Origin of the sequence: Bifidobacterium sp. M0404, assembly GCF_016101415.1 — a bacterium.
Classification (GTDB): domain Bacteria; phylum Actinomycetota; class Actinomycetes; order Actinomycetales; family Bifidobacteriaceae; genus Bombiscardovia; species Bombiscardovia polysaccharolytica.
In genome coordinates, this window is record NZ_JACFQP010000001.1 from 115,343 (window position 1) to 173,013 (window position 57,671).

A 57,671-nucleotide genomic window follows, 5' to 3' on the forward strand; every position below is an offset into this window, starting at 1 on the left:
CAGTCTCGAGAGCAGTGCAAAGCGAGGAGATCATATCCTCCCTGGCGTGGTTCGTGGACGTGGGGGAGTAGATGACAGCCGGTCTGCCTCGACCGACTGATTGACCATCACCGTCTCTTGTTTGGCGGACTGTCTCGCCCTGTTTGACCAGATGCTCAAGATGGAAACGAGCAGTCGTCGGATGGATGCCGAAGGCTGCTCCGATCTGCTGCGCGGTTAGACCTGTACCGGTCCGTTCGGCTGACGTATGCAGATAATCCAAGATTGCGGAGCGAATCTCTTCCCCGCTTCTTCGCCTGGAGGGGGTTTGGTCCCGTCGCTTGCGGGCTTGAATTTCCTGACTCATCGATTAAATTGTATAACTATCAAATCAATTATCAACCCAGGGCAAGGCGGACAGATCCATGCAGAGCGACCAGAAGATGCGCAAGTCCGGAGGCAAAACAGCCTTACCCAGGTCCAGGATGGCCCTTCTCATAGGCGCAGGTCTGGCTGCACTGCTTGGCCTTATAGCGGCGCTGATTCGTGCGGATCTGATCCACCCTTCAGACAGGGTGCCCTTGGCTGATCTGCATGGTGGGCTCATGGTCTATGGGTTTTTGGGCGCTGCCATCGGTCTTGAGAGGGCAGTGGCTTATCGCAGTGGCGGATCCAAGAAACCTTCCTGGGGATTTCTCGCTCCCGCCTTGGGCTTGCTGGGGTCCCTGCTCTGCCTGCTTTCGCTGATGGTTTCAAGCCGCGCTGCTGCCCCGGCATGGGTCAGAGTGGAGCTTTTTGGCGGCATTCCGTGGACTTTGTCCATGTTGGTTTTGACAGCCATGTATCTGGCTATCTGGCGGCGGCAACCTTCTGCAGAGGTGCTCATACAGATCCTTGGATCCCTGGTGGGTCTGGTCGGAGCTTTTGGATGGGTTGCAGGATTGGATGCCTCGGTTCTGGCTCCAACCTGGCTCTTTTTTCTGATTCTGACCATCGTCGGGGAGCGGGTGGAGCTGGCCAGGGCGGTCTTCTCGGGTGTCCGTCTCGAATCGGGAATTCTGGGTCTGAGCCTCCTGACCGTCCTGATGCTGCCTGTTCAAGCCATGGCACCTTCGGTCGGTTATCCGCTTCTGGGATTGTCCCTGGGCCTGCTCCTCCTGGTTATGGCCAGTCACGACGTAGCCAAGGGCACCTTCCGTCACGGCGGTCTGCCAGGATTCATGGGCACCTGCATGCTGTCGGCCTACGCCTGGGGACTTCTGGCTTCCCTCATCTGGATGGTGGCACCTCTGGATTCCAGCACCTACTGGGGCGATATGGCGCTGCATGCTTTGGCTGTGGGATTCATCATGACCATGGTCATCGCCCATGTCTGCATGATCGTCCCCTCGGTCATTCGCAGGCCTCTGCCTTTTCATCCCCTCCTCTGGGGTGCTTGGGCGCTCATGCAGGTTGGCTTGCTAATCAGGCTCCTTGGAGCCATCCGGCTCTACACGCCCTTATGGAAGGCGGGGAACCTGCTGAATGTCTTGGGAATCCTCTCCATGATGCTGACCGTAGTTTACCTGGCTGCTCGTGGCAAGCAGGTCCTGGCTTCCAAACGCTACCGTCGTCGCCAGCCCAAGGATTCGCATACCGAACTTGTTGGGACCTTGGCCCTGCGGGCGGACCTTGTTGCCACCTCGGCTACTGTGCTGATCTTGGTGGCAGCGGTGGTCTTGATGGCTCTGCGGCCGGCGCTGGCTGTCTCCGTCGGGGCAACGCCCAATACTGGAGGGGTTCAGGACGCATCGTCGAAGAGCATCCAGCCGACGGGAAACACTAGAAGAGCTTCAATCAGGGTAAAGGGGATGGCCTTTGTGCCGGATACCATCGCCATCGATGCAGGCGACCGGCTGGTTGTAGATTTTCGGAACACCGGAGATCAGCGGCACGACTTGGTTTTTGCCAATGGCAAGAGCACGGGATCCGTGCCTGTAGGCCAGAGCGTCTCGGTCGATGTGGGAGTCCTGGGCGGCGACACATTAGGATGGTGCTCGCTGGCAGGACACCGTCAGATGGGCATGGAGCTCAAGGTCAAGACCAAGGGTGGAACGACTACCGAGCAAATACAGTCCTCCGCTCGGAAGATGACCAGCAACCAGGCCCCTTCAGCAGCCAAACTCAAGGCGCAGGCTGAGAAGAGCGAACCTGCCAAGGCCACTCTTCCACCCTTGGATGACCAGGGGAGGGCTGGAACAAGAAAATACACTTTGAATGTCAAGGAACGCAAGGAGCAGGTTGCAGCAGGGCTTGAGCGCACGGTCTGGAGCTTCGATGACGCGGGCGATCCGCGGGATAAGGGATCGAGGCCCTTGGCTCAGGGTCCGGTGCTCAGAGGCCGGGTGGGAGACACCTTTGAAGTAACCATCAGAAACAAGGGAAGCATGAGCCATTCCATTGACTTTCATGCCGGCCCGGCTGTTCCCCAGACCATGATGCGCAACATAGAACCAGGCAAGGAGCTCCTGTACACCTTTACTGCTGATCGGGCCGGCATATGGATGTACCACTGCAGCAGCGACCCCATGTCAAACCATATAGCCAACGGCATGTATGGAGCTGTGGTCGTGGATGATGGCACCCTGCCGCCAGTGGCTGCGGAATATGTTCTGGTCCAGTCCGAGATTTATCTGGGGTCCAATGGAGGGACTGCCGATGCTGAAAAAGTAGCGGCCATGACCCCGGATATCATGACCTTCAATGGACGGGCCTTTCAATATGATGCACACCCTCTCAAGCTGGAGAAGGGGCAAAGGGTCCGCATCTGGGTTCTGGATGCCGGCCCCAACCAGCCGCTGTCCTTCCATATCGTGGGAACCCAGTTCGATACGGTCTGGACTGAAGGCCGCTATCTGATAGGCGGAGGTTCAGGAGGGAATTCCGCTGACTCATCAGCCGGAGCACAGGTCCTGCCCTTGCTGCCGGCCCAAGGCGGCTTCGTAGAGCTCAAGGTCGATCAGCCTGGCGACTATTCCATAGTCAACCACGTCATGAGTCTGGCCGAAAAGGGCGCCCACGGCATCCTGCGGGTGTCGTGAAGCGATCAAGCGACGTGCATTGCTTTTAGCCAGATGGTTGCCAAGTTTCGGAACTGATCCGATCCTTGGACTAATTGGAGAGGTAGTTCCTGCCTGGTCGCCTGTGCTGTGCCTTTCTGATTGTCTACCGTCTCCAAGCAGGAAGGTTGAGACGCAAAAGCATCCATGGAATCGCAGGCGGATAGGAAAGTTGTGGACTGGGTCCGAGCGATCAATCCTGCAGCTGGAGGCCCTTGCCGTCCATCTGGTAAGTTGTGTATGCCGATGCCACCCAAGAAGAAAGTAAAGATGGCTGCTGTGACCTTCTGTTTGTTCGACATGCCCGGTCCGCTGACATACTGGGTCTGAAGTTGCCAAGGCTGAATTTGGGTCGGTCCATTGGCGCCGTTGGGTTGAGGTGTATATGCGGTTTGCCCGTAGGAGTTTTGTGGTCCTCGTTGAGTGCTCGAAGCCTGCCAGGGTTGATCCGCATTCGGGTACCCGTTGGCAGCTGTTGAATGATTCCCCTGCGGGGAAGCAGTCTCGTAGCTTTGACTGGAAGGCTCTTGGCCCTATCCCTTATAGTCGGAGTAATTCTGGCTCGCCTGAGCTTGGTCTTGATTGTCGCTTGGTTGCTGATCCATTGGTTGATGCCGATCGTTCATGGCTGTCTTTCTTGTCCATATTGCTTCTGCAACTGCGATCGTCGCGAGCCGTACATGGGTAACGCATTCTGCTATGGCAAGATGGACAAGAACACGAAGAACCCTTGCTCCTTAGGTAGAAGCAGGGAGGGCTAGTGGTGACCCCGGAGAGATTCGAACTCTCGACCTACAGATTAGAAGTCAGTTGCTCTATCCAGCTGAGCTACGGGGCCAAACCCTTTCATTGTACCCGCTTTGATCCACCGGCGGGTCAAATCTATGAAGCCTGGTCGGCGAGGGCATCCGAGATGGTCTGAGCCATAGCAGGAACGGTCATGCCATACCTTTCCATCAGGGTGGCTTGGGGAACCCGGTCGTTGAACTCCTTGGTCGCTCCGAAGGCCAGGGTGCGAACGTGAGCAGGTCCGTAATATGCAGCCACTGCCTGTCCCCAGCCGCCGTCCAGCTGACCGTCCTCGATGGTGGCCACAAGGGAGTGGGTGCTGGCCAGTGTATTTAGGGTCTGCTCATCCAAGCGGTCATAGCGATGTGGGTCCACCAGTGTGGGCTTTAGCCCCATGGACTCCTCCAAGGAATCAGCCAGGTTACGGCCCAGCGGCAGGGCATCGCCGAGAGCCAGCAGGGCTACTGTTCTGCCCTGTTGCAGGATACGATAACGATCCCAAGGCTGGCCTTCGGCCGCAGGATTTGAGGTTGCCGGCGCTGTCGGCTTCCCGGCCCGTTCTGTAGCCAGTGTGCGATCGCCGGGCACCCTGATTACCACCGGCTGCCGAGCCGGGCCAGTGGCCCAGGCCAGCATGTCCAGAAACTCGGCCCCGCTGGTCGGAGCCAGGCAGGTCAGTCCGGGGATGCCCCGCATCATGACCATGTCGGCCGTGCCTGAATGCGTGGCATCGGTTTTGGCAATGCCGGTGGAAAAGACCAGCAGGGTCACAGCGCTGCCGTTCAAGGCCATCTCCTGTTCGATCTGGTCGTAGGCCCTCTGGAAGAAGGTGGCCGAGGTGGCGACCACAGGAGTGCCTCCGGCCTTGGCGATGCCCGCAGCATAGGCTATCGCGTGGGATTCGGCGATGCCCACGTCCCGGTAGTGGTTTCCAGCCCGCTGGCGGAAGTCAGGATCGATGCCATTGGACAGCGGCGTGGCAGGGGAGATGACCGTTAGGCCCGGCTCTTGTGGGAACCTGGACTCCAAGGCCTGCATGGCCATTCTTCCGTAAGTCTTTCGCGAATTGGGCAGGCGGTCCAAGGAGTCCAAGCCGTCCTGCCAGTGGTTGGCCTCCACCGGGCCTTCGGCGGGCAAATCGGGCAGGGAAGTCATATGAGCGGGGTTCCTATCGCTCTGGGCCACGGAAGCCGGTCCAATCTGTCCTTGACTGCCCTTTCCCAGTCCCAAGCCCTTGCGGGTGTGAATATGGACCACCATCGGATGATCGACGTCCTTGACCCGACGGAAGGCCTCGATTAGGTCCTCAATACGGTTGCCTTCCTCCACGTAGCAGTAGTCCAGCCCAAGGGCACGGAAGGGATTGTCTGAGCTGTGCCCCCCGGTGGCACGGAGGGCAGCCAGGCTCTTGTAGAGTCCTCCGTGGTTCTCGGCAATGGACATTTCGTTGTCATTGACCACGATGATCAGGTTGCCGCCCTGTTCAGCAGCCCAGTCCAGCCCTTCGAAGGCAGGCCCGCTGCTTAGGGAGCCGTCCCCGATGAAGGCGATGATGTTGGCCTTGCCACCGGTCGCATCCCGCTGGGCGGCCATCCCACAGGCCAGGCCGATCGAGGTGCCGGTGTGCCCCAGCATGAAATCATCGTAGGGGCTCTCCTTGGGCGAGGTGAATCCGGACAAATCCTCCTGAGACTCAGGGTCCGTGTAGGCCCGGCGCCGACCGGTCAGGATCTTGTGGGTATAGGCCTGGTGAGAGACATCGAAGATCAGATGATCATGAGGCATATCAAAGACGTAGTGCAAAGCGATGATGGGCTCGATGGTGGCCAGGTTGGAGCCCAGGTGACCGCCGTGACGTCGACAGAAGCGGATCAGCAGCTGACGGATCTCGTGGGCCAGTCGATTCAGCTCTTCCAAGGAGAGAACCTTCAGATCCTTTGGGGAGTCGATGCTGTCCAGAAGCTTGCCCATAACCCTCCTGTCTGTTTCTGTCATGCAATCCAATGATTCTAGGTCCGGAGCGGCGGTTTGGAGACGCTGAGTACCCGATGTTCACCAGGCCCGGCCTTTACATCCATAGGACCGTCACGATTGGCTGGCTTCTCCTCTGCCTTGCGTAGTATCAAATGTGCATGAACATTGGAGGGCCGATGGCTGACAATACACATGAAGGGGCACGCGTCGCAGTGATCATGGGATCATCGAGCGACTGGGAGACGATGAAGGAAGCCTGCCGGATGCTGGACCGGTTCGCTATCGTCTACACCAAGGAGGTAATCTCCGCCCATCGCACACCTGGGCGCATGGCGGAGTTCGCGCATCAGGCCCGGAGCCAGGGCATAGGGGTCATCATCGCCGGGGCCGGAGGAGCAGCCCATCTGCCTGGTATGGTGGCGGCCCAGACCACGTTGCCGGTCATCGGAGTGCCAGTGAAGTCCCATGCACTGAGCGGGGTTGATTCACTCCTGTCCATCGTGCAGATGCCTGCCGGAATTCCTGTGGCGACCACGGCCATTGGCGCATCCGGGGCCACCAATGCCGGCCTGTTGGCGGCTTCGATTCTCTCCATCGATGACCCAAGACTGGCCAAGGCCCTGGACGACTACCGTGCCGAGCTGGCCCGATCCGTGGAGGCGTCCAATGCCCAGCTTGTCTGAGGAGACCGAAGGGAGAATTGATCACTTGGAGCCGGGGTCCGTCATCGGAATCGTAGGCGGCGGCCAGCTGGGACGGATGATGGCCCTGAGCGCCCGCTACCACGGATTCCGCATCGGTGTGTTGGATCCCACGCCTGATGCTCCCGCGGCTCAGGTTGCTGACTTCCAGGAGACAGCCGACTATGGCGACCTCGATGCCCTCAAGCGGCTTGCTGAACGCAGCGATGTGCTCACCTACGAGTTCGAGAATGTGGATGCCGATGCGTTGGACCAGGTGAGGGATCGTGTGGCCATCCCTCAGGGGACTGATTTGCTCAGGGTCACCCAGGACCGGGTTCACGAGAAGACCTTCATCAACCGCCATGGCATTGATACCGCCCCTTGGAGGCAGGTTGACAGTCTTGATCAGGTTGATGCAGCCCTGAAAGAGCTGGGAATGCCCGCTGTGCTCAAGACGCGAACCGGTGGCTATGACGGCCACGGCCAGGCGGTCCTGCGCACCAAGGATGATCTTCAGGCCTTGCAGGCGCGGATGAAGGGCCGGGACTTCCCGCCCTCCGTGTTGGAGGGGTTCGTGGACTTCGCCTTCGAGGCCTCCATACTGGTCTCAGGCAACGGGAAGGACTATGTCACTTTCCCCATGGTGCGCAACGAGCACCGTCACAACATCCTGCACATGACTCTGGCGCCGGCACAGGTCGAGCCTGAAATGGCCGACCGCGCGCGTGACATGGCTCTGACTTTGGCTGACGGCTTCAAGCTGGCCGGCACCTTGGCCCTTGAGCTTTTTGTCATGCCCGATGGCGGTCTGGTAGTCAACGAGTTGGCCCCGCGCCCCCATAACTCCGGTCATTACACCATTGAGGCCTGCTCCATGGACCAGTTCGATGCCCACGTCCGGGGCATCGCCGGGTGGCCCCTGCCCAATCCTCGTCTGCTCAGCCCGGCGGTCATGGTCAACGTTCTGGGCCAGCATGTGGCCCCGGTCAGAAAGCTGCTGGGGAAGCACCCCGAATGGTACCTGCATGATTATGGCAAGGCCGAAGTGCGCACCGACCGCAAGATGGGGCATCTGACGGTGCTGACCGACGATCTGGAGAAGACGGCCAAGGATCTGGAGGCCACAGGCTGCTGGTCCGACCTGGACTGAACCGAATCCTCACATCTGTCCCGGCAATCCGGATGTAGGCTTGGTGGAGCCCAAGGAGTGTGTCTAATCATGAACGCTGGCTCATCCGTCGGCCGCCGGACGCGGCAGAAGAACGCTATCTGGAGGATTCTTCAGTCCCAGAACGACTTCGTCTCAGCCAAGGAGCTGCACAGGCTTCTTCGCGATTCGGGCCAGCGGATCGGCTTGGCCACTGTTTATCGGCAGCTGGGCTCTCTGCATATGTCCGGCAGCCTGGACTGCATTGAGCATGGGGGCATTCGCCTCTACAGGGTCTGCCTGGCCCAACGGAAACACCATCACCATCTGGTCTGTGAACGATGCGGCAGGACCGTGGAGATCAGCCCGCCGGACGATGGCTGGCTGAAGGCAGTGGCAGCTGAGCATGGCTTTACGGTCTCCTCGCACACCTTGGAGGTCTATGGCCTGTGCAGCAGCTGCCAGGGCCACTCTGGTCAGGCGGACGTCAGCGATCCTCCCGGCCCTTGGGCATGATGGTCTTGATGGCATCCCATGCCTGCGAAGCCTTGAGATTGGGTAGGTAGGCCTGGACTACAGCCAGTCCGATCTGGGCCAGCTGAGCCGGGTCGGGATAGCAGATATAGACCGGGTGCTCGCTGGGCTGGAACTTCTTCTTGAAGAAGAAGAGTGAACGGAAGCCATAGGCCGGTTCCATCAGGTCTGCCACCATATGCAGGGCATGTTGCAGGAAGGCAGTCTGATCCTCACTGCTGTCCATGCCGGCCAGGGGAGCGGCCGACAGGCTCATGAATTCCGCCGTGCCCTGGTCGCGCAGCCGTTCGGCCATCCGTGCGATCAGGAACTCCATGATTCCATTGGGGCTGTCGGTCCTGTGCCTCATGAAGTCCAGGGTCCAGCCGATCACCTGGCCCTGGCGGTAGGTGGGCATCCAGCTGGTCACGGCCAGCACCTTGCCCTGGTCGTCTACGGCGTAGAGGATGGCCATGCGCGGGTCCCTCAGCTCATCGAGGCCACCTAGGGTGAACTTCATCTCAGGAAGCGCCTTGAGCTCGGCCCACTGCTCCGAGATGTCCACAATCTGCGACTGGACGTCCCAGGAGGCGTCGTTGAATGTGGTCAGCACGTCGGTGATCTTGTCGCGCTTGGCCTTGTTGATGGCTGTGCGAATGTCCTGCCATTTCTTGCCCTTGGTCTGCCAAAGGCTGGGGGTGACCACCATCTCCGAGCCGACTGTCAGGGTGGACCAGCCCCTGGCTGCCAGCAGATCACGCTGGGGCTTGTGGACGCTGTAGAAGACCGGTGACCAGGAATGGGCGTTGCAGAAACGGGTGAATTCGTCCAGATCATCCGCATACTCCTCAGGGTCGCCGAAGGGACCAGTGGTGGTCAGGGCTATGCTGTGCAGGAGCCGGTAGGCGATGGCTGAACGGCCGCTCTGGGAGAACCAGTAGCTGTTGCCCTCCCAAGTGGTCATGAAGGACATGCTCTCGCCTCCGTACTCGACCAGTCGATCGGCCTCCTGGCGTTCGCTGCCGTTCTGGATGACCGAGCTGCGCATCCAGGAGAGCAGGACTACCAGGACCACCAGCCAGAAGATCAGCCCGACTCCGTGGCTAACGATTATCCCCGTCGGAGTACGTGGTGCCAGAGCCGGCCGGAAGCGCGAGGCCACACCATTGGGCAGGTAAAGCTCGGGCAGTTGGGAGAGCGCTCTGCTGGTGGTGGGCCAGGGATGGAAGGAGCCGGGACTAACTGCGGTGAAGGCCAGATAGCCCACGGCTGTGGCCAGAAAGGCCAGACCGATGGCTGCCCAGCCTGCCTGTAGGCGTGAGGCCTTGGTCCGTACCAGGAAGATGCGCAGGTTGCGCGCCAAGAAACAGTTGAGAATCAGCGGAGGAAGAGTGATGATCAGCAGAGAGGGAATGGCACCGTGACGGATGGCCTGGGGCAGGCCGTCGCCGATGGTCAGCGGGAAAACCAGGTAGTAGAGCACAGCCAGGACGATGGTCAGGCCGTTCAGGACCAGACTGGTGACAGCGGCAACCCGGCGGCCATGGTAGATGCCCCAGGCCACCACCAGCAGGACCAGGGTGGGCATGATCAAGGACGAGACGCTGGTGGGTGCTCGACCGGCGACCAGGCCATACTGTGCATAGCAGCTGGCCTGATTGTTCTTGGCCAGGCAGCGGGACAGGGCGGCGCTGCCGCCAGGGTCCGAACCCAGGAACATACCCAGCGGGGTGAAGAATCCTGCACGGATTTTGGAGGAGACAGTGACCAGTGGGCCAAGAGCCAGAACCGTGGAGACGGCTCCCAGCAGGTGGCGGGTCTCGTATGAGCCGCTATGGCCATGCGGATTGGCGTCCTTGACCGGTCCGTGCCAGAGGTGGCCGGTCAGGTGGCCGATGAGCGCTGCCGCCAGGGCGCAGTAGTAGCCGGGGTTGCCGGTATATAAAACCATCAGGATCAAGGCCGTGTAGCCTATGGTGGCGATCCTGCGCCGCCAGAGGAAGTCGCTGAAGGGGATGGATGCCATCAGGGATCCGACCACCAGGATGATGGGGCTGAGTGTCATGGGCACCCGGATGAACCAGGCCCAATGGTCCTGAAGGGCATTGATCAGGGTGCAGATGACCAGCCCGATAGCCGCGCCGCCTACAGCGCTGATGACTGAGGTGATCACGGTGCGCCTGCGACCCAGTCGGGTCTCGGCGATGCATAGCATAACTAGGACCAGGGCCACATCTATGACCAGTTGCAGAGGACCGGGGGTGATGACTAGGGATACCAGCAGCCGTGCGAACTGGACCAGGAGCGAGGGACGCCCCTGGCCATGAACAGGATGTGGCGCCTGGTGAATGATCAGGTCGGACAAGGGCAGGCCCAACCGTGTCCTGCCGGGGATGCGCAACAGCCAGATCAGCAGCCAGCTGATCAGGTTGAGCAGGACCAGTCCGAGGCTGAAAGCCAGCGCAAAGGCGTGACGTCTGATCCATCGGGTCAGGTCCCGCAAAAGTACGGTCTTAGCCGAAGGCTCCATCAGTCCGGATCCCTTATTCGTTGTCTCCATGATTGCGGCGGCTCTTTCTGCTTATCTGCTTGAACGCTTTGGCCTGTCGGCGGTTCAGTCGAGGCTGGTTTCGATAATGTTCGGAAAATCTGCAAGCGGCCGGGACATTGGCCCTAGTCCCATGGCTTCGCCCATCCACTCCAGCCCGGGTTCCCAGGCGGTTTTGACTGTGTGCCAGTCATGGCCCGACCCCTGGGTGACGACGGCCTGCACCTTCATGCCTGCCTGGGTGGCGGCCTTGGCAATGACCATCATATTGTGCTGGGACTCCTTATCGTTGGATCCGGCTGCGGTGAACAGGCGCTGGCGGGAGGGTGCCCGCTCCAGCATGGCCCTGGCTGGGACCTGGGCCAGAAAGCGTCTTTTGTCGCCGCCGAAGTAGTCGCGGATCATCTGCTCTTGCCGACCCTGGGTCGGTTCTAGCTCTCCGTCGGCCGGGAGCATGTTCCCGTAGATGTCGGGATGCCGTGCCCCAAGCTGGGTAGAGCAGGTCCCGCCCTGGGAGAATCCGCCTATGGCCCATTGTTGGGGCTGGTCGGCGACGGGCAGCTCTGTGCGGATCCAGGCAGGCACGTCCTTGCTTAGGTAGGTTTCTGCCTTCCCGTAGACCGGGGAGTCCACGCACAGGCTGTTGTGGGAGGAGGACCCGTTCTGGTCGGGGGAGACCACCACTGGTGCCAGGCCCTCGTGCCGGGCGGCGTAGGCATCCATCATGGCCGGAATGGCTCCAGCGGTGAAGAGCCGGTCGGGACTGCCGGGCTGGCCGGCCAGAAGAACGAATACAGGCAGTGCAGGCGGTCTGTCACTCAAGGCGGCGGGCGGCAGGTAGACATCAGCTGGCCGGGCCGCGAACCGGGAGCGCCCGTTGGGGATGAGCATGCTATAGGAGCGGCCGGCACTCGGATACGAGGGCAGTTCGCCCTTAGATGCCAGGGATCGCCACTGGGCCACGCTCATGGCCGGTCTGGCTGCCTTGTGGTCTCGGTAATCAGGGTAGAGGGAGACGCTGAACAGGGACCCCAAGGTGGTGAATTCGCCGTAGATGATATCCACGCGAAGACCGGTGGAAAGCAGACAAAGCAGGACGGTCAGTGCGGCCAGGATCCGGCGCCACCCCCGAGCGGTGATCAGGATGCAGACGGCGAACCCCACGGCAAGAAAGCCCAAGGCCACGCTGATGATAACCATCCAACCCAGGGAGACACCGAAGAGCATGAAGACATCGGAGACCAGCCAGGTGGCCAACAGTCCCAAGGCTCCTATGCCCAGGGCAATGGCCGCCTGCCGCAGCAGGGTCCGCCAGCGTCCGTGTGTCAGTCCGGTCAGCGTCAGCACGATCAGGGCCAAGGCCGTCAATGCAAACAGTGACGCAGGCAGCCACCCCTGGGTCAGATGGACCTTTGCCAGCCATGCACCCATGCCATTCCTTCCAAGGAAAATACATCCGCAGTTCAGTATAGGGAATGTTCGGGCTCACGGAGACTATTTAGGCAGGCATTCATTCTTGACAGGCCCGAATCCCCGGATCCCGGTCACGGGTTCGTCTATGGTAGATTTATTGATAATCAATCTCAGTAACGTTCAGCAGGTACGGCAACAGGCCCATATAGCGCCGCCGCCAGGAAGGAATCCCCATCCATGCACTCCAGCAGTACACGCTTCCGTCGGACTCGAACCTTGGCCGCAGGCCTGCTGGTCGGATTGACCCTACTGACATGTCTGACTGGCTGCGGGAAGAGCGAATCATCCTCGTCAGCTACAAAGTCCAGTACTCTGCAAGTGGTGACCAGCATCAATCAGTGGCAGTCCCTGGCCGTGGACCTGGGAGGGGACCAGGCTCGGGTGGATACTATTCTGAGCAACACCTCCACTGATGCCCATGACTATGAGCCGACAACGGCAGACATCGCCCGGATCAGCCGCGCCGATCTGGTCATAGTCAACGGGGCCGGCATTGACGACTGGGCAGCCAAGGCCGCTGAAACCGGGCAGGCCCGGCTGGTGGACATATCCAAGGCATCAGGGCACAAGGCCGGAGACAATCCCCATCTTTGGTTTTCCTCCCAGAGCAGGAGAGCGGCTGCCAAGGCTGTGCATGAGGCCTACCGGCAGCTGCGCCCAGGTCGCGGGACCGACTTTGACAAGGCCTACCAGGACTGGCAGGGTCGACAGGCCCGGCTGGACGATCTGATTGCCAAAGCGCGCAAGCAGACCCAGGGCCGGCACTATGCGGCCACGGAATCAGCTGCCTACTATCTTTGCCATGATCTGGGCATGGAGGATCTGACCCCCGAAGGGTACCTGCGGGCGGCCGCCAACGAAAGCGAACCCTCGCCGGAGGACCTGGTGGCCTTCCGCCATTTGCTGGCATCCAGCCAGTTGGACATGTTGGTGCTCAACACCCAGGAAGTCAACCGAACATCCAAGGATCTGGCCATTGAGGCCCGTAAAGCCCATGTGCCGGTGTTCGAAGTCAGCGAGCAGCGCCCCGATAAGTACCGGAACCTGGAGGATTGGATCAGCGCCCTGGTCCAGCAGGTGCCGGGCGCCAAGGCCTGACGGGTCCACTTCCTCTTCATGTTCGCTAAAGGGTGTTCTCACGGGGCTTGTCGTCCTTGATGGGAACAATGGCACAGGTATCGGTAAAGGCCCTTGGGGCCCAGTCGCCAAAGTCAGGAGTAAGCGGTGAAGGATCGTAAGCGTCAGCCCGGCCGGTGGACATCCTGGGTGCAGAACATGACCGGACGTCTTCGGGTGCGTGGGTGGATCTACCTGCTCGCCTTCATCCTGATCGACTTCCTGTCAGTGGGCATTCTGCAGTGGGGGGTCTCCCTGAACAGCTCCCGGGTAGAGCTTTCCAACCCGCTGATCGGCTTCTGGGGCTTCATCTCGGCCATGTGGACCCAGCGTCGGTTCGTCCTGGTGCTCAACATGCTGGCTGTGGGCCTGGTCTACCTGGCTCTGGCCTATCTGACCAATCGATTCTGGGCGGCATCAGGGCTGATCCTGGCCATCTGCGCGGTCATTGCAGTCATCGAACGTTTCAAGGTGCGTGCACGGTATGAGGCCGTTCTGCCCTCGGATTTGGATTTCCTCCATGCCGATGCGGCCAACCTGCTCACCTTCCTGCCGGCGCGGTCCCTGCTTATGATCGGGTTGGGAGTCCTGGCCCTGGTCATTCTCGGAGTGCTCTGCTGGTTGGTGACACGGATGGATGCCCGTTGCGGCCGTCCGGTGGCCACTGGCAACAAGCCCCTGGGCGCGGGACTGCGCACGGTGGGGGTCCTGGTCCCGATCCTGGTGGTGGCACTGTTCATGTCCACTGTGGGGACCTATGGCAGCCCCGCCTATCGCTTCTCGCAGTTCATGGGCGACATACCCTCCATGTGGGACTCGGTCTATGACGCCCAGCGTAACGGGGTCTTCGTGTCCTTCTCACGGCAGCTGCGCCCCAAGGTCATGGACCAGCCCGCAGGATACAGCCGTGCCACCATGCAGTCCCTGGCCCACCGCTACCAGCTTTCGGCGGACCGCATCAACCGTGACCGCAAGTTCTATATGAATGAGTCGAGCCTGGTCTACATCCTCTCCGAGTCGTTCTCGGATCCCACGCGGGTGCCGGGTGTCGCACTCAACCAGGACCCCATGCCCCATATCAGATCCATCAAGGAGGGCACCACCAGCGGACTCATGCTCTCCTCCGGCTACGGCGGCGGCACGGCCAATCTGGAATTCCAGGCCATGACCGGCCTGTCCATGGCCAACTTCGATCCCTCGCTGACATCCCCCTATCAGCAGGTCATTCCTCACCTGAACTGGATACCCACGGTCAATCAGGCCTGGGGGTCGCCATCCAGGTCATTGGCGTTCCACCCCTATGAGTCCTCCATGTATTCCAGGGCCGAAAACTACAAGAAGTTCGGCTTCTCGCACTTCTACTCGCTGACTGGCCCTGACCAGATAGCCCACCAGGACCGCATAGACCGCAGCCAGTATGTGGGGGATCGCTCTGCCTATGATTCCGCTCTGGAGCAGATGGGTGACGACAAGGGCAACCAGTTCGTCGAGGTCATCACCATGCAGAACCATATGCCCTACAACGACTGGTATGACGATAACAACTTCTCGGTCAACTCCTCCGACCCCAACAGGCCTCTAGGCGACGATGAGATGCAATCCATCCGCACCTACGCCAAGGGGGTCAGTCTGACCGATCAGGCCACCGCAGATTTCCTAAACAGCCTGGACTCCCAGAGCAAGCCGGTCACTGTGGTCTTCTACGGGGATCATTTGCCCGGCATCTATGGCACGGCCAGCTGGGACGAGCACAACTCCCTGGCCCTGCATCTGACCGACTACTTCATCTGGTCCAATAAGGCCTCGGATTCCTCGGGAGCACAGGTCAGCAACAGCGCCTATTCATCGCCCAACTTCTTCCAGGCCCAGGCGGCCGAGCACATGGGTGCCAAGGTCTCGCCCTTCACGGCTTTTCTGACCGAGCTGCACGAAAAGATCAGCGCCATCGAGCCTCCGGTGGCCAACCAGATCCAGGACTGGAACAGGATTCCTGCAGGGCAGACCAACTATCTGGATGCCCAGGGCCAGCCCATGAACGCCCGTGACTTCGACCGGGCCACCCGACAGCTCCTGAATGACTACAAGCTGATCCAGTACGACATCATGGCAGGCAAGCACTACCTGCAGGGAACCGGCTTCACCGCCACGCCCACCCGCCGTTCGGATGCCGCCCGGCAGAAGGTCAGGGAACGGACAAAAGAGCAAGCTCGCCAGAAGGAGCAAAACCAGGATAAGGACAGCGAGAGCTCGACCAGTTCGGCCAACTAGGCTTCCAGGCCGCGGTGGCCGATGTCGTGCCGATAGAAGAGGCCGGGCATCGACAATCCATCCAGCCGGTCATAGACTCGGCGGGCTGCCTGGGCCAGATCGTCGCCTTGGGCCACAACCAGGGCGGTCCTTCCCGAAGAGGATGTCAGACCAGTTGAAGCCGAGCCGGACACTCCGGCATAGTAGGCTCTGAGGTCAGGCTCCGGAGCAATCAAGGGCACGGGCACCCCTGTCTTGGGATTGCTGGGATAGCCCTGGGCTGCCAGGACCACACCCAGGCGGCTGTGGGAGCTGTCCCAGGTGAATTGAGGCTCTCCGCCCTCCATCAGGGTGCGGATGGCCGTGCCCAAATCGCTGGTCAGGGCAGGCAGGACTACCTCTGTTTCCGGGTCTCCCAATCGTGCGTTGAATTCAATGACCTGAGGGCCCTGGTCGGTGACCATCAATCCCGTGTAGAGAACCCCGGTGAAAGGACTGCCTTCCTGGGCCAGGGCACGGACGGTGGGGGCGACGATGGCATCCAAAGCCTTTTGAGTCAGTTCCGGTCCGAACTGGGGCAGAGGGGAGTAGGCTCCCATGCCGCCGGTGTTGGGGCCCCGATCCCCGTCATAGGCGGGCTTGTGGTCCTGCGATAGTGGCATGGGCCAGAACTGCTCACCCCGGACGAAGCACATGAGCGAGCACTCCTGGCCCACCAGCTGATCCTCGATGACCACCTGGGCTCCGGCCTGTCCGAACTTATGATCGATGAAGATGGCATCCAGGGCCTTCATGGCCTGGTCAAGGTCGGCGGCCACCGTTACGCCTTTGCCGGCTGCCAGCCCGTCGGCCTTGATAACCACCGGTGCGCCGTGCGAGCGCACATAGGCCTTGGCTGTTTCCAGGTCATGGAAGACCGCATAGTCGGCGGTGGGGATCCCATGCCTGCGCATCAAGTCCTTGGCAAAGCCCTTGGATCCCTCGATGCGGGCCGCAGCCTTGGTGGGTCCAAAGGCGGGGATGCCGGCAGCCTGCAGTTCGTCGACCAATCCAGCCGTCAGAGGAGCCTCGGGTCCGACGAAGACCCAGTCGATTCCCAGCTCGCGTATTGCAGCGATCAGTTTTTCAGGCTGCGAGGAATCCTCTTGCAGCAGGCTGATGCCGTCCGGCTCCATGCCCGGGTTGCCCGGGGCACACCAGACCCGATCCACTCCTGGCCCAGCCAGCAGGGTGGTGGCGATGACGTGCTCCCTGGCTCCCGACCCGATGACCAGTACCTTGTCCGCCATGATGGGCTCCTCTCGTTATTACTGACGACCGTCTTCGTTAAGGATGACCTGCTGGCCGTTTTGAGCACGCGTCACCCGTCCGATCAGGGTGTAGGACTCCTGCTCCCCATCCAGGACTGCGCGTGCCTGGTCCAGCTGGTCAGGGGAAACGACCAGAACCATTCCAATGCCCATGTTGAAGATGTTGTACATCTCCAGATGGTCGACCCTGCCCATCTCCTCGATCATCATAAAGATGGGCGGCACCTTCCAGGCATTCAGGTTGAAGCTGGCAGCCAGCCCTTCGGGCAGAATCCGGGGCACCTTCTCCACGAAGCCGCCTCCGGTGATGTGTGCAGCGCCCCTGAGCAGGCCGGAGGCGAAGAGTGGACGCAGGGCCTTGACATAGATGCGGGTGGGTGTCAGCAGTTCCTCTCCCAGGGTCCGTCCGCCAAGCTGGTAGGGCCGATCCTCCAGCTTCATGCCCCCCTGGTCCAGCAGGGCCTGGCGAATCAGGGAGAATCCGTTGGAGTGGACTCCTGAGGAGGGCAGGCCGATCAGCTGGTCGCCCTCTTTGATGGCCGAACCGTCCACCAGGGACTCCCGTTCGACCACACCCACGGTGAATCCGGCCAGGTCGTATTCATCAGGCTGGTACATGTCAGGCATCTCTGCGGTCTCCCCGCCTACTAGGGCGGCCCCGGCCTGGACACAGCCGTCGGCCACGCCCTTGACCACCTGCTCCAGCAGAGCCGGGTCGTTGTGTCCGCAGGCGATGTAGTCCAGGAAGATCAGCGGTTCGGCCCCCTGGGCGATGATGTCATTGACGCACATGGCCACGCAGTCCTGACCGATGGTGTCATGGCGGCCGGCTTCCCGGGCCACCATCAGCTTGGTACCCACGCCGTCAGTGCCCGAAACCAGAACCGGATGGCGGTAATTGAGCGCAGACAGGTCGAAGTCGCCGCCGAAGCCGCCAATGTCTCCGGCGCCCGGCCTATGGGTTCTGGCCGTGTGGGAACGGATTCTGTCGATCAGTTCATATCCGGCCTCCACCGATACCCCGGCCTGCTCATATGCCTTCGGCATGGATGCCCCTTTCTCTGCGCTGCCTGTTCTGCTCTTCGCTAATGCTCATTGGTCTGTTTTCTGCCCCGACCCTGCAGGCATGTCAAGCCCGTAGGATCCCTTGGAGGCCTCCAGACGGGCCCGGTCCTCTGGGGTCAACGAGGCCAGGAAACCCTGCTCATAGTCGTCAAGTCGCGTGGGATAATCACCGTTGAAGTAGGCTACGCAAAGGCCCTGGTAGGGTGCGTCACGTCCCAGACCGATGGAATCCACCAGACCGTCCAGATTCAGATAGGCCAGGGAGTCGGCCCCGATGGCTTCCCTGATCTGCTCCACGGACTTCTTGGCGGCGATTAGTTCGGAGGTCCGTTGGATGTCGATGCCGTAGTAGCAGGGATACCGCAGGGGCGGGGAGGCGATGCGCATGTGCACCTCGCTCGCCCCGGCCTCCCGGAGCAGACGGACGATTCTGCGCGAGGTGGTGCCCCGAACTATGGAATCGTCGATGACCACCACCCGCTTGCCGGATACGACGCCGCGCACAGCGGCCAGTTTCATCCTGACACCCTGTTCGCGCATGGCCTGGCTGGGCTGGATGAAGGTGCGTGCCACATACTGGTTTTTGATCAGCCCCATCTCGTTGGGCAGTCCGGCCGCCTCGGCATAACCTGAGGCTGCGGACAGGGAGGAGTTGGGCACCCCGATGACCATATCGGCGTCCACCGGAGCCTCGCGGGCCAGCCTCGCACCCATCCGCTTGCGGGCCGAGTGGACGTTGACTCCATAAATATTGGAGTCGGGCCTGGCGAAGTAGATGAATTCCATGGAGCAGATGGACAGGCAGGTCTGATCGGTATAGCGCTCGATGCTGTAACCCGAGTCGTCCACCCGGACGATTTCGCCGGGGCCGATGTCACGCACCAGCGTGGCGCCGACCAAATCCAGTGCGCAGGTTTCCGAAGCCAGGACGTAGGCTCCTCCTGGCAGCTGGCCCAACGAGAGAGGACGGAACCCGTTGGGATCCATGGCTCCGATCATGGCATCCTCGGTCATGAGCAGGTAGGCGAAGCCGCCATGGACCTGGCGCAGGGCCTGTTTGAGCGCTGCCATGAAGTCCTTTTCAGGACTGCGCCGGATTAGGTGCATGAGCACCTCGGTGTCGGAGTTGGAGTGGAAGATGGCCCCTTGGTCCTCCAACTCCGCCTTGAGGCTGTCGCAGTTGGTCAGGTTGCCGTTGTGCGCCAAGGCTATGTCCCCGTCATGAAAGCGGAAGACGAAGGGCTGGATGTTCTCGATGGACCCTGAGCCGGTCGTGGCGTAGCGGACATGGCCGATGGCCCGGTCTCCGGTCAGCGGCGTCAGGCTGGACTCGTCCGGGAAGACCTGAGTCAGCAGACCCAGGCCCCGCCGTCCGATCAGATGCCCCTGGTCGTTGGAAACGATGCCGGCACCCTCCTGGCCGCGGTGCTGCAGGGCATGCAGGCCGAAGTAGGTCAGCCGGGCGGCATCGGGGTGGCCCCAGACCCCGAAGATCCCGCACTCCTCGTGGATGCCTTCAAGCTCCAACGACATGGTCTATGTCCTTTCCCCTATGCGGCAAAGTAGTCCACTCCAGACTGGAAGAGCGGCTGCGGACGTTTTCCGGGCACGTTGAGATACAGGTCGGGACCGCTGCGTTCCGTGTGGCCCATCTTGCCCAGCACCCGGCCGTCCGGGCTGGTGATGGCTTCGACGGCCATGTCGGATCCATTGGGGTTGACCAGCGGATCCATGGAGGGGTGGCCCTGTGCGTCTACATACTGGGCGGCCACCTGTCCTCGGTCAATCAGGGTACGCAGGAGGCCAGGCTCGGCCACGAACCGCCCTTCGCCGTGGCTGATGGGCATGGTGTGGATGTCGCCCACCCGGCAGGCGCTCAGCCAAGGGGAGCGTGTGGAGCTGATCCGAGTATGGACCAGACGGCTCTGATGGCGGCCGATGGTGTTGGCGGTCAGGGTGGGATCCTCGGGCGACCCAGTGACGATTTTGCCATAAGGGACCAGACCCAGCTTGATCAGCGCCTGGAAGCCGTTGCAGACGCCCAGAACCAGCCCGTCCCGGTCCTGCAGAAGCTCTTGGAGGGCATCGGCGACCTGGTTCGAACGCAGGAAGGATGCCACCAGTTTGGCCGAACCGTCGGGCTCATCGCCACCGGAGAAGCCTCCGGGCAGCATCAGTATCTGGCTGCTGCGGATGGCCCGGGCCAGGCGGCGGGAACTTTCGGTTACATCCTCGGCGTTCAGGTTGCGGATGACCACAGTCTCCACCTGGGCCCCAGCGTCCCGGAAGGCCTGTGCAGAGTCGTACTCGCAGTTGGTGCCGGGGAAGACGGGCATAACCACCTTGGGTCGGGCGGTCTTGGCAGTCCCTTTGGTTCTACGCGTTACTGGCCTGCTATGCTCACGGTCGGTGCGGCCGATGGTCGGCACCGGGTCGCCTTGGCCTCGGTATGGGAAGATGGATTCCAGACCCCTGGCACGGATTTCCTCAAGCTCAGCCAGGTCCAGATCCTCACTGCCACAGCGCAGGTGGTAATCCTCCCGTGTGCGCCCCAGCAGCTGCAAATGCAGACCGGAATCCTGAATGAACAGGGGCTCTGGGCCTGAGGTCTCCAAGATGAAGCTCCCATAGGCAGGACGGAAGAGCGCAGATATGGCAGTGTTTGATGCCAGATTCAGCCCGATTCTGTTGCCCAGGCACATCTCCATCAATGACTGGGCGATGCATCCGTAGCCCGGAGTGGCTGCAGCATCCACCAGGCCCTGGCTGATCAGCGCCTCCACTTGGTCCATGACGGCCCTCAGGCTCTCCGGATCGGGCAGCAATCCGTCCTCCTGATATTCGGGCGTCAAAAGGTAGACCTGCCGGTTCGGGGCCTTGAACTCGGGAGAGACCGCATCCTTGGCTCGCCCCAGGGCCACGGCAAAGCTGATCAGGGTGGGAGGCACGTCCAGGTCCTCGAAGCTGCCGGACATGGAGTCCTTGCCGCCTATGGCACCCACGGAAAGATCCAGCTGGGCCTGGAGGGCTCCCAGGACGCCGGCCACCGGCAGACCCCAGCGCCGGGGGTCATTGCCGGGCTTAGGGTAGTACTCCTGCAGGCTCAGGTGAGCCCGGGAACGGCTGAAGCCGCTGGCCACCAGCTTGGCCAGGCTCTCGACCACGGCGAGGTAGGCCCCGGTGTAGGGATCCTTGCTGCTGATCCAGGGGTTGAATCCCCAGGCCATGGCCGAGGCGGTGGTGGTGTGTCCATCCACCGGCAGCTTGGCCACCATGGCCTGGGCCGGAGTCAGCTGTCGGGCTCCGCCGAAGGGCATGAGGACAGTGCCTGCGCCGATGGTGGAGTCGAACTGCTCGGCCAGACCCTGCTGGGAGCAGACGTTGATGTCTGCAAGCAGGGCCTTCATGCGCGCGTCCAGGCTGCCCTGGACCTCAAATGGGGCATGGTAGGGAGCTGGAACCGCCACCTGGGCATCGGCCTCGTGAGGGGCGCCGTTGGAAGCCAGGAAGGATCGGGGGATGTCCACGATGGTCTCTGATCGCCAAGTCATCCGCAGTCGGGGTTCTTCGGTGACCTCGGCGATGACGGTTGCCTCGAGGTCCTCCTGCTGGGCGTAGTCGATGAAGGCGGGCGCGTCTTCGGCGGCCAGGGCCACGGCCATGCGCTCCTGGCTCTCGGAGATGGCGATTTCGGTTCCATCCAACCCCTTGTACTTGAGCGGCACCCGGTCCAGGTCCACGTTCAGTCCGTCGGCAAGCTCGCCTACGGCCACGGCGACGCCGCCGGCTCCGAAGTCGTTGCAGCGTTCAATCAGCCTGGCTGCCTCCGGGCGGCGGAAGAGGCGCTGAAGCTTGCGCTCCTCAGGGGCATCGCCCTTCTGCACCTCGGCCCCGCAACGTTCCAGGCTCTCTTCGTTCTGGGACTTGGATGCTCCGGTGGCACCGCCGATTCCATCGCGGCCGGTTCTTCCGCCCACCAGGATGATCAGATCGCCGGGTGCAGGCCGACGGCGGATCACATGGTCGGCCGGGGTGGCTGCCACCACTGCGCCTACCTCCATCCGCTTGGCTGCATAGCCGGGGTGGTAGATCTCCCGAACCTGTCCGGTGGCCAGCCCGATCTGATTGCCATAAGAGGAGTAGCCATCGGCCGCCTGACGGACTATCCGGCTCTGGGGTAGCTTGCCCGGCAGGGTCTGATCCAGGGGCTGGCGGGGATCCGCTGCCCCGCTGACCCTCATGGCCTGGTAGACGTAACCTCTTCCGGAAAGAGGATCGCGGATGGCTCCGCCGATGCAGGTGGCGGCACCGCCGAAAGGCTCGATCTCGGTGGGGTGATTATGCGTTTCGTTTTTGAAGAGAAAGAGCCAGTCCTGATCCTGGCCGTCCACGTCGACCTTGGTCCGGATAGTGCAGGCGTTGACCTCTTCGGACTGGTCCACGTCATTCAGGATGCCTCGCTTCTGCAAGTACTTGGCTCCGATGGTGGCCATGTCCATCAGGCATTCCGGTCGGTCCTGGCGGCCCAGCTCTTCACGGATTGCCCGGTAACGTTCCAGCGTGGCGCGGGCTCGGGGATTGTCTGCCTTAATTCGCTCCAGCTTGGTATTGAAGGTGGTGTGCCGGCAGTGGTCGGACCAGTAGGTGTCGATCACTTTGAGCTCGGTCAGTGTGGGGTCTCGCTTTTCCTGACGGTAGTGGTCCTGGCAGAAGCGGACATCCGGCAGATCCATGGCCAGATCCAGCTTGTCGATCAGCGCTTCGAGTTCAGGATCGGCCAAATCGCGAAATCCGTCCAACACGGGCACTGAATCAGGATCCTCGTCAGGCATGGCCAGGGTCTTGGGCTGCTCCAGCCCTACCACCCGTGAGTCGACTGGATTGACCAGGTAATTGCGGACGGCTTTGATCTGCTCGGCATCCAAATCGCCTTCTAGCAGGTAGACGGTGGCCGTGGCAACCAGGGGGCGGGCGCCCTGGCCGACCAGCTGAACACATTGGGCTGCGGAATCGGCTCGCTGGTCGAACTGACCAGGCAGGGGGGCCACGGCGAAAAGCATGGGGGAGTCCAGTGGCGGCAGGTCCTCGTCACCTTTCATGCGCAGGGCCTGCTCCAGTCGGGTGGCCACCAGGTCGGTCTGGGGCTGGGCGAAGACCGTGGGCAGACAACGTTTGAAGAGGTCTTCGTCGATTCCCTCCAGATCGTAACGGTTGATTATGCGCAGGCCGGTCAGCCCTTGCACGCCCGGCAGGGTGCGAAGCTGTTCGGCAAGCCTGTCGGCGGCCTGGTCAAAGCCCCGCTTTTTCTCGGTATAGACACGGAAGAGCACAATGGATCCTTTCGCGATGGACTGTTTGGGGACCAATGAAAAACCCGGAGGCGATATGCTCGCTTCCGGGTCGACCGATTCAGCTGTTCGATTGGCTTTCGCGCTCCTCCAATTCGGTAAGCCCATCCAGAATGGTTTGATAAGCCGGAATGATGCTGCCCAGGTCCCTGCGGAAGAGGTCCTTGTCCAAGTGGGTGACCTGGCCGTCATCATTGTTGCCGATAGCCCAGAGCCGGCAGGTGTCAGGGGTGATCTCGTCGCCGAGAAGGATGATGCCCGAACTGGTCTTGCCCATTTCGATCTTGAAGTCCACCAGCTCCACGTTGATGGCGCGGAAGATGCCGGTCAGCGCCCCGTTGATCTCCCGGGTCTTAGCGGCGATGATGTCCAGATCCTGCTCAGTGGCCAGTCCTAGGGCCAGAATGTCGTCCCGGTTGATAAACGGATCATCCAGAGGATCGGACTTGTAGAAGAATTCCAGCACCGGCTGCTTCAAGGCGGTGCCTTCCGCAACCCCGTACCGTTGGGCGAAGGAGCCAGCGGACCGGTTGCGCATGACAATCTCCAGGGGGAACATGTCCAGCCGACGGTTGAGCTGTTCGGTGTCCGAGATGCTGCGTACGAAGTGGCTGGGGATGCCCCGGCGGGCCAGCAGGGAGAATATCACCGTGGTGATCCTGTTGTTCAGTCTGGCCTTGCCTTCGATATTGGCCTTCTTGGCCCCGTTCCCCGCGGTGGCCTGGTCAGTGTACTCAACCCAGAGTATGTCTGGATCATCCGTCTCGTACAGTTTCTTGGCTTTGCCTTGATAGCGCATTCCCAACTTTTCCACTGTTCGCCTTCCTCGAGTTTGTTGCGAATTGGAAACTTCTGCACTGCTTGGGACACGACCACCATAGCAAGCCCGGGTTACATCCCCGCGCCCACCCGGGGTTTCAGATCTTTGACCACGGCTTCGGCATGTTCGGTGGCGGTCTGCAGGTCAGGACCCAGGGCCAGGACTACGCCCATGCGACGCTGACCATGTACTTCCGGCTTGGAGAAGATGCGCAGATCAGTGCCTGGGTGATCCAGGGCCTGCGGCAAACCTTGGAAGCTGACCGGTCCCTGGCCCTTGACCAGGATGGGACGGCTGACCGCGCATGTGCCTTCCGGCAGGCTCAGGGCCAGATCCTCCTGATGGACGGGAACGCCCAGGATGGCCCGGGCGTGAAGGTCGAACTCGGTCAGCCGCTGGGAGATCATGGTCACCATGCCGGTGTCGTGGGGGCGCGGCGCTACCTCGTTGAAGAGCAGCGAACCGTCGCGCAGAACAAAGATTTCCACTCCGTAAATACCCCATCCGGTCTCGCCACTCTGGCGGGCCAGGGAGGTCATGGCCTCAACCAGCCGGGTGGCCATGTTCCGGGCCTGCTGCAAGATCTCGGGATTGAGCTCCGCCGGTTGCCAGGAGAGCCGGTAGTCCCCGTCCTCCTGCCGTTGGCCTATGGGCGTGCAGGTGGCAACGCCGGCAGAGGAAGCCACGGTCAAAACGGTCAGCTCATGGGCCAGGGGGGCCAGAGCCTCCACGATGACCTCGGCTTTGCCCTGATGTTTGGTGGCTGCCCGGCCCTGGGTCAATGCCGAATTCCAGGCTTGCGGCAAGCCCTCCTGACTCCGTACCAGGGTCTGTCCGTGGCCGGAGGAGCTCATCAGGGGTTTGACCATGCATGGGTAGCCCACCTGGTCCGCCGCGCTGGCCAGTTCTTCGGGGGAGTCGGCGAATCGGTAGGGGGTAGTAGGCAGGCCCACCTGCTCGTGGGCGAAGACGCGCAGAGCCCGGCGGTCCATGCACATGGCCGCCAGGGGGGCGGCAGGCACCACCTGGATGCCCCGGGCCGCGGCACCGACCAGGCGGTCTGTGGCAATGGCCTCCACTTCAGGCACGATCAAATCGGGCTGGACCTTGTCGATCAGGTCCTCCAGGGCCTGCGGATCGCTCATCTTCACTTGATAGCCGGCATGAGCCACCTGGGTGGCCGGTGCGCCGGGATATGAGTCCGCCGCACCCACCCAAGCCCCCAGCCGCATAAGGCTGATGGCAATTTCGCGGCCGAGTTCGCCGGCCCCTAAGAGAAGGACTCGTGTGGGTCTTGGACCCAGAGGAGAGCCGAACGGTCGCTCCCCAGGATTGATAGTGTTGATAATCCGCTGCTGACCGGATGCGCTCATACCCATATTCTGCCACCGACCCGTCGACCAAGGAGGGGGGTCATCGATATATGCCTATAAACGACATCTATAGAGGCCTGCTTGTCCACAGGCCGCCGGGACGATTACCATGTCATCCAGTCGACCAGGGAAGGCGGGAACGTGAGCGAGCGGACACCGGCGGTGCGGATGGAGCACCTGACCAAGACCTATCACAGCGACGACGACGAAGACAAGACGGCCCTGGCCGATATCGATCTGACCGTCGAGACTGGGGACATTTTTGGCATCATCGGACTGAGCGGGGCGGGCAAGTCCACCCTGGTCCGTTGCATCAACGGGCTGGAGGATTATGACTCGGGCAGTGTCAAGGTCCGTGGCCGCGAGGTCAAGGATCTGTCTCTGGCCGAGCTCAGGGACTTGAGGCGTCGTACGGGCATGATCTTCCAGCACTTCAACCTGATGCCCTCCAGGACGGTGGCTGACAATGTTGGCCTCCCTCTGCGGGGGAGTGGCCGTGACCGTGCGTCTCGACGGGCCCGCGTGTCTGAGCTTCTGGAATTGGTGGGACTGACCGAGCTGGCTGACCATTATCCCGCCGAGCTCTCCGGCGGCCAGCAGCAGCGGGTGGCCATCGCCCGAGCCCTGGCCAATGAGCCGGATATCCTGCTCAGCGACGAGGCCACCAGCGCACTGGACCCGACCACCACACGCTCCATTCTTCAACTGCTGCGTGATCTGCATGACCAGCTGGGCATCACTGTGGTCATGATCACCCACGAGATGTCGGTCATCAGGCAGATCTGCAACCGGGTGGCGGTCATCGATCAGGGCGTCATCGTGGAGCAGGGCAGGGTCTTCGACGTCTTTGCAGACCCCAAGGCCCAGCTGACCAAGTCCTTCGTTGCCACCACCTCCAACCTGGACAAGGTCAAGGATCTGATGGCCGCCGATTCGCCTCTGGTGGCCCTTGAACCCGGGCAGATCCTCATGCGCATGTCCTATGTCTCCAAGGAGGTCTCCGAGGCCCTGGTCTCCACCATCAGCCGTCGCTATAACCTGGACGTCAACATCATCTTCGGCGACATCGATGTGGTCGAGGGAGCGCCCCTGGGCGGACTGGTGGTCAGGATGGGCGGCGACCCTGAAAACATCCGCCAGGCCATGGAATACCTGCGCTCTCGCAACATCGGAATCGAGGTTCTCAAGTCATGACGTCCCTGCTTACCACCTGGTTCCCCAATGTCATGAGCCGGCTGCCGGAGTTCTTCAGCAGCATGGTTCAGACCCTGGTCATGGTCGGCGTCTCCGGGGTGATTTCCTTCCTGTTTGCTCTGGTCATCGGGGTGGGGCTGATCATCAGCCGACGTGACGGCATCCGCCACAACGGCCTGGTCTTCACCATCCTGGACAAACTGATCGACCTCTTCCGCTCCATCCCCTTCATCATTCTGGCGGCGGCCCTGGTGCCGGTGACCAGGATGCTCATGGGTACGGCCATCGGGCCCAAGGGGGCGATTTTCCCGCTGGTTGTAGGCATCACTCCCTTCTTCTCCCGGCAGATCGAGTCGGCCCTTGCTGGTCTGGACCCCGGGTATGTTGAGGCGGCGGAATCCATGGGCATGACCACCTGGCAGATTATCTGGCACGTCTACCTGCGTGAGGGCATCCCCTCAATCATCCGGGTGACCACCATCACCATCGTCAGCCTGGTGGGCGAGACCGCCACCGTGGGCATCGTGGGCGGCGGCGGTCTAGGTGACTTTGCCATCCGTCTGGGCTACCAGCGGTCCATGAACGACGTGACCATCGCCACCATCATTGTGTTGGTTATCTTCATCGCCCTGATCGAACTGTTCGGCCGGCTTCTGGCCGAGGTCGTCGAACACTGAGCAACCGGGGAAAGGTCAGATTATCGTGGTCGGTCGTAGTCGCGTCGGCAAAAAGAACAGAGCCAAGATCCAGCTGGCGGCGCTCAGCCTGGTCATCGTCCTCCTGCTGGCGCTGGTGGTCGGTACCGATGTCCGTCTGAACCAGGTAGGTGCCAATGTCAAGGTCGTCAAGGTCGGCGTAATCGGCAGTTCGGACGATCAGATCTGGAAGGCTGTCCAGGCGGAGCTGGATCGGCGTGGCGAACACATCAGAATCGAACTCAAGCCTTTCCAGGACGCCATCTATGTCAACCAGGCCACAGCCAACCGCGAGGTGGACTTCAACGCCGCCCAGCATTACGCCTACCTGGAGGACGATGTGAAAACCAACCACTACCAGCTGGCCGTGCTTGGTAATACTTACATCTCGCCCATGAACCTCTACTCGCAGCGCTATGCCAAGCCCTCGCAGTTCCAGGACGGCGACCGGGTGGCCATCCCCAACAACGCCACCAACATGGGTCGGGCCTTGAAGGTCCTGGCCGATGCCAAGCTGATCGGTCTGCGCGACCCCAAGGCCACCAACCCTCTGCCCGAAGATGTGGTGGACAATCCCAAGCATCTGCGCATCGAGCAGGTGGATCCGGCCGGTATCCTCAACCTGCTGCCTGACTATGCGGGCGGGGTCACCAATGCCAACTTCGTGGTCGACGCAGGTCGCAGCGTGCACGATGCCATCCACGAGGTTCCCTACGATCTGCAGAACCCGGCCAACAAGCCCTATATCAACATCATCGTCACCACCAAGGATCAGCGGGACAACCCCACCTACGCCGCAGTGGTGCGCGCCTACCATTCCAAGCCCGTGGCCGACACCATCGTCCGTGTCTACAAGGGCGCCTGCCTGCCGGCCTTTAAGGTTTCCTGATGCGATAGGTTCCAGCAATGAAGGAGGACGGATATGAGCACCAGAAGAACCAAGGCCAAGCGAGAGCTGGCGGCTGTCTCGGTCGTCATCCTGGTGGTCGCCGTCCTGATGGGCGTGGCCTATGTCAAGGTCAACCAGCCCGAACGTGGCCAGCGGGAGATCAGCATCGGCCTGGTGGGTGATGCCGATGAGGAAATCTGGAAGGCCGTTCAGCACGAACTGGACCAGCGCCGGGCAGGCATAAAAATCAAGCTTCGGTCCTTCCAATACGGGCGTTACGCCAATCAGGCGCTGGCCAATAGGGAGATCGACCTGAACGCCTTCCAGCACTACGCCTTTCTGGAGCAGGAGTCCAAGCAGCACGGGTATCGGTTTGCCGCCATCGGCGACACCTACATTTCACCGCTTAACCTTTACTCAAAGAAGTACCGGAGCGTCGACCAGATAGGGCATGGCGAGCGGCTGGCCATTCCCAGCGATCCCATCGACCTGGGCCGCTCCCTGAAAGTGCTTGCCAGCGCCGGGCTGATCGGGCTGCGAGACCCCAAGGCCACCACGCCGGTTCCTGAAGACATCGTCGACAACCCGCGTGGGCTGGTCCTGGACCAGGTCGACCCACCGGGAATCGTCAAGGTCCTGCCCGACTATGCGGCCGGCATCACCAACACCAATTTCATCCTGGATGCCGGCATGAAGATCCAGGATGCCATTTACCAGGTGCCCGGCGATCTCAAATCGCCAGCCAATCACCCCTATGTCAACATCATCGTGGCCAGGCAGGCCGACAAAAACGACCCTGCATACAAGGCTCTGGTCTCCGCCTACCACAGCCGATATGTGGCTGACGCCATCAACCGCTACTACCGTGGGGCAGCCGTCCCGGCCTTCTCCTACTAATAGTGACTGCGATTAGTGGGTGCAATCGGGTCGTCGCCCTGTCTTGGTCCGGCCCAAGGCTGCTAATGATGAACAGCGGAGGGAACGCTGATGAAGGATCATGATCGCCTGACGCTGGCCCTGGTCCTGGACTCTTTTGGCAACAGGGGCAACGGGACATCCAATTCCGCCATCCAATACGCCCAAGGTCTGGAGGCGCTGGGGCACCGGGTCCGTCTGGTGGGGGTGGGGTCGGCCGACTATCCGGCACGGGTGCATCGCATTCCTTTGGTCTCCGCAGTGGCGGCCAGGCAGCAGATGAGCTTCGCTCGTGCTGATCCGGATCTCTTCCGAAGAGCCTTTGCCGGTGTTGATCTGGTTCATATTTACGAACCTTTCGCCTTCGGTCGCGCCGCCCTGTCCCAAGCTAGATCCATGGGCATACCGGTGACCGCCGGCTTTCACATTCAGCCTGAGAACATCACCTATTCCTCTGGCCCATTGCGCTACCTGCCCGGGGTGGATGCGGCCATTTACAGGCTGTTTCGGTTCTGGCTCTACGACCATGTCAGGCACATCCACGTTCCCACCCAGCTGACGGCCGACCTGCTGCGCTCGCATGGGTACAAGGCCTGCCTGCACGTCATATCCAACGGGTACCAGCCCAGGTTCAACCCTGGTGACCGATATGAGCGGGACCGATACGAACGGCAGCGATCCGGTCGGCTGATCCAGGTTGTGGCCTCTGGCAGGCTAGCCCGGGAAAAGGACCATCTGACTTTGATCCGTGCCTTGGCTCTGTGCAGGAACAGACGCAGGATCCGTCTGACTATAGCTGGTACAGGACCCATGGAGCACCGACTGAAGGCAGAAGCCGCCCGGCAGCTGGACGGCATGCAGGTCTTTATTGGATTCCATCAGAACGCGACCATGCCCGATCTGCTCAGGCAGGCCGACCTGCTGGTTCACCCATCAATAGCGGATCTGGAATCGGTCAGCGTCCTGGAGGGGATGGCCTGCGGCGCAGTCCCGGTTATCGCCCGATCCAGCCTGAGCGCCGCCGGTCATTTCGCCTTGACGCAGCATTCGCTCTTCCCGGTCGGTAAGGCTCAGGCGCTAGCTTCGCAAATCGACTGGTGGGTAGACCATCCTGATGCCCTTGCAGTCTGGTCCAGTCGCTATGCCGAACATACCAAGGAACATTACTCACTGGATGCCTCCGTCAAGGCCTTTGCCCATATGGCCGTGCAGGCCGTCAGCGATCAGGAGCCGGGCCGGGTATAGGCCTGACCTGGCTTAGATCTCCTGCTTGGATATGATCAGAGCCGATCCGAAGATGGCCACCAGGACCACGCCTGCGGATACTCCGGCATAGATCCAGGCCTGATCAGCCTTCAGAGTGTTAAGGATGATCTGTTCGCCGAACCCGACGAAGTCGAAGTATTTCAGCCAGTTCAATTTAAAGGCATACTCCACAAGGCCGATCAGCATGGGCCATATCACGATCACCACCGCTGGGATGACCAGGGATTTGGTAAGGATCAAGAGAATAATGCCTAGGCTGATGATGACGGAGATGCAGAAGCTGACCGATAGGGTCATGATGGCCACATCCTTGCATAGGATGCCCCAGCCTACACCCGGTTTCCTTCCTAGGGCCAGTCCGGTGATCAGGATGGTGATGAAGTAGCACAGGGTTAGGAGGATGATGTCAGTCAGGATGGTCACATACTTGCCGAGGATGAACTGTATGCGCGAGATGCCCGATGTCAGCGTGTTCTTCAGAGTGTGCTGGCTGTATTCCGCACCAATGACGATGACGAAGACCGCGATGTAAAAGTAGATTAGAGACGAGGCGGAGGCGACACCTGCTTGCAGGCCTGTCCTAATGGTCCAGCTTTGCCCTCCGATTTCCGACAGTTTATGAGCGTATTCTTCGCCTCCGGTGGTGATTCCCATAGTGCTCTTGCCCCATGTGGTCACTATGCCGAGTGCCATAGTGGCAATGAGCAGAATCAGCATGCCGATGGATCTCCGCTGTCTGTAAAAGTCGGCCCTGATCTGGTTAATCATTGTTGTTTCCTCGACTCTTGAGAATCCTTGTTGAGCAGATCTGTGAAATATTCCTCCAACGATCCCTTCTGCTGGCTGATTTGATTGACCAGGATGCCTTCCTGAACCAGAAGTCTGTTGATGGGGCCCGGCTCCAGGTTCTCCTGCCTGATCAGAATCTGATGGTCGTCAAGGACTTGGAAGGGGCCGATTCCCCGGCGATCTAGGATCATGGCGGCCCTGGAGCTCTGGTCCACGTCTATCAACAGTCCATTTTGATTGATCCGGTCCAGTTCATCCTTGTTTACTTCCTTGATCAGGCGACCGTGGCTGATGAACCCGAACCGGGAGGAGACCAGGTAGAGTTCGCTCAGAATGTGACTGGAGATGAGGATGGTCGTCCGGCGCTCCTTGTTGAGCCTGTCCAGGAGTGTTCTGAATTCCATGATTCCTCCCGGGTCCAGGCCGTTGATGGGTTCGTCCAGAATCAGGAAATCGGGTCGGGTGAGGATGGCCATGGCCAACCCCAGGCGCTGACGCTGGCCCAGAGAGAGGTGACCGGCACGAGTCTTGGCCTTTTCGCTCAGGCCGACGAAGTCGATGGTCTGAGCGATGGCCTTGTCGTCGGTCAGCCCGTGCTGGATGGCTGTCAGTTCCATGTTCTGGCTGACGGTGAGTTTTTTAAAGGCGGCCGGAGCCTCAATGATCGAGCCTATTCTGCTTAGTATCCGGCTGTCCTTGCCAATTGTGTGCCCCATCAGCCTTATGGTTCCCTCCTGGATGGGGGAGAGCCCGGTGATCAGACGCATAAGAGTGGTTTTGCCGGCGCCGTTCTCACCAATCAGCCCGTAGACCTCGCCCTTGTTTATGGAAAGGCTGACATCGTCCAGTGCCTGAAAGCGTCCGAACCGTTTGCTGGCATGGCTAATATCTAGAATGGTATCGTCCATGGGGTTCCTTTCTCTATGTCGCTATCAGAGAATCTAAAGTGCCTTTCTTAATTGCATGGCTAAGAAATCATTAAGAATTGCATAAATCCGCTTGGGCGAGACCGGCCTCGTTAGGTGGCTTCAGTAACATGAGAGTGCCTGCGAAAGGAAGACAGTATGCCGACGATTCTGGTCGTGGAGGATCAGGAGGACATCCAGTCCCTGCTCAAGGATGTGCTGGGCGAGACCTACAGGATTATCCAGGCGACGACGGGCGCCCAGGCCTTGGCCCGCTTTCAGCAGGAGGAACTCGACCTGATCCTTCTGGATCTGATGCTCCCTGTAGTTACCGGGGACAGCGTCCTCAAGGCCATTCGGCATATGTCGTCGGTGCCGGTCATCATCCTCACGGCCATTCAGGATAAGACCAGAACCGTCAGCCTCCTGGAGCAGGGCGCCAATGATTATGTGACCAAGCCTTTCGACATTGACGAGCTCCGCGCTCGTGTCCAGGTCCAGCTGCGCCAATCCGGGGCACTGAAAGCCGATGCGGATGCAGCAGGTGAATCCGACGCCAAGATTTGTTTTCAGGGGATCGAGCTGGACCGGATGGAGCACACGGTCAGCGTTGATGGGCACAGGGTCGAACTGGCACGCAAGGAATTCGCCATCCTTGAGCTTCTGATGGACCATCCACATCGGGTCTTCGAGAAGGAGGACCTCTACAGGCAGGTTTGGAACCAGCCATACATCAATGCCGAGAATACTCTCAATGTGCACCTGAGCACCTTGCGGACCAGTCTGAACAGATACGCCGGCAGTCAGCGCTACATCGTGTCGGTCTGGGGCATCGGCGTTCGCCTGGTCTGAATTCGGATGGAAGAAAGAACGATGAATAAGGGTCGTCGGAGGTGAATCCGTGAAGGTGGCCGCACTTGTTTTGGGTCTTGTCGCCCTCGCCCTGGCGATTGGCCTGATAATGCTGATTGTCGACCTCAAACGGATCAGTGACGATCTGGACTTCATCAACCATGCCGACACTAACGCCTTGGTAACCACTGGGTCCAATATCGGGCTCATCCGCACTCTGGCGGATAGGATCAATGCCGTTCTGAACAAGACCAGGCGGCTGCAGATCACCCAGGCTGAGCAGAACAAGCAAGTCCGGCAGATGCTGACCAACCTAACCCATGACATCAAGACCCCGCTGACCGTGGCCAGGGGATACGCCCAGCTGCTCAAGGAGGGATCGGCTGATCAGGAGCAATTGGGTAAGATCCTCAACAACCTGCAATCGGTGGATCACTATCTGCATTACCTGATGGATTTCAATCTGATACAGGAGAAGAGCGTGAGCCTGGATCTGACCAGGGTGAACCTATCGGCATTGGTTCAGCAGGAGCTCTTCAATGCCTTCGATTCTTTGACCGCGCGGTCCGTCACGGTAGAGCCCAGAATTCAAACTGGTGTGGAAATTACGACGGATCAGATCATGATGAGTCGAATAATTCAGAACCTGATTGGCAACTGGCTCAAGTATGCGGAGGAATCAGCCTGGGTGGACCTGCACAAGAGTGAAGATGGACGAACTCATTTGGACTTCGGCAACAAAACTACGGGCGAAGCAGTCGATGTGGACAGGCTCATGGAACGGTTCCAGACCGATGACCAATCACGGACCAAGATCAGAAGCACAGGCCTGGGTCTCAGTATTGTTGACTCCTTGGTGGATTCACTGGGCGGCTCCATGCGGCTGGAATCCACCAACGGTATTTTCTTGGTCCACTTGCTGCTGAGTGATGCTCCGCAATCGAAGGAGCTGTAAATAACCAAGGTTCGAGGCAGCTTGGTGAGACGCTGTGGCTTGTCACGGCCTTCATGGCAAAACCATGACAGGCCACAGCGCATGTAGGCGGAGGATGGGGTCAGCACATGAATCCGACAGTACTTAAATCTGATTGTGCTTAAATCCGACTGACAGATGAGTCGCTTCTGCGTCTACAATCAGGCGAAATCAGGCCTTGGTGTGGGGCACTATAACAGCCCTGGCCGAGAGCTTGTTGTCGACCAGCTTGTGGTAGGCATCTAGGGCATTGTCCAGCGAGTAGGTTTCGATCTCGGTCTCGATCTGGCCGTTGCGATACATGTTGGCCACATCGTAGAGCTCAGGGATGGAACCCCAGTAAACGCCAAGCAGCTCCTGCTCCCAGGGCTTGGAGTACCAGTCGTATTCCGCCTTGCCGCCGGCGATGCCGACCACGGTCACACGGGATCCCGGGCCGCCCGAAGCCTGTGCGGCAGCAATGGTCGGGGCCACACCCACGAAATCGAAGGCGGCATCCACACCCTCCCCGTGGGTGATCTTCCTGATGTTCTCCACCTGGTGCTCGTCGCTGACCACGGGGATGGCACCCTTGGCCTCAGCCTTGGCCAGGGCCTCAGGCTTGGTGTCCGTGGCAATCACGGTGGCGCCTGTCAGGGCGTGAAGAATCTGAATGGCGATCTGGCCCAGTCCGCCCAGGCCAATGACCAGAGCGTACTTTCCGCCGCCATTCAGGTGGGGCATGGCAGCCCGGATGGCGTGGTATGGGGTCAGGGCAGCGTCAGCCAGGGGTGCTGCGCCGATGGGATCCGCATCGCCCAGGGGCACCAGGTTGCGGGCCGGTACGGTCATGTATTCGGCCATGCCGCCGTCGCGCCCCAGTCCCAGGGCCAGTGATTTATTGGTTGCGGCGCTGGAGCAGTAGTTCTCCTGGCCGGCCACGCAGTGAGGGCAGTGGCCGCATCCGGTGGGCCCATAGACAATGTAGGCATCGCCCTTCTTGAAGCCAGTGACGTCAGGCCCGACCTCTTCGACCCAACCAGTGGTCTCATGTCCCAGAATGAATGGCGGCTTGGTGTGGCTGCCGGTTTCGGGGGTGTAGTCCTGGAAGACGGAGACATCAGAATGGCAGCAACCTGCCCCGGCCACCTTGAGCAGAACCTCGCCGCTCCCGGGTGTCGGCTCCGGCACTTCCTTGAGGGTGGGGAAGGTATTGTATTCTTCGAAAACAACGGCTTTCATAAGCGTCCTTTCATCGTTGAAGTAATTCCGCCCCCGTGCTCAGGGCGGAGGTGTGCAACAGCATCGTTGCAATAAAAATCTTACTGAATGACAGCTTTGCACTCACCCGAACGAGTGTGATATGTCCAACAATGCAGGGTGAAAGTCATATACATACAAATACCCCTCCCCGAAGGTTGATTGGTGGGGGAGGGGTTGCAGGATTACCTTGGTCTTGCCTTCGTTTAGCGTGAGCGGCTTTTACAGCAGATTGATCAGCGCTTGGGTGTCCTCGACTGTCGTCGCCCAGGAGGTGGCCAGCCGGATCACGGTGTGGGTGGCATCGCTGCGTTCCCAGAAGTCGAAGGCGACCTGCTTGGACAGCTCCTCCATGCGCTCATTGTCCAGGCGGACGAAGGTCTGGTTGGTGGGGGAGTCCATGACAATCTGATACCCCTTCTCCCGCAGGGCCTTTTTGATCATCGCTGCCGTCTGGATGGCGTTGCGGCTGATTCGTGAATAGAGGTCATCGGTAAAGAGGGCATCGAACTGCACTCCCAGGAGTCTTCCCTTGGCCAGAAGGGCACCTCTTCTTTTGATCATGGTGCTGAAATGCTCGGGAGCATTTCCTCCGGGGAAGACCACCGCTTCGCCGCAGAGTGCGCCTACCTTGGTTCCGCCGATGTAGAAGACGTCGCAGAGACGGGCTATGTCCGTCAGGTTGACGTCGGTTCCGGGAGCCACCAGTCCGTATCCCAGCCTGGCCCCGTCCAGGTATAGCGGAATCTTGTATTCCCGACAGGTCTGCGAGAGATCTTCCAGCTCCTGACGAGTGTAGAGGGTCCCATACTCGGTGGGATGTGAGATGTAGACCATGCCGGGGAAGACCATCTGCTCATGGTTTCCGTCGGCATAGAAGCCTTCCAGAAAAGCGTCAAGGTCCTCTGCGCGAATCTTGCCCTGTTCGCCGCGAATTGTCAGAACCTTGTGGCCTACGGCTTCGATGGCGCCGGCCTCATGGACATTGACATGGCCAGTATCTGCAGCAACCACTCCTTGATAAGACTTCAGCAGGCAGGAAGTGACGACCTGGTTGGTCTGGGTTCCTCCGGCCATGAAATAGACCTGGGCCTGGGGGCAGCCACAAGCTTGGGCAATTTTCTGAGCAGCAGAGGAGCAGTACCGATCCTTGCCGTACCCGGGAAGGTGCTCCATGTTGGTGTCGATCAGCCGCTGCAGGACTGCGGGATGTGCGCCCTCGGAATAGTCGTTGACGAATGACAGCATAAACACCCTTTCTAAGACCGTTCCCGTGTATGCCTTTATGGTACACATAAATTGGATTCCACATCCCTTTCCGGGTTCTTCATTCATGCTTGTTCGGAGCATTGGTACGACATGAGAAAGGTTCGTACACAAGCTTGCGAAGACAAGGCTAAATGAAGACAAGGCTAAATACAGTGATGATTTCATTCAATATGGGACAAATCAAAGTGTTGATGATGGAATTCTGCTTGTTGTCCACACTTCCCATTCAGTTGAAGAAAAGAGGACGATGATAAAGACCTAAACAGCAATTATAACGTTAATAAATGTGACCTTGATGTTGGTCAGCACTCTCCCGTCTTGTTCGTGCTAAAAATGGTAAATCCAATGAGTTGGGAAACGCGTACCGATGCCAGAGAGTGTTGTGCCTAGGACGAAAGAAAAATAGGCATTGTACATAGTGGCTATCTAGAGCAGCTATGAATAAATGCTGCTACCCCGAAACAGAAGCTACGCGTCCATTCCTCATTCTGTGGCCTAGGCTCCAGCGTGGCCCCTGCTGCGAACTGTCTGCTGTTTTGCATATGCTTCATGAGAACTGGTGGTTTGCATCATACATTCAGAATCCTGCAGTTGTTTACTTCTGTTCTGTCAGGTGGCTTCAACGACGGAGTTCCCTGACTTGGCAGTCTCGGCCTCATGCTCGGCAACCTCGGCCCTGGCAGCGAGATATTTTGATTCTTGTCAATCTTATCTTTTTGGTCGCATTCGTTATTGTTCTTGTGTCCGTTCATGTTCTATTCTTTGTCTCTAATTGCTGGTCTCTACCTGATTTGTTAAAAGGTTTACGTAATCCTATGATGCACTCGCTTTATCAGAATGATTCTAATTTAATTAGTATGAATTTGGGATACTACACAATGCTTCTAAACTGGTAAACCGGAGGAAATGAGGTATGTGGCATGCCGTTGTTGTGGTTGACGTATTTTTAATTCCTCAGAAGGCAATGGGCATAATCTTACATAAACCTGTCTGCTGGTTCCACTACCACCGAGATACAGTATGACTGAGGTAAGTATACTTGTTACACATGGTGGAGATGCAAGAGGACGTACCATACGATGACAGTAATGTCAGCAGCATTGAAGAGTATGCCAAGCGCATTGTAAATAAAACTTTGAGAGAAGCTTTGGATTTGCCCCCGGATGCCAGACCCAAGGGTAGCGGAGGCAAGGGGGCCATGGGCGAAACTGTCGAAGAATACTATTTTCGCATCAGAAACAACAATGTTCAAGGTCCTGATTTCCCAAAAGTCGGTGTCGAGCTCAAAACTACAGGTTTAAGATACGATGCCCACCACAAGCCTTGTGCCAAGGAACGACTCGCTATAACTAATATCAACTGGATGACGATTCTCAACGAGGATTTCAAGAAGAGCCATCTTATGGATAAGATATCGAAGATTCTCCTGCTGGCCTACGACTATGACCCAGGTAGCGACAGCGTCTTGGATATGAGATTCAGACTGGCCACCATGTGGGGTGTGCCGGAAAGAGATAAGCCCCAGATGCTGGCAGACTGGAATACGGTTCTCGCAAAAGTGAGGAATGGGGACGCGGATAAGGTAAGCGGCCGTGACACCGTCTACCTTGAAGCTGCCACTACCGGTTCCGGTCACGGGAAAAAATACCCGCAACCCAAATCGGACCGGTGCGCCAAGCCAAGAAGGTGGGCCCTGAAATCATCATATATGACCACGGTCATCAATCAGCTCTTCCAAAAGGAAAAGTACGCTTCAATCAAGAGGGAAAAGGACGAGGTGAATCTGACCCTCCACCAGTTGGTGAAGGCGAGATTCCGCCCTTACATGGGAAAAACGAAGAAAGAGCTGAAATCTGTCCTGCAGATCTCCGCAAGTGAGCATGCTAAGAACTATTACGCGTTAATAACGAAGAAAATCCTCGGTATAGGTACTGACAAGAGTATAGAGGAATTCGACAAGGCTGGTATTATGGTGCGCACAATCAGGCGAAGCCGCACAGGGCGTGTCAAAGAGTCGCTTTCATTCCCTGCAATGGACTATAAGGAAGTAGCCTGCACTGATTGGGAGGACAGCAAGCTGTACGGATACATGACCACTCCTTATCTGTTTGTCGTCTTCAGTCAACGTGAGGAGCACGGCCCCTTGTTTTTGTCGCAGTTGGTGTGGTGGACGCCAACCGACGAAGACCTGGCCGAGGCCTGTCGAGTGTACAAGATAACGAGACAGCACATTCTTGCCAATGATTATGATCACTTTCCCGGCATCAGGGGATTGGAAGGCAATGGTTCGCATATACACGTGCGCCCTCACGCCACGAAAGGTGAGACCTGTCTTACCCCGCAGGGAACCAGGGAGACGAAGAAATCTTTCTGGATTACGAACAAATATGTTCAGCAGATTATCGACCAGGCATCAGACGACCGGCAATGACCTTGCCAATTCTGTGGGGGATTCCGGTGACAAGAGCATTGCCCATACAGAAGGCCCTGTGCCCGTCGCTCATACCGTCATCTGTCCAGCCCCGTGGGAACATCTGTAGCTGGTCGAGTTCATCTGGTACCAGCCTTCTGAGCCTGCCATCCTGCTCAACAACATGCTTCATACGGCTGGCCCCTTTACCGCCTTCACCAGTCAGAATGGTCCTACTGGGTTTGTCCAATGAATCTGGAAAGGTGACGGGCCCTTCGGCGTAAGTGTATTCAAAACCTGACTTCGCCTCCCGCTGTTCCTTTTTTGCGCCCTTCAAATACGACCATTTCGATAGGGAGTCTTCGTCAATCCAGAATTGCTGTGGAACATCTTGCGGAGGTACAAGGATGTCTCCTAAGACAGTTTTTTGGCCGGTGTACACCGCTTCTACCCGTTCGCTGAATACGACACCGTCTTGCATTACGCCCGCATTCCGGAAGAGCGAAGTCTTCGAATCGATGCCGAATCGGTTGGTTATGTCATAGGGGTCATCGTTGATGCGAAATGTACCAGAATCTTTTTTTTCGGATGGCTCTGCCGGAAAGGCCTCTGCCATGATTCCGTTGCTGTGCAGACGAGTCGAGAGGTCCCATGCACTTCGGGTGAGTTCTGCGAAGATGTAGACCCTCCTCCTTCGTTGGGGCATCCCATAATCTGCAGCATTAATCACTCTCCACTCGACCGAGTAACCCAGTCGGGACAAGCAAGAAAGAATGATGGCAAAATCACGTCCACGCTGTGTAGACGGTGATTTCAATAGTCTATCTACGTTCTCAAGCAACACAAGACGTGGTTTACGTTTCTCCAAAAGTGTATTTATGCTCCACCAGAGGACGCCTTTTTTGCCCTCTATTCCTGAAGATTGAGAGAGCGGCTTAGCCACGCTGTAATCCTGGCATGGGAAGCCGCCGACAAGCATGTCGAACTGTGGGATATTGGCTTCTCCCTTGTCGACTTTCCTTAGTACTTCAGCTATATCTTCATTAACGCAGGATCCAGTTCCAAAACGGTCCTCGTAGCAGCGCCATGCAAATTGCTTGGCTTCGCTGCCGTTGGGCTCCCACTGGTTCGCCCAGACGGTCTGGAAAGGACCGGCGGCTTCCATGTGGAATTCGGGATGCTCAGGATTGTTATAACCATCCAGGCCTAGACGAAATCCGCCCACACCTGCGAACAGTTCGACCACCCTGATGGACATAGACACACCAACTTACTTCCGAGGAAACTCTGACACACCAATGATACGGGGATTTATCGATTTGATCAACCGGAGCGGTTCTCGGGAGCGTCGAACGTCTGTTCGAAAGAGACCAAGTTGAGCCGAAAAAAGAGCATGAAGTTTTTCCAAATAAAGGTAGACGAAATGCTCATGTTTTGCTGCTAGTCAATAGCTATCGTCGACATTTCTGGCTGGCTATACAGGTTATCGATTGTTATGAATAGTTGCACAGGTTGCAATGAGCCAACGGCTTTCTCTTGACGCCTACGAGAAATCTGGTTCCTTATCTTCTTTAAATATATCTGTACAGATACATCTACATACTCTCCACTGCGGGCGGTTCAAACATATCGTTACATTTCAAAGTACCTGTTTTGTACAAGTACGCGAAGTACAGAAGCAATTCCACTCCACTTTGAGGCAGAATTGATAAGCCTAATTAATCTATCTAAATGTTAGATAGTACAGTTTGGTGACATTGAATACCACCATGCGTTAGATATAAAAACGCGGGCTTGACCGCCTTTAGTAATCGAGGGCGAGATTCAATACAGATGAAGAATGGACAGACGACGATTTGTAATACATGATGTTTTTTTATTGGAAAACTATTTGAGAGTTTACCAGACATGTGCCGCACTGTGAGTCCCAGTTAGCATAGATTTATCCCCGGTGAGCTGTGTAATACTTGTGTTTGTAGCGCTTTTGCTGAAATCAAAATCCTCCCAGTTATAAATATTGAGCTGTCATTTCGTAATTTTATGTAACCTTCACTAATTTAGCGATAAAGTAACTATAAGTAATTTGGGATGTAAAAATCAGCATGTGGATTCTTCTTGTTCGATGATAATTGGCTCCGGACCAGCCAAGCCGATCCGGAGCCATGGTTCTCACTACAGCATATGCTCAGGCGATGAGTTCCTTGACCGATGCAATGATCGCCTGAAGGCTGACCTTGGCGTCATTGAAGAGCATCTGCGTATTTGGGTTGAAGTAGAGCTCGTTCTCGATACCGGCGTACCCCTTGCCTCTGCCTCGCTTGAGGACGACAACATGCTGGGCCTTGTCAACGTCCAGGATGGGCATGCCTGAGACTGCAGTACCCGGTCGGCGTGCAGCCGGGTTGGTTACGTCATTGGCGCCGACAACCAAGGCGACGTTGGCTGAGGGGAACTGGGGATTGATGTCATCAAGGTCGATCAATTCCTCATAGGGAACGTTGGCCTCGGCCAGGAGGACGTTCATATGTCCGGGCATACGGCCGGCCACGGGATGGATGGCATAGGATACATCCACGCCACGGCCCTTGAGCAGTTCGCCCAGGTCGGCCAGTTCGCGTTGGGCCTGTGCCTGAGCCAGGCCAAAGCCGGGGACGAAGATGACCTTGTCGGCATAGACCAGCTGGACAGCCACATCATCGGGCGTGGTCTCCTTCATGGTCCCCTGGGTGCCCTGATCCTGGCTGGCGCTGACAGAGGAACCGCCGAACCCGCCGGCCAGCACGCTCAGGAGCGGCCTGTTCATGGCCTGGGCCATCAGGACGGATAGAGTTGCACCTGCTGCACCGACCAAAGCGCCTGCAACGATCAAAGCCACGTTATTGATGGCCAGGCCGTTCATGGCCACAGCTGTACCAGTGCAGGCATTCAAGACGGAGATGACCACGGGCATGTCGGCGCCGCCGATGGGAATGACGAAGACAAGTCCGTAACCTAGGGCGAATATGGCCGTGAGGAGGGCCCATAGAGTCCGATTGTCCGGATTCAGGCAGAGCATGACCAGGCTGATGACCGTCAACAGAGCGAAGAGCACATTCCAGACAGCCTTGGCCGGCAGCTTCAGGTTCTTGATCAGGCCGATGCCCTGGAGTTTGCCGGCAGCCACCAGGGAGCCGGTGAAGGTGATGGAACCGATGACTACGCCCAGGCCGGCGGTGATCAGCACCACCAGAGTCGGGGTGCCCTCGGAAGTCAGTATGTCGTTCAGAGCGACCAGGGCTGCAGCGCCGCCGCCGACCGTGTTGAAGACGGAAACCAGCTGAGGCATGTCCGTCATTTTCACCTTCTTGGCCGAGTAGACCCCTGCAGCGGCTCCAATCAGAATGCCGAGCACGAGCAGAACGATGGCCAGGGAAGATGTGAAACCCGTGGCGAACAGGTGAATGAAGGCCATGGCAACGGCGATGACCATGCCTACCGCAGAAATCCTATTGCCTGTACGGGCGGTTTTGGGGGAGTTCATGTAGTGCAGGCCCATGACGAACATGACTGAGGAAAGGAGATAGACGAACCAGGTAATGATGTCGAGGGTGTTCACTTCTCGGCTCCCTCGTTCTTAGCGGTCTGGGTCGTGACGGTCGATGTCTGTTCGTCCTGACTGGTCTTATCCTTCCCCTTGTCTGGTTTGGAGGACTTGAACATCTCTAGCATCCTGTCGGTCACCACGTAGCCGCCCACCACATTCATGGCGCCAAGGACGGCAGCCAGGAATATAAGTACGTAGGAAAGCGGGGAATGAGCCTCCGCCGCGATGATGACTACCCCGACGATCACAATGCCGTGAATGGAGTTGGCGCCCGACATGAGCGGCGTGTGCAGCGTGGCCGGAACCTTGCCAATTACCTCCACGCCGATCAGCAGGGCCAGAATGAAGAGCGTAATTGCTATGACCAAAGAATTCATTACTCCTGACCTTTCTCTTCGGTCTTTTCAACATCCGTAGCAGCTGCGCTTCCATGCGCGCTGGATTTGGTTGCTCCTGACACAACAAGTGCTTGATCGATCTCGTCGTCCGTTTTGATGCTGAGCGCACCATCACGTAGAAAATGCACCAGCACGTCCGCCACGTTTCTGGACAGAAGATTCGATGCCGTCGTGGCTACACCGCTGGCCAGGTATGGAGCCCCGATCATGATGACTCCCTTGTTGGTGGTCCTGGTTCCCACTTGTGATCCCTCGACATTGCCGCCCAGGTCGCTGGCAGCGCAGTCCACGACCACAGCTCCGGGATGCAGGTTGGCCACACCCTCGGCGCTGAGGAGGCGAGGAGGTTTTCCGCCTGGAACCTTGGCTGTGGTGATGACCACATCGAAGCCTGCGGCTTTGGCATCCACCGCAGCCTGCTGCTGGGCCTGCTCCTGATCGGTCAGCTGGCGCGCATAGCCGCCCTGGCCCTGCCCCTTGGAGAAGTCCAGTCCCAGGTCGAGGAACTTGGCTCCCAAAGATTCCACCTCCTGTCTGGAAGCGGGTCTGACATCATAGGCGGTGACCACGGCTCCTAGGCGTTTTGCGGTTCCGATGGCCTGCAGGCCTGCGATGCCGGCACCCAGGACCAGCACCTTGGCTGGTCGGATGGTTCCTGCGGCAGTGGTCATCATGGGGAAGAAGGATCCATAGGCATCGGCAGCCACCAGAGCCGCCTTGTATCCCATGACCGAGTTCTGCGAGGTCATCTCGTCCATGGACTGGGCCGAGCTGAGCTGTCGGGGGAGTCGCTCCATAGCGATCCCTGTAAGCCCGGACGCTTCCAAGGATTTGATGTAGTCCTTGTCGCTCAGGGATCCCAGCATGCCGATGATCCATGTTCCGGCTGGGATTCCCTTCAGCAAGGATTCATCGGGTCTGTTGACGAAGCCCAGAACTTGTGACTTGGATAAGACGGTATTCCTGTCGGTGACTGTGGCTCCGGTCTGCCGGTAGTCCTCATCTCGGAAGCCAGCTCGAGCTCCGGCTCCGGACTCCAATAGGCAGGTAATGCCCTGCCTAGTCAGCCGGGTCACGATGTCAGGCGTCAGGGCCACTCGGGACTCCTCATCGCCAGTCTCTTTGAGGACCCCGAAGGCTACGTGGGATTGTTCTGGTCCACTCATGTCTTTCCTTTTCCAAACACAACTGTGTGTGAGTAATTTCATCAATGATTCTAGTTGCTGGTCTTTACTGTTGGCAGGTCAACACAATTTGCATTTGAATAAGTAACAGTTGAGAAAAGACCAAGTTCGAGGTATCTTGCATGGTGTCTTAAAGGGTGCCACACATCTTCAAGAATGATGAGTGGCACCCTGAGGCGGAAGGCTTTGGCGACGGAACGCTGTGGGCAGGCAATTTCACATCCACGGTCGGCCAGCCGACCTTTCCGGTCTGCTATGTCGTTTCAGATCCATGTTCGCTACAGTGCTTTATTCATTCCCCTCGTGTTTTTCGTTCGCCGTAGGGTCCTTGGGCTTGGACTGCAAGGGATTGTGATGGTAGATAAGGGCGAAGGCAGCCAGGGTCTCGATCATGCTGGCGAGAATCCAGGCGATGACGATGGCGTTCTGATGTTTGCCGACGGTTCCCATTCTGGTGAAGATGAACACGTCCATGATGAAGGTCTGCAGAACCAGAAGAACTGTCGCTACAACTACCGTCCTGGTGTGCCTGTCCGCATCTGTTCCCTCTCCCTCTGGTTTGCCGGGAGACTTGAAGCTGGCATAGGAGAGGAGCCAGATGCCTATTCCGAAGAGAACGGCGGCAAGAGGCAGGGAGAAGAAGATCGGCATGGTGCTCAGGCTGAGGCCCAGAGCTGCAACCAGGACTGCTGAGGCAAGGCCCAGATAGAAGGAATCGTGGTTTTTGGCCTTGCGCGGTTTGGCGGGCTTGCCTTCCTTGGTTGGTTGAGACGGTTTATCGACAGGTCCGGGCGTATCCTTTGCAACAGGCTTACCGGGTTGGCTTGGCTTGTCGTCATGGGAGGAGCCATCATGCTCTCTGTCTACCTCGCCGGCCTGCGAGCGGTCGTCGGTTGGAGCTTGGTTCTGCATATTTTGTGTTCCAGGTCTGCCGTGAGCAACGTCCTTGCTGGATGAATCCCTGCCTTCCTTCTTCGGCATGGGGGCATTTTCCGCTTGGCTTTCTTTTCTGTCGTTCGCGTTCTCCACTGGTCTTGGCATGCGGTCCTTGTCATTCATTGGTGATTGTTCGGGACTTTCATGCCTGCCTTGGTTCTTATTCGCACGTTCGTTTCGATTGTTGCTCATCTGACCCTCCAGGCTTGTTCTTCCCCATTGCTTGTGGCAGGTCATCTGAAAGCCTGCCCGTTTTCAGGAAGCAACATCCGTTGAGGCCAGTGTATGTGTCCTTTTCTCATAAAAGCGGCATTGACCGGCACCAGATCCATACCATTCCGATATTGACCCTTATGGGTGAAGCACCAATAGCTTGACGAGAGGGATGTCCTGCAAAAAGAGCCGAGTTCATTGCAGCATATCCAACTATGGATGCTGTCTCTGCCTGTTGGTGCCGGCGGCCGTTAACGGGGTCTGCCAGATAGATGATCTGGATGAATGGCTGCATGGGGGTATCGGCCCTCGATGCCATCAACCGACTGATCGATGCGACCTGCGCGCAAAAATCAACCTCCGTAAGGCCGGCCATGAAGATTGACTTCAAGGTGGACAGGCCTGTGCCCGGCTTGGCTGACTTGTGTCTGCTTGTTCGGGATTCGTTGGATGATGTGGTTGCTGGGCTCCGTGGGTGTCATGTCGACTGTCTGGGTCCGGTCAGCCGGACCGGCGCGCATGAGGCTGTCACCTTGGTGTATGTCAGGGATCCTGACAGGAACCTGATCGAGCTTTCCGGATACGACCAGGACTGATACCAAACAAGAACAGGTCATATCAGTCGGCGATAGCAGGAATGCAAATACGGTTTTGGGGAAGTGATAAGTGACAGATCTTAAACGGCATCCTATTTGGATACCGTTGGTTTTGTTTATTACGGTTACAAGGCCTTATTTAATGTGGTTTCGTAATAATTTACACTCGGTCGGGTTTAGCTCTATGCCTATGCAATTATCTTTTCAGGATTCGTTGAATGTTGTATTGGAAAACATGTTCGATCATGTCGATCGAATCAATACTGGCGAAGTTTAGCGTAGGATACGTTTGTCCAAAGGACGGCACCTTATCACTAGGGAAACTGGCGACCGGCCACGGTATCGAATTCAACCATCCCATAGCCTCTCGTCTTTCCCCTCCCCATTCACTGAAGGGGTCTTGGAAAAACATCTGTGTCTAGTGAGATGACCAGTTCTATTGTTTCAGGGCCTGCTGCTCATAGGATTGTGGGGTGGCTCCGTTGTGTTGGGGGGTTGGCGGGGCCACCCTGGTTGGCCGGGCCGTCTTGGGATGCGGTCCGGCTTGCTTACTCGGGTGAGGATTCTAGACGTGCAGGGCACGGGATTCTATCCGGTGGCGTCCGGCCGCGACGGCGCCGGCTGCGGCGAGCAGTCCGGCGGCGAGCAGGAGGACCATGGTGCCATTGCCGCCCGTCAGGGGCAGGGTGCCCTCATAGGTGTAATCAAGTTGGGCTGGTGTCTGGCCGGCACCGCCCAGGGTCCAGTCCACGATCACGTCGGCCTGTCCCGGACTGTGGGCGGGAGTGGTAAAAGAGACGGACCCGTCAGGGTGCTGCTGCAGGGAGCTGACCGCTGTCTTGTCGAAACTGACGCCGGTGATCAGCAACGAGTTGAGGGCCACCTGGGTCGGGGTGCTGCTCTGCGTCAGACTCCCGTTGCCGAGCTGGCCGTACTGGTTGTCTCCCCAGCTGTACGTGTTGCCGTCCTGGCCGATGGCCAGGGAATGATAGTGACCTGCGCTGATTCGTGCGGCTGCGAGCCCGGTGCCGGCGCTGCCCTGGCCTGCGGGCGGCGACACGCGTGTGGGGGTGTACCGGTTGCTGGTGGTGTTGTCGCCCAGCTGGCCATCGTAGTTGTACCCCCATGCCCAGGCTGTGCCGTTCTGGTCGACGGCCAGGGAGTGGTGCACGCCGGCGCTGATCTGCGCGACTTGGAATGGCTGGCTGGAGTTTGTGGGGTTTCCTACCTGCGTGGGCCTGGGCTTGTTGGCTGTCGACCAGTCCCCCAGCTCCCATAAGCTGTTGCACCCCCATGCCCAGGCGGCACCGTCCTGGCCGATGGCCAGGGCGTGGAAGCCTCCTGCGCTGATCTGCGCGGCTTTGAAAGTCCTGCTCGCGTCCTTGGGGTCGGGCACGCGTGCCGGGTCGGCGGCGTACGTGGCGTTGGTGGTTCCCGTGGCTGTGCCGTTGCCGAGCTGGCCGTAGTTGTTGTATCCCCACGTGTATACGTTGCCGTCCGCGTCCATGGCCATGATAAAGCTCCAACCGAGGCTTACCTGGTCCGCGTGCAGCCCCTGGCCGGAGCCGTTGGGATCCTTGGCCAGGGCCGGCGCCAATTTGGATGTGCTGTAATCGGTGAAGTTGTTGTTTTCGCTGCCCCAGGTGTAGACGCGCCCATCCGGGCTGATGGCTGCCGAGTCGAAGGCGCCGGCGCTCACCTGGAAGGCTTTGAAGGGCTGGCCGTCCGCGCCCTTGACAGGCAACGGCTTGGAACGCTCGGTGGTGGTGTTGTCGCCCAGCTGGCCGTGGTCGTTGGCCCCCCAGCTGTAGACGATGCCGTCGCTGCCGATGGCCAGCACGTGGTAGCCGCCCGCCACGGCCTGTTTGTAGGTGAAACTGGAGGCCACGCCATCGGGCAGGGGAACCCTGACCGGTGTTTTCTGCGGAGTGCTGCTGGCGCTGCCCTGGCCCAGCTGCCCGTGTTGGTTGCTGCCCCATGCGTAGGCGTTCCCGTCGCTGGCCACCCCAACGGAGAAGCCGCACCAATTCCCGGCCTGGAAGCCGCCGGCGCTTATCTGGTTGAAGCGGATGCCGCGGCTGAGTTTCGGCGGGGTGATGGTGGTCTGCTGGCCGCCCATCGCGTTGCCCTTGCTTGGGCTGATCGACCAGCCGCCGGTGTTGGCGGGGCTCCAATGTGCGACCAGGGTGATATTTCCGGTGACCGGCTGGCTGAAATCATACGCCACCTTGGAACCGCCCTCGGCATCCTTGAGGAACCAGCCGTCGAACAGGAAGCCGTCCTTGGCCGGGCTGGCGGTCGGACGTGCGGCCTGCTGGCCTTCGGTGATCCGCTGCGGGTCTGGTGTCGGTTTGCCGCCGTCGCTGTCGAAGGCGACCGTGTAGGAGCTGATGTAGGTGTAGTCCAGGTGTGCGTCGGGCTGCTGGCCGTTCCTGCTCCAGGAGACGGCCACGTCCGTCTTGCCTCCTGCATGCGGGGGCGTGATCACGCTCCAGGTGCCGCCCTTGTTATCGGTTAGGCTCATGCCCGGCGTATCGCCGAACTTGACACCGGTCGGCTTCGGCTTCGCAGGGAAGTCGACCATGCCGGGATTGCCGTCGAATTTCCCGCTGGTGTTGCGTCCCAGCCGGCCGTAGGTGGCGTCTCCCCAGCTGTAGAGGTTGCCGTCCGAGCCCAGGGCCAGGGAGAAATCCCCACTAATGGTGCCTGGCGCGCTGGCTTGGGTGATTGTGACGCCCGTCGGCATGGCCACTTTGCCTGGCGTGCCGTCTTGCGTGCCGCTGGTGACGCGTCCCAGCTGGCCCTTGCTGTTGTCTCCCCAGCTGTAGAGGTTGCCGTCCGATCCCAGGGCCAGGGAATGATAGCCGCCTGCGATGACCTGGGTGAATCGGCTGACGCCTGTTGGCAGGTTCACTTTGCGCGGCGTGCCGTCGTTCACCCCGCTGATGCTGCGTCCCAGCTGTCCATAGGCGTTGTCTCCCCAGCTGTAGAGGTTGCCGTCCGATCCCAGGGCCAGGGAATGATTGTATCCTGTGCTGATCTGGGTGAATTTCGTGCCGTCTGTCGGCATGATCCTTTTGCTCGGCGTGGGCAGTGGTACAACAGAACCGCTATTGCCGTTACCCAGCTCACCATGGTAGTTGTATCCCCAGCTGTAGAGGTTGCCGTCCGATCCCAGGGCCAGGGAGTGATTAGTGCCTGCGCTGATCTGGGTGAATTTTGGGACCCCTGTCGGCAGGCTCACCTTGCTCGGCGTGCCAAGGGAATCGGTGGTGCCGTTGCCCAGTTGTCCGGAGCTGTTGTCTCCCCAGCTGTAGAGGTTGCCGTCCGAGCCGATGGCCAAGGAATGTGTAAATCCTGCGCTGATCCGGGTGAATTTCGTGCCGTCTGCCGGCATGATCACCTTTCTTAGCGCGCCAGAAGAAGAAGTAGTGGTGCCGTCGCCCAGCTGTCCGGAGCTGTTGTATCCCACGCTGTAGAGGTTGCCGTCCGAGCCCAAGGCCAGGGAGAAACTTAGTCCTGCGCTGAACTGGGTGAAGCGGACGCTTTCTTCAGGCGGCGTGACGATGCCTGGCCGGTCGGCTGGCGTTGTGATTAAGTCGAAGTCGCGTCCCAAACCGCTTGTGCTTCCCCAGCTGTAGAGGTTGCCGTCGGAGCCCATGGCCAGGGACAGGTTTAATCCTGTTTCGATGTGGTTGAAGCGTATGTCGGATGTGGTGGGCGTGGTCAGGGTGATCCTGGTGCCTCCTTCTGCCGGCCCGGAGGCGGGGGACAGGCTCCAGGAGCTGGTTATCCTTGTCCATTTGGCGGTCAGGGTGATGTTGCCGGTGACGGGCCGGGTGAAGTCGTAGGCGGTGTTGCCGGTGAACCATCCGTCGAACAGGTAGCCGTCCCTGCTCGGGTCCTCGGGCCTGGAGGCCTGTCCACCGCTGGGGACGCTCTGGGAGGGTGTGTTGGTTTTGCCGTCGGGGTCGTTGAAGGTGATGGTGTAGGCTGCGCGTGTCTGGGGCTGGCTGTCGGCGGCCTTGCGTTCGACGCCGGTGTCGCCGGGCTTCTTGGGCGCGGGCTGGGATGTGGTGAGGGGGGATGCGGTGTTCAGGGGCGAGGGTGAGGGCAGCGGCGACTGGGGGCTGGCCGGGGTGGCTGGCAGGATTGGTGCACTGGCTGATGGGTCGGCCTGTTGGCCTGCAGCCGTCTGCTCCAGCTTGGTCGGCTCGGGCACACTGGATTCGCCGGAGGCTGTGTCGGCCGTGGCCAGGCTGCCCATGATCAGACTGGCGGGCAGGATGATAGCCAGCAGGACACCAACCATGGTTGTCGACCGGCCGCGTGCGGACTTATGCCGAAGCGAAATATGCATAATCCCTTCCCGAACACATGTAGTTCAATGACGAAATTCCCCTCGTTTCCAATGAACTACGTACCGGGAACAGCCCCGGCAGATAAAACCATGCTATCACCCGCATATCTGAGGGCCAACTCGAATGTCATAGTAGGTTTCGCTCTTTTTATCTTCCTAATATTGTAAAAATAACCGTTGAGCCGACCAGCCTGATGTGGTCTATACGGAAGGCGGTTCTATTAAATACTGATGGATACATGTCAACTATGCTATTGCTGATTACGGTTTTGTTCGGTTTGGTTATTGTCTTTGGCTTCGTATACGGCTCCGACCCTATAGGACTGTAGATCATTTTGTCATTTGTGTTACCAGCGCTCATCTTTTTTGGGGAGTGAAGTCATTTTTTTGGGGAGTGAAGTCATTTGCCAATTTTGAGTCGCACACGGTCACAACGGTCACGCATTAGGACGCTAGGGACGTTTGATTGGATATAATAAAACTCCGGCTTTTTAATCAGAGGCATAGGGTTGAGGTGGGGTGGCGAACGCGGCTTGAACGCGCGACCTTCTGAACCACTATTGTGGGCATTGAACCAGATCAAATGGCTGCGTGTGCGGCTTTAGAAGATACAATGACTGGCATCACTTCTGCGGGCGCCTCTCGTGTCACCATCATAGCTTTCACTGGTTCTAACTCCGATGACAGGTCATCCGGCCCCCAGTTCGCCTCGTTCGATTCCTACCGAAGTGTGACCCCCCAACCATTGGGCGAGTACATCCAACGTCGCCGCTCTCAGCAGTAGTTTTGCTGCCGTGTGTTGGCAGCATGGACGAGTGCTATATATTGCTTTGTAATAGATAAGTTGATGAGTAGAGCTCAATATTGGTATAGACCAATATTGAGCCCCGTTTTCTTTGCAGTATATGCTTTGAGTGTTGACTTGTATAAGGAATATTGCTCTATCGGTGCAAATGTCGTTACACCACCAAGCGAGCAGTAGAAACTATGATGTCCCTGATGTGAGTGACAAAACAGCGCGAAACCGTCATTGAGGAGTAACTATGTCGGGAAAAGCTTATCGATCATTTGTTTTTTCCACTGTGGTCCTTATATCTGTTGCTTTCTGTCTACTTGTCGCGATATCTCCCGCTAGGGCTCAAAGCATGTCCAGCGAGCAATCGACGGGGTACCCCAAGCCAGAGGCGGTTGGCTTTCACCATGCGGCGCTGGTATATGCTGATGACCAGTTGGACGAGCGAGCAGTTCTGCCTCTATTTAATCGCGTTGATAACACAGGTAAGCTCATTCCCAGAGCGTCCATGTTCGATGCGGCAGTTCTATTGCGTTTTACGATCAATGGGAAACAAACTGATTACGGTGCAACAACATTGTCGGATTGGCAGACGCTTATCAACCAGTGGTTTAGCACGGGCGGCCCTATTGATACCTTCGAAAAAGCTGCCGAACAAGCAGACTTGGCTGCACAAAATGCTGGAACTCCTCAGCAATCTCGACGCTCGATTATAGTTATGATGCCGTGGATGAATCCCAGCGTCAACTCTTTCGGCCAAGTAAACGGCTCTGACCGCGATTTGTCGAGTGCCCAAGATCGGCAGGCTGTGGCCCAGTGGTTTGCCAATACAGTGAGTCAACGATTTAGCCAAAAGCGCTATGCACATCTTGCTCTGTGGGGCTTATACAGGATGCGTGAAGATGTTCCTCCTTATGAGCAGCACTTAATTGCCAGCGATGCGCAAGGGGTCCATAACAGCGGTCTTAAATATTTGTTTATCCCCTATTACAAAGGATTGGGCTGGCAGTCTTGGAAAGAGTATGGTTTCGACGTTGCTGTCATGCAGCCCTCCTATGCCTTCCGCTCACCGCTGGATGGTGGTGAAGTCAACGCATCGAGGTTGCAAGAAACAGCAGTGGCTGCTCAAAAATACGGTTTAGGGGTTGAACTTGAATTCCGCGGGTGCAGCCGGTTAGCAACTGAACAAGTTATGGCTATGCAGTATCTAGCAAGCGGTTCTACCTACGGTTACCAGGATGGAGTATCTGCTGCTTTTTTGGGAGAGGGCTTTGGCTCTTGTGGTATCACGACCAGCAGCAATCCATCGCAGCGTTCAGTCTATGATGCATTGGCTGACTACGTCTCTGGCAAGCGCATCCCTTCTCCGGATGTAGATATCAAAGCTGTGGAAGCGAAACGATCAGTCGGGCAGAGCGACAATCAAAGAATGTACGTTGCGCGCGAAGTGGATCTGAAAAAGTTCAATAGCATACGCATTGACTTTGCTGAACACCAGCAGTATTGGCAGGGCGAGGTACAACTCCAAGTTCAGACTGCCAACGGTGGATGGAAACAGCTGGCATGGGCCACAAGGCCAAGGGGTGACAGCTTGGCAGACAACATCCAAGGTGTGGTTGTGAGTTTTGATAATACCCGAGTCAACCCCGGCAAGCAGACGATCAGGCTAATACTGACCACGGCCCAACGCTCCCCGCTGAGTAAGCCTCCGATTGTGAGAATGGTAGGAGATCGTTCGCTCGATCCTGTGACTCAGAACGGGCTAGCCAACGCGTATACGGTGGTGGAGTCAGGTAAGCCTAAGCCTGCATCGTATCCAGATAAGACTTCTCATATGCTTCACGATGGCGAAATATCGACCGCAGGCTGGTCTTCTGGGCGAAATGTGGGCTGGAACTCTAATCCGGGAAAAGCAGTAATCAATATCGATTTAGGTAGTGTACATCGGGTAGGAGCTGTAAAAGTCTATACACAGGGTGGAAGTGATGCTGCTGTCAATTGGCCGCTAAATCCTGTAGCTACTTTCTCAAATACTCCTACGCTGATGGATAGCGGTACGGGCAAGTCTCCATTATTGGCGAGCTGGCCTTTTTCGACTCCGCATGTCATCGCAAAGCACGCGCCAGTCGGAGGAGAATCGTTGCCAACAGTGCCTGGCATCTCTTGTTTAACAGCTACCGAGATTACATGTACAAACCAAGATGGATATATCGAAGCCACTGGTACCCCAGTCGAGGCACGTTATATCAATATCGGGTTCTCTACGAATTCTTGGGCTATGCTCTCTGAACTGCAAGTTGTTGATAGCGCTGGCAATCCCATCGATTTTAGCTACCGGTTAGCACGAGCTCCAGGTGATTTAGACAATTATTCGGACGATGGGCTACGTCTTACGGACGGAAGATACACTGATGACTTTGCTTGGAAAGAGATCTCGGGTTGGCCGGCAAACGAAGCTGTTGCACTTCGATTTGATGCCGCTGAACCGATAGATGTTAATACCATTTCTGTCTATACTCTCAATGCTGGGTCCTACGGGATTGTGGCACCCACTACGTTCGCGGCTCAGGTAAAAATTGCGGGTCAGTGGGTGGACGTGCAGGGGCGCCGGGAACAAACGTCATTCGGTTCTGGTGGAGTCCGTCTTGACATTGCCGATTTGCGCTACCATCAAGTTACTGCTGTACGGATTCTTTTACCAGGTGACAGGGCTGGCTGGGCTTGGACGATGATCTCTGAAGTTAAGGTGGAATAAGTGTCTCATGCTTGTAAAGCTCAATCCCTTTATAACTGCGTTATAAGCGCCAAACTATTTCGCATGGCTGTGGGCGGTGTGGCGCCGTTCTGGGAAAGAGGGCGAACAGATGCAGGTAACTGCTGAGGAGCTGTTTTTGGGCAAGAGCGGTTTGTATGGTTCTGATCGGCCTATGGATGACCAAACGTTCAGCGACGATGAAGACCGGCGTGATCAGGAAGATACGCGGCCCAAGTATATGAAGATACGCGATGCTATTTATCGCAAATATATAGCGGGCCGCCCTTCAAACTCGGTGATTCCTCCTGAACGCAAGTTGGCCGAAGAGTTCAAGGCTAGTCGCGTTACGATTCGCAAGGCCATAGGAAAACTCGAAGCAGACAACGTTGTCTACAAGGTGCAAGGCGGCGGTACATATACTGTCGAGCCAGGAATTGTAAAGTCGCTAAAGCTCACTTCGTTTTCTGAAGATATTCGAGCGAGGGGCATGGTTCCATCTTCCCGGGTGCTTTTGCATGAGCGTGCGCAAGCAGATCGGGAAGCTTCTTGGCGTCTCAAAGTATCGCCTGGGGCTGACGTGTACATCTTACGACGCCTGCGCTTGGCTGATGGCGAGCCCATGTGCCTGGAAGAGGTGACCGTCCCGCTTGAATATGTACCGGATATTGAGAAGCAGAATATCACTGGTTCCTTTTATGATGTGTTGCAACACAAATATGGGTTGTTGCCGGTATGGGCAGATCAGGTAGTTTCTCCTGTGGTGCTTGAGCCGGGTGACGTTAAGCTGTTGCAAGTAGCGCCCTACTCGCCGGCTTTGAAAATCGTCCGCGTAACCTTTGATGCCAAGGGAAGACGCATCGAGACGACTACATCTCTCTACAGGGGAGATAAATACATGCTTCATTATGCGGTCAAGCGAGACTGAAGCGACTCCGTAGCGAAATTGTTGTAGACAAATAATTGGTAGATACCAATATTGCATTCCATAGACGAGCCTTCTAGCATAAAAACTGATGGTTACGGAAAGTCAGTTGCTTGAAAGTGCGGTGCTTGCTCTGTGTATCGCAGGGTTAAGGTTGCTGTGTTTTCAGGCCGTCTGACCGGTCTTTTATAGGGTATAACCGGCAAGGGTGCCAAAGTAGTAGTCAGAGAGGATTGATGAATCTTCCGTCTGGTCGAAGGCGGCAATGTCAGTAAACGATACACGTTGACTCCAACGATGATGTTGAAAAAGCGAAGAAAGGTATATACCAATGAAACACGTACACCGTATAGCAAGGAAGCTAGCAGTGGTCGCTGTGGCTACCCTGGCGAGTGTCTCCCTAGCAGGATGCGCTGGCTTTGGGCCTACCAACACGACCGGCACAGACAAGGAGGGGAAGGTCACCGTACGATTCTCGTACTTGTGGACGGGCGACGAAGCGAAAGCCGTTGAGAAGATCATCAAGGATTTCAACGCTTCTCAGAGCAAGATATCAGTCAAAGGAACTTCGTCTGCAGATCAGCAGGCACAGGTGCTGTCGATGCAGGGCAAAAACCCTCAGTTTGATATTTCCAACACAGGCAATTCGCAGATTGTCGATTGGGCGAACAGCGGCGTGCTCTTGGGGCTGGACGACTATATTAAAGCTGACAAGTACGATACTTCCGACTTCCTTCCAGCCGCAATCAAAAATAATTCCTTTGATTCCAAGCTCTACGCTCTACCCGTGGCAGCGAATATCTATCAGTTGCTGTACAACAAGGACGAGCTCAAAGAGGCTGGCATTACCAACCCTCCCGAGACGTTCGACGATTTTGCTAAAGTCATCGACACAGTTAGTAAGCTCAACGGAGACAAGGTCGAGCGGTTGGGCACCAACTCTTCGGTGGACCTGCAGCTGCTCGTCCAGGCCTATGGGGGCAGTTGGTACACCGAGGACGGCAAGGCTTCGCCAACCAACCCACGCAATATAGAGGCGTTGAACTGGTGGGTTGAGCATGTAATCAAGAAGTTCGGCGCTAAAAACCTGCAAGACTTCCAGTCGGGTTTCGGTGAGTACGGCACGGCTCAATACCCCTTCTACACCGGGCAAATTGCGACTCTGATTGACGGCAACTGGCAGTCGGCGTTCATCCGTCGCCTGGCACCGAAGCTCAACTGGGGGGCCGCAGCTCTGCCATATCCTGCAGATAAGCCAGAGCTCAAGGGCACTACACGTTTGGACCTGTCCAACTTGTTCATCCCGAAGAACTCCGCTCACCCCAAGGAAGCTTGGGAGTTCATGAAGTATTTCCTAGGCAAAAAGCCGATGCTTGAGTTTACACATACGTTGGCTAACTTGCCTGGACGTACTTCGTTACTCAGCGACACAACATATTCTGATTTGCCGAACTTCGACGTGTTCCTGGCGGCTGCTAAGTCAAAGTTAGCCGTGCCGAGTTATTCCACTAAGTTCAGCACTCAATATGGGCAGGATCTCTCTGCGGCCTTTACACAGATTCAGGCTGGACAGGCGAGCCCAGAGCAGGCTATGCAGTCGGTGGCGGAAAAGGCCAAAGCCTACAAGCAATAGGAAACAGACGGGTGGAATGGTCCCATAAACTATTTTGCTCTAGATCGACTCCGCAAGCTGTTCAAACAGTGATCTTGCAGCCTGCGGAGTCTCACACGAGGAGGTGTGATATTCGTGTCAGACGCACAGATTTCAGCGGGTGTAGCCCACAACGCTCAGGCGCAGCGCAACTCCAGTGCGATTACCCGGGGAGGCCGACAAGGCAAGGCCGGCAAACCAAAAGGGAGCAGCAAGAATGAGAGGCGCTACGGTTTGGGCTTCGCTATGCCTTTCCTCATCGGTTTAGTGCTGTTTACTATCGGACCGATGATTGCGTCGTTGTACTACTCGTTTACCGATTTCAATATTATGACGGCGCCCAAATGGGTGGGTATGCACAACTACCAATCGGTTTTTGCCGACCCTCGTTTTTATAAGTCCCTGGAAAACACGGCTTACCTGACGTTCATCGGCGTGCCCCTGGGCCTCGCATTTGCACTGGGTGTGGCCCTGATCCTGAACCTGAAGGAGGCGCCGGCCCGAGGACTCGCCCGTGCTCTCTCGTACATCCCGGCCATCATTCCTTCCGCCGTAGTGGCCTACCTGTGGCGCTGGATGTTCAATGGCAAGTATGGCCTGATCAATGTGGTGTTGACCAAACTAGGCATACCGGCACCCAACTGGCTGCTCGATCCGGCTTGGACACGGCCCGCTGTTATTTTGATCTCCTTGTGGACCGTAGGTGGCACCACGGTGATTTATCTGGCTGCCCTGCGTGATGTGCCTCGTGAGCTGATGGAGGCCGCGGCGTTAGATGGCTGCGGCGTACTGCGTCGTTTTCGTTACGTCACGCTACCGGCTATAGCTCCCGTCACGGTCTTTCAGCTGATTGCGGGCTTGCTGGGAGGTCTGCAGAACTTCACAATCCCATATTTACTGGGTTCGGGTGGTTTCAACATGTCTACCGGAGGGCCAGATGAAACCTGGCTCACGTACGCGGTCTACCTGTATCAGAACGCGTTCTCCTACTTCAAGATGGGGTATGCTTCGGCGCTGGCGTGGATCCTCTTCATTATTGCTTTGATTCTCACCGCCGTTATTCTCCGACTGTCGAAAGGTGTAGATGAAGATGCTGCACACTAAATCAAGCATGGCTGTTCCTCGGACAGTGTTGTTCCGCTCAACGCCCTCGAGCAAGACCAGCAAACAACGGGTAGAGCTGCCCGGCGTGCACCACAAGGATTGGAACAGTCGGAGCCTGCGCTCCTACCGCACACGGTTCCTCAGTTTGGTGGGGATCGTCGGCGTGCTTCTGCTCTTCGGTATTCCACTGGTGGTCATGGTGGCGACTTCGTTGACCCCAGCACGTGAAGTAGGGGCGTCGGTCTTTCCCAAGACGCTCGATTTTTCTAACTATGGCGCTGCCTTCGCTCAGGCTCC

General features: G+C 58.1%; 41 protein-coding genes and 1 tRNA gene (2 of these 42 running past the window's edge). 20 read left to right on the forward strand and 22 right to left on the reverse strand.

What is annotated here, in order from left to right:
* A protein-coding gene (locus tag H3T93_RS09095; RefSeq protein WP_232348585.1) for a helix-turn-helix transcriptional regulator crosses the window boundary here: on the reverse strand, positions 1-346 show its 5' portion. Its footprint begins 407 nt before the window's first position; 346 of the gene's 753 nt are visible here — the first part of the coding sequence; it begins with the start codon at positions 344-346; its stop codon lies beyond the left edge, outside the window.
* A gap of 58 nt (positions 347-404) precedes the next feature.
* Between H3T93_RS09095 and H3T93_RS00515 the strand changes: the two genes are divergently transcribed.
* Positions 405-3,059, forward strand: coding sequence for a multicopper oxidase domain-containing protein (locus tag H3T93_RS00515; RefSeq protein WP_232348586.1), 2,655 nt, complete (start codon positions 405-407; stop codon positions 3,057-3,059).
* Between the two features lie 779 nt (positions 3,060-3,838).
* Here the strand turns inward: H3T93_RS00515 and H3T93_RS00520 are convergent.
* Both H3T93_RS00520 and H3T93_RS00525 read right to left on the reverse strand, forming a co-directional pair.
* Positions 3,839-3,915, reverse strand: a tRNA-Arg gene (locus H3T93_RS00520).
* 44 nt (positions 3,916-3,959) lie between these two features.
* A complete protein-coding gene (locus H3T93_RS00525) occupies positions 3,960-5,861 on the reverse strand; it encodes a 1-deoxy-D-xylulose-5-phosphate synthase (RefSeq protein WP_232348587.1) in 1,902 nt (633 codons plus the stop codon).
* Between the two features lie 155 nt (positions 5,862-6,016).
* Here H3T93_RS00525 and purE point away from each other — a divergent pair, with 155 nt between their 5' ends.
* The 3 genes from purE to H3T93_RS00540 all read left to right on the forward strand — a co-directional run bounded on the left by purE (position 6,017) and on the right by H3T93_RS00540 (position 8,186).
* A complete protein-coding gene (gene purE, locus H3T93_RS00530) occupies positions 6,017-6,523 on the forward strand; it encodes a 5-(carboxyamino)imidazole ribonucleotide mutase (protein ID WP_110425545.1) in 507 nt (168 codons plus the stop codon).
* Complete coding sequence (purK, locus tag H3T93_RS00535) at positions 6,507-7,673, forward strand: 5-(carboxyamino)imidazole ribonucleotide synthase (RefSeq protein WP_110425544.1); 1,167 nt, start codon at positions 6,507-6,509, stop codon at positions 7,671-7,673. Before purE ends, purK begins: the two co-directional genes overlap by 17 nt.
* Before the next feature lie 69 nt (positions 7,674-7,742).
* Entirely contained in the window at positions 7,743-8,186 is a 444-nt protein-coding gene (locus H3T93_RS00540; RefSeq protein WP_046323168.1) for a Fur family transcriptional regulator, read from the forward strand.
* On the opposite strand, the gene H3T93_RS00545 is transcribed toward H3T93_RS00540, so the two are convergent.
* From H3T93_RS00545 to H3T93_RS00555, 3 genes are all read right to left on the reverse strand, one after another.
* On the reverse strand, positions 8,158-10,743 hold the full coding sequence (locus H3T93_RS00545) for a bifunctional lysylphosphatidylglycerol flippase/synthetase MprF (RefSeq protein WP_144177459.1): 2,586 nt from the start codon (positions 10,741-10,743) through the stop codon (positions 8,158-8,160). The genes H3T93_RS00540 and H3T93_RS00545 overlap by 29 nt on opposite strands.
* A gap of 54 nt (positions 10,744-10,797) precedes the next feature.
* Positions 10,798-12,162: an alpha/beta hydrolase gene (locus H3T93_RS00550; protein ID WP_144177458.1), complete on the reverse strand. Its 1,365-nt coding sequence runs from the start codon at positions 12,160-12,162 to the stop codon at positions 10,798-10,800.
* Positions 12,163-12,314: 152 nt separating this feature from the next.
* Positions 12,315-12,536, reverse strand: coding sequence for a hypothetical protein (locus H3T93_RS00555; protein WP_186363905.1), 222 nt, complete (start codon positions 12,534-12,536; stop codon positions 12,315-12,317).
* Here H3T93_RS00555 and H3T93_RS00560 point away from each other — a divergent pair.
* Together H3T93_RS00560 and H3T93_RS00565 are read left to right on the forward strand one after the other, a co-directional pair.
* Positions 12,526-13,302: a metal ABC transporter solute-binding protein, Zn/Mn family gene (locus H3T93_RS00560; protein ID WP_186363904.1), complete on the forward strand. Its 777-nt coding sequence runs from the start codon at positions 12,526-12,528 to the stop codon at positions 13,300-13,302. The two genes, H3T93_RS00555 and H3T93_RS00560, sit on opposite strands and share 11 nt — an antisense overlap.
* 126 nt (positions 13,303-13,428) lie before the next feature.
* Positions 13,429-15,588 carry an alkaline phosphatase family protein gene (locus H3T93_RS00565; protein WP_144177456.1) on the forward strand — a complete coding sequence of 720 codons (2,160 nt, stop codon included), beginning with the start codon at positions 13,429-13,431 and terminating at the stop codon, positions 15,586-15,588.
* Here H3T93_RS00565 and purD read toward each other — a convergent pair.
* The 6 genes from purD to purT all read right to left on the reverse strand — a co-directional run bounded on the left by purD (position 15,585) and on the right by purT (position 25,489).
* Positions 15,585-16,856 (reverse strand): phosphoribosylamine--glycine ligase, encoded by a 1,272-nt coding sequence (gene purD, locus H3T93_RS00570; RefSeq protein ID WP_144177455.1) that lies wholly within the window; start codon positions 16,854-16,856, stop codon positions 15,585-15,587. The genes H3T93_RS00565 and purD overlap by 4 nt on opposite strands.
* Before the next feature lie 18 nt (positions 16,857-16,874).
* The gene (gene purM / locus H3T93_RS00575) at positions 16,875-17,924 is read right to left on the reverse strand and encodes a phosphoribosylformylglycinamidine cyclo-ligase (RefSeq protein WP_144177454.1); all 1,050 of its coding nucleotides are present in this window, start codon (positions 17,922-17,924) and stop codon (positions 16,875-16,877) included.
* A gap of 45 nt (positions 17,925-17,969) precedes the next feature.
* Positions 17,970-19,475, reverse strand: coding sequence for an amidophosphoribosyltransferase (gene purF, locus H3T93_RS00580; RefSeq protein WP_144177453.1), 1,506 nt, complete (start codon positions 19,473-19,475; stop codon positions 17,970-17,972).
* 17 nt (positions 19,476-19,492) lie between these two features.
* On the reverse strand, positions 19,493-23,272 hold the full coding sequence (locus H3T93_RS00585) for a phosphoribosylformylglycinamidine synthase (RefSeq protein WP_144177624.1): 3,780 nt from the start codon (positions 23,270-23,272) through the stop codon (positions 19,493-19,495).
* A 79-nt stretch (positions 23,273-23,351) separates the two neighbouring features.
* Complete coding sequence (purC, locus tag H3T93_RS00590) at positions 23,352-24,104, reverse strand: phosphoribosylaminoimidazolesuccinocarboxamide synthase (RefSeq protein ID WP_144177452.1); 753 nt, start codon at positions 24,102-24,104, stop codon at positions 23,352-23,354.
* Between the two features lie 77 nt (positions 24,105-24,181).
* Entirely contained in the window at positions 24,182-25,489 is a 1,308-nt protein-coding gene (gene purT, locus H3T93_RS00595) for a formate-dependent phosphoribosylglycinamide formyltransferase (RefSeq protein WP_144177451.1), read from the reverse strand.
* A 135-nt stretch (positions 25,490-25,624) separates the two neighbouring features.
* Between purT and H3T93_RS00600 the strand changes: the two genes are divergently transcribed.
* The 5 genes from H3T93_RS00600 to H3T93_RS00620 all read left to right on the forward strand — a co-directional run bounded on the left by H3T93_RS00600 (position 25,625) and on the right by H3T93_RS00620 (position 30,421).
* On the forward strand, positions 25,625-26,677 hold the full coding sequence (locus H3T93_RS00600; protein ID WP_198214723.1) for a methionine ABC transporter ATP-binding protein: 1,053 nt from the start codon (positions 25,625-25,627) through the stop codon (positions 26,675-26,677).
* Positions 26,674-27,354, forward strand: a complete 681-nt coding sequence (locus H3T93_RS00605; protein ID WP_045935580.1) for a methionine ABC transporter permease — start codon at positions 26,674-26,676, stop codon at positions 27,352-27,354. The genes H3T93_RS00600 and H3T93_RS00605 overlap by 4 nt, the downstream gene beginning before the upstream one ends.
* A 25-nt stretch (positions 27,355-27,379) precedes the next feature.
* Positions 27,380-28,261, forward strand: coding sequence for a MetQ/NlpA family ABC transporter substrate-binding protein (locus tag H3T93_RS00610; RefSeq protein WP_144177450.1), 882 nt, complete (start codon positions 27,380-27,382; stop codon positions 28,259-28,261).
* Positions 28,262-28,294: 33 nt separating this feature from the next.
* Positions 28,295-29,158 (forward strand): MetQ/NlpA family ABC transporter substrate-binding protein, encoded by an 864-nt coding sequence (locus H3T93_RS00615; RefSeq protein ID WP_144177449.1) that lies wholly within the window; start codon positions 28,295-28,297, stop codon positions 29,156-29,158.
* A gap of 90 nt (positions 29,159-29,248) precedes the next feature.
* A complete protein-coding gene (locus H3T93_RS00620) occupies positions 29,249-30,421 on the forward strand; it encodes a glycosyltransferase (RefSeq protein ID WP_144177447.1) in 1,173 nt (390 codons plus the stop codon).
* Positions 30,422-30,433: 12 nt separating this feature from the next.
* Here H3T93_RS00620 and H3T93_RS00625 read toward each other — a convergent pair whose 3' ends face one another.
* The gene (locus H3T93_RS00625; RefSeq protein WP_144177445.1) at positions 30,434-31,210 is read right to left on the reverse strand and encodes an ABC transporter permease; all 777 of its coding nucleotides are present in this window, start codon (positions 31,208-31,210) and stop codon (positions 30,434-30,436) included.
* Positions 31,207-32,139, reverse strand: a complete 933-nt coding sequence (locus H3T93_RS00630; protein WP_046323157.1) for an ABC transporter ATP-binding protein — start codon at positions 32,137-32,139, stop codon at positions 31,207-31,209. The genes H3T93_RS00625 and H3T93_RS00630 overlap by 4 nt, the downstream gene beginning before the upstream one ends.
* A 156-nt stretch (positions 32,140-32,295) precedes the next feature.
* On the opposite strand from H3T93_RS00630, the gene H3T93_RS00635 reads away from it, so the two are divergent.
* Complete coding sequence (locus H3T93_RS00635) at positions 32,296-32,988, forward strand: response regulator transcription factor (RefSeq protein WP_144177443.1); 693 nt, start codon at positions 32,296-32,298, stop codon at positions 32,986-32,988.
* A 49-nt stretch (positions 32,989-33,037) separates the two neighbouring features.
* Complete coding sequence (locus H3T93_RS00640; protein WP_198214724.1) at positions 33,038-33,943, forward strand: sensor histidine kinase; 906 nt, start codon at positions 33,038-33,040, stop codon at positions 33,941-33,943.
* 189 nt (positions 33,944-34,132) lie between these two features.
* Here the strand turns inward: H3T93_RS00640 and H3T93_RS00645 are convergent, their stop codons facing one another.
* Both H3T93_RS00645 and H3T93_RS00650 read right to left on the reverse strand, forming a co-directional pair.
* Positions 34,133-35,182, reverse strand: a complete 1,050-nt coding sequence (locus tag H3T93_RS00645; RefSeq protein WP_110413184.1) for an NAD(P)-dependent alcohol dehydrogenase — start codon at positions 35,180-35,182, stop codon at positions 34,133-34,135.
* A 240-nt stretch (positions 35,183-35,422) separates the two neighbouring features.
* Positions 35,423-36,448, reverse strand: a complete 1,026-nt coding sequence (locus tag H3T93_RS00650; protein WP_144177441.1) for a threonine aldolase family protein — start codon at positions 36,446-36,448, stop codon at positions 35,423-35,425.
* A gap of 1,069 nt (positions 36,449-37,517) precedes the next feature.
* Here H3T93_RS00650 and H3T93_RS00655 point away from each other — a divergent pair.
* Positions 37,518-38,900: a Sau3AI family type II restriction endonuclease gene (locus H3T93_RS00655; RefSeq protein ID WP_144177439.1), complete on the forward strand. Its 1,383-nt coding sequence runs from the start codon at positions 37,518-37,520 to the stop codon at positions 38,898-38,900.
* Here H3T93_RS00655 and dcm read toward each other — a convergent pair.
* The 5 genes from dcm to H3T93_RS00680 all read right to left on the reverse strand — a co-directional run bounded on the left by dcm (position 38,869) and on the right by H3T93_RS00680 (position 45,025).
* Positions 38,869-40,143: a DNA (cytosine-5-)-methyltransferase gene (dcm, locus tag H3T93_RS00660; RefSeq protein WP_198214725.1), complete on the reverse strand. Its 1,275-nt coding sequence runs from the start codon at positions 40,141-40,143 to the stop codon at positions 38,869-38,871. The two genes, H3T93_RS00655 and dcm, sit on opposite strands and share 32 nt — an antisense overlap.
* A 921-nt stretch (positions 40,144-41,064) precedes the next feature.
* Positions 41,065-42,474 carry an NAD(P)(+) transhydrogenase (Re/Si-specific) subunit beta gene (locus H3T93_RS00665; RefSeq protein ID WP_144177435.1) on the reverse strand — a complete coding sequence of 470 codons (1,410 nt, stop codon included), beginning with the start codon at positions 42,472-42,474 and terminating at the stop codon, positions 41,065-41,067.
* Positions 42,471-42,839, reverse strand: a complete 369-nt coding sequence (locus H3T93_RS00670; protein ID WP_144177433.1) for an NAD(P) transhydrogenase subunit alpha — start codon at positions 42,837-42,839, stop codon at positions 42,471-42,473. The genes H3T93_RS00665 and H3T93_RS00670 overlap by 4 nt, the downstream gene beginning before the upstream one ends.
* A complete protein-coding gene (locus tag H3T93_RS00675) occupies positions 42,839-44,026 on the reverse strand; it encodes an NAD(P) transhydrogenase subunit alpha (RefSeq protein WP_144177432.1) in 1,188 nt (395 codons plus the stop codon). The genes H3T93_RS00670 and H3T93_RS00675 overlap by 1 nt, the downstream gene beginning before the upstream one ends.
* 306 nt (positions 44,027-44,332) lie before the next feature.
* Positions 44,333-45,025, reverse strand: coding sequence for a hypothetical protein (locus H3T93_RS00680; protein ID WP_144177430.1), 693 nt, complete (start codon positions 45,023-45,025; stop codon positions 44,333-44,335).
* A gap of 461 nt (positions 45,026-45,486) precedes the next feature.
* Between H3T93_RS00680 and H3T93_RS00685 the strand changes: the two genes are divergently transcribed.
* Entirely contained in the window at positions 45,487-45,789 is a 303-nt protein-coding gene (locus tag H3T93_RS00685) for a hypothetical protein (RefSeq protein WP_144177428.1), read from the forward strand.
* A 565-nt stretch (positions 45,790-46,354) separates the two neighbouring features.
* Here H3T93_RS00685 and H3T93_RS00690 read toward each other — a convergent pair.
* Positions 46,355-50,149 carry an RCC1 domain-containing protein gene (locus H3T93_RS00690; protein WP_144177426.1) on the reverse strand — a complete coding sequence of 1,265 codons (3,795 nt, stop codon included), beginning with the start codon at positions 50,147-50,149 and terminating at the stop codon, positions 46,355-46,357.
* Between the two features lie 1,043 nt (positions 50,150-51,192).
* Between H3T93_RS00690 and H3T93_RS00695 the strand changes: the two genes are divergently transcribed.
* The 5 genes from H3T93_RS00695 to H3T93_RS00715 all read left to right on the forward strand — a co-directional run.
* Positions 51,193-53,697, forward strand: coding sequence for a DUF4855 domain-containing protein (locus H3T93_RS00695; RefSeq protein WP_144177424.1), 2,505 nt, complete (start codon positions 51,193-51,195; stop codon positions 53,695-53,697).
* A 109-nt stretch (positions 53,698-53,806) separates the two neighbouring features.
* A complete protein-coding gene (locus H3T93_RS00700) occupies positions 53,807-54,622 on the forward strand; it encodes a GntR family transcriptional regulator (RefSeq protein ID WP_144177422.1) in 816 nt (271 codons plus the stop codon).
* A 364-nt stretch (positions 54,623-54,986) separates the two neighbouring features.
* Entirely contained in the window at positions 54,987-56,252 is a 1,266-nt protein-coding gene (locus H3T93_RS00705; RefSeq protein ID WP_186363903.1) for an ABC transporter substrate-binding protein, read from the forward strand.
* A 114-nt stretch (positions 56,253-56,366) separates the two neighbouring features.
* The gene (locus H3T93_RS00710) at positions 56,367-57,374 is read left to right on the forward strand and encodes a carbohydrate ABC transporter permease (RefSeq protein ID WP_198208307.1); all 1,008 of its coding nucleotides are present in this window, start codon (positions 56,367-56,369) and stop codon (positions 57,372-57,374) included.
* Positions 57,355-57,671, forward strand: partial view of a carbohydrate ABC transporter permease gene (locus tag H3T93_RS00715; RefSeq protein ID WP_121913841.1) — the beginning only. 631 nt of this gene lie beyond the right edge of the window; only the first 317 of its 948 coding nucleotides appear in the window; the start codon lies at positions 57,355-57,357; the stop codon falls past the right edge of the window. The genes H3T93_RS00710 and H3T93_RS00715 overlap by 20 nt, the downstream gene beginning before the upstream one ends.

Bases quoted from the DNA above. Each gene is read 5' to 3' on its own strand.
- H3T93_RS00555 (WP_186363905.1), bottom strand. From the start codon at position 12,536: ATGCTGGTCACCACTTGCAGAGTACTGGACTTTGTAGCTGACGAGGAT.
- H3T93_RS00645 (WP_110413184.1), bottom strand. From the start codon at position 35,182: ATGAAAGCCGTTGTTTTCGAAGAATACAATACCTTCCCCACCCTCAAG.
- H3T93_RS00545 (WP_144177459.1), bottom strand. From the start codon at position 10,743: ATGGAGACAACGAATAAGGGATCCGGACTGATGGAGCCTTCGGCTAAG.
- purD (WP_144177455.1), bottom strand. From the start codon at position 16,856: ATGGCGGACAAGGTACTGGTCATCGGGTCGGGAGCCAGGGAGCACGTC.
- purF (WP_144177453.1), bottom strand. From the start codon at position 19,475: ATGTCGTTGGAGCTTGAAGGCATCCACGAGGAGTGCGGGATCTTCGGG.
- H3T93_RS00625 (WP_144177445.1), bottom strand. From the start codon at position 31,210: ATGATTAACCAGATCAGGGCCGACTTTTACAGACAGCGGAGATCCATC.
- H3T93_RS00615 (WP_144177449.1), top strand. From the start codon at position 28,295: ATGAGCACCAGAAGAACCAAGGCCAAGCGAGAGCTGGCGGCTGTCTCG.
- H3T93_RS00635 (WP_144177443.1), top strand. From the start codon at position 32,296: ATGCCGACGATTCTGGTCGTGGAGGATCAGGAGGACATCCAGTCCCTG.
- H3T93_RS00525 (WP_232348587.1), bottom strand. From the start codon at position 5,861: ATGACAGAAACAGACAGGAGGGTTATGGGCAAGCTTCTGGACAGCATC.
- H3T93_RS00680 (WP_144177430.1), bottom strand. From the start codon at position 45,025: ATGCCGAAGAAGGAAGGCAGGGATTCATCCAGCAAGGACGTTGCTCAC.
- H3T93_RS00605 (WP_045935580.1), top strand. From the start codon at position 26,674: ATGACGTCCCTGCTTACCACCTGGTTCCCCAATGTCATGAGCCGGCTG.
- H3T93_RS00675 (WP_144177432.1), bottom strand. From the start codon at position 44,026: ATGAGTGGACCAGAACAATCCCACGTAGCCTTCGGGGTCCTCAAAGAG.
- H3T93_RS00655 (WP_144177439.1), top strand. From the start codon at position 37,518: ATGGTGGAGATGCAAGAGGACGTACCATACGATGACAGTAATGTCAGC.
- purT (WP_144177451.1), bottom strand. From the start codon at position 25,489: ATGGGTATGAGCGCATCCGGTCAGCAGCGGATTATCAACACTATCAAT.
- H3T93_RS00695 (WP_144177424.1), top strand. From the start codon at position 51,193: ATGTCGGGAAAAGCTTATCGATCATTTGTTTTTTCCACTGTGGTCCTT.
- H3T93_RS00690 (WP_144177426.1), bottom strand. From the start codon at position 50,149: ATGCATATTTCGCTTCGGCATAAGTCCGCACGCGGCCGGTCGACAACC.
- H3T93_RS00670 (WP_144177433.1), bottom strand. From the start codon at position 42,839: ATGAATTCTTTGGTCATAGCAATTACGCTCTTCATTCTGGCCCTGCTG.
- H3T93_RS00700 (WP_144177422.1), top strand. From the start codon at position 53,807: ATGCAGGTAACTGCTGAGGAGCTGTTTTTGGGCAAGAGCGGTTTGTAT.
- purE (WP_110425545.1), top strand. From the start codon at position 6,017: ATGGCTGACAATACACATGAAGGGGCACGCGTCGCAGTGATCATGGGA.
- H3T93_RS00650 (WP_144177441.1), bottom strand. From the start codon at position 36,448: ATGCTGTCATTCGTCAACGACTATTCCGAGGGCGCACATCCCGCAGTC.
- purK (WP_110425544.1), top strand. From the start codon at position 6,507: ATGCCCAGCTTGTCTGAGGAGACCGAAGGGAGAATTGATCACTTGGAG.
- H3T93_RS00620 (WP_144177447.1), top strand. From the start codon at position 29,249: ATGAAGGATCATGATCGCCTGACGCTGGCCCTGGTCCTGGACTCTTTT.
- purM (WP_144177454.1), bottom strand. From the start codon at position 17,924: ATGCCGAAGGCATATGAGCAGGCCGGGGTATCGGTGGAGGCCGGATAT.
- H3T93_RS00550 (WP_144177458.1), bottom strand. From the start codon at position 12,162: ATGGGTGCATGGCTGGCAAAGGTCCATCTGACCCAGGGGTGGCTGCCT.
- H3T93_RS00630 (WP_046323157.1), bottom strand. From the start codon at position 32,139: ATGGACGATACCATTCTAGATATTAGCCATGCCAGCAAACGGTTCGGA.
- H3T93_RS00685 (WP_144177428.1), top strand. From the start codon at position 45,487: ATGGGGGTATCGGCCCTCGATGCCATCAACCGACTGATCGATGCGACC.
- H3T93_RS00540 (WP_046323168.1), top strand. From the start codon at position 7,743: ATGAACGCTGGCTCATCCGTCGGCCGCCGGACGCGGCAGAAGAACGCT.
- H3T93_RS00515 (WP_232348586.1), top strand. From the start codon at position 405: ATGCAGAGCGACCAGAAGATGCGCAAGTCCGGAGGCAAAACAGCCTTA.